The sequence below is a fragment of the Chitinophagaceae bacterium genome (genome assembly GCA_016710165.1).
Taxonomy (GTDB): domain Bacteria; phylum Bacteroidota; class Bacteroidia; order Chitinophagales; family Chitinophagaceae; genus Ferruginibacter.
Map to the genome: position 1 here is coordinate 875,858 of JADJLJ010000002.1, position 55,561 is coordinate 931,418.

The following is a 55,561-nucleotide window of genomic DNA, read 5'->3' on the forward strand; positions in this document are numbered from 1 at the left end:
ATTGAAAGAGCAGAATGAGATCGGCCGCAATGCAACGGTTGAGAACAACTCCCTGATCGATTCTGTAACAGAGCGGAATAATTTGTATTGAGAATTTTATTGAACCACAACTTGTCCCGCTAATGGCGGGATAGGCATATAGGAAACATAGTTTATTTTTTGTCCGGGTTCTGTGTTATCAATGTATCTAGGTAGTACTCTATGTTCCCGTGTAGTTCAATCTGGTTCAATCTGGTTGAATGTTGTTGAATGTTGTTTTTATGCATTCTCTATGTTCCTATCCCGCCCAAGGCGGGACAAGTTGTGGTTCCCAATATTTTCTTATTTTTTCTTCACTTCATTCCTCCGGATAAGTACATTCACTGCTTCCCATTCCGGTACATTGTCTGTTACCAGTTTCAGCATTCCTAAGAACGGGATGAATAAGATCATGCCGCTGACCCCCCACAGAATTCCCCCGGCAATGATGGCAACCAATGTGGCCCAGGTGCTGATGTTCAGCTGGGTGGCCACCACCCGGGGAAAGATCACATTCGCTTCCAGGTACTGTACAAAAACAAATACGGCTACCACGCCAACCGGGTACCAGATACTGTCTTTGGTTATCCAGGCAATGGTGATGGGCAGCAGTGCACTTACAAAAATACCGATGTAGGGAATGATGGTCATGATGGCGGTGAGGAATCCAAAGAGGATGGCGTGTTTGATGCCCAGCACCAGCAGGCCGATGCTGTTGAGAACTCCTACGATCAGGTAAACGAATACCATTCCCTTGATAAAATGAAAATAGGTGATGATGGTTTCATTGAGTATGCGGTGCAGCCGGTCTTTGTAATCATCGCCGGTCAATTTTTCCAGGAACAAAACAAAATCTTTCCGGTTGTACAGGAACAGGGCCGCAAAAACAGGGATGATAAAAAGGGTGAACAGCCCGGACGCTGTCTTATTGACAATGCCTGCCACCATGCCGGATGAATTACCGGATATGTTCTCCGATGTTTTCTGCCACCATTCATTTTGTGAGGCAATGGTTATGTTGAGATTGGCTGCAAGCCAGTTCTGGAGATCGGTGAGCGTTGGCAGGAGTTTGGCCTTCAGTTCGGGAAGGTCCTGCCGGAACGTATTGAACTGAAGCACCAGCAGCCATACGAGTAAGGAAAATACAAGTACTACGATCAGCAGCCCGGTGGTTACTGCCATGCTTTTGGAAAATCCGTGTTTCTCCAGCCAGCGGCAGACGGGATAAAGAACAATGGCGATGAAAAGGCCATAGAACAGGGGGATGAACAGGGTTTGACCGAAATACAAAAGCAATACCAGCATTGCGATAGCCGGCAGGTACCGTAACGCAGCCGTTGCACTTAAATTTTGATTTGCCATAACTCAGTAAAAATAACTGGTTTTATTCTCTAAGTTCTCATTATCCTTCAGAAATTTGTATGAGCAATGTGGGCATGCACAGTGACTGATATCAGCGCCTGCCCGGCAGCCGTGGCTGATTTTTGAATTTCAGTATTAACCGGGTATGTTATTTTCAACCGACATATGGAAATTGCTGGCAGGGGTTGCCATTTTTTTGCTGGGCATGCGGTTCCTGGAAGACTCGCTGCAGCAGCTGGCCGGCCGTTCCTTTAAATTATTCCTTAAAAAACAAACGTCATCAAAACCAAAAGCCGTTCTGGGCGGGGCCCTCGTAACCGGTATCTTACAAAGCAGCAGCGTGGTGAACCTGATGGTGCTGGCCTTTGTGGGCGCTCATGTGATGCCGATGCAAAATGCGCTGGCGGTGGTATTGGGTGCCAACCTGGGCACTACCCTCAGCAACTGGATCATTGCCACCGTTGGATTTAATTTCAACATTGAGTATATAGCGTATCCGCTGGCAGGTGTGTTTGGCATCGGGATGACGCTGGTAAAAAAAGAAAGCTTCTTGTACAAATGGAGTAAATTCCTGTTTGGGTTTGGTTTTTTATTCATTGGCCTCAACTTCATGAAGACGGGGATGGAAGACACGGTGAAACAGGTTGACCTCGCTGCATTCAATCATTACCCGGTGATCTTTTTTTTACTGCTTGGTTTCATCATCACATCGCTCATTCAATCCAGCACGGCAACCATGGCCATATTATTAAGCGCCCTGCATGCCAATGCCATCGGGCTATTTGCCGCCACAGCCGTTGCACTGGGTTCCGAAGCGGGCACTTCCATAAAACTGCTGCTGGCATCTGTTAAGGGACTGCCTGATAAGAAAAGAGTGGCATACGGGAACCTGATCTTTAACATCGTAACGTCGTTGATCGTTTTTATTTTCCTGCTGCCTGTGAACCGGTTCATTACCGGCGTGCTGGGCATTGGCGATGACCTGCTGGCCCTGGTGTTCTTTCAGAGCCTGGTGAATGTACTTGCCATCATTTTGTTTTATCCTTTCCTGAGACCGTTTGGAAGATTCCTCGAAAAAAGATTTACCGCTGCCGATGATGAGTCTCATTTTATCCATAAGGTAAATGTGCGGGATACTGAGTTGGCCATGCTGGCGCTTGAAAATGAAGTGAAGCATTTTATGCTGCATACGATCGGTTTTACCCGGGCTGTATTTGAGATGCCGGATGCGGAACTGCTTAAAACCCTCCCGGGAAAGGACCGTGGGCAGAATGACATGAAGCATTATTATGAAACCCTGAAACAGCTTCACGGCGAAACACACGGCTATGCCATGAAACTGCAGGACAACACTACAGCCGATGCAGCCCTTACACAAAGGCTGGAGCAGTTGATCGCATCCAACCGGAATACCATGTATGCAGCCAAGAATATAAAAGACGCTTTACCCGACATCAGCCAGTTGCGCAATTCATCCAATAATACCAAGTACGGGTTTTACCGTGACGTGGCGGACCGGTCAGATGATTTTTGTAAAAAGATCACCCATCTTCTGCTTCATGAAAAGCCCGCATCCTGTTTTGGAGCATTGAATGAGTTGTTCCGGTCCGTTACCAAAAGCTATTCGCTCATTTTACAGCAACTGTACAGGGAAAACCTGGATGCCGGCTTATCGGAGATCGAGATATCCACCCTGATCAACTTCAACCGGGAAATGTATACGGCCTACAAATCTTTTGTATTTGCCCTGAAGGATTACCTGCTTGATGAAAAGCAGGCTGCTTATTTTGATGAATTGCCCGGTTTTATCAGGTAAACGGTTGATACTCAGTACCCCTGTTTTAACAAATCCGAAACAAAAGACGGGCGATCTTTGCAGCGTTCAAGCACAGACAAAACAAAGCACATGAAAAACCCAACATTAAAGAGAATATTCTTCTTCCTGGTCATTCTCGTTTTCATTCTGCCGCTCCCCTTGCTGTTTGCAAAGGGCAGGCCTGCCGGATCCTTGAGTTCCATAAGCATTGGTACAGCAGATTCGTCTGTTATCCCGGGCAACAATAAAGGGGCTACCAGGTCTTCTGTACTGTATGAAGATCTTCAACTGGACCAACGGGGCCTTTCCCGCCAGGCTTTTGAGTATGCCCTCCAGGGTTTTGAATACCTGCGGCAGAACGGCGAAATTGAGAACCAGGACGTGATCTCCATTGTTGATTTCAGCCTGCCATCTTCCGCCAGGCGGTTATTTGTAATTGACCTAAACAGTCAGAAGATCCTGTATAACACGTATGTGGCCCATGGCAACAGGTCGGGCAGGGAATATGCCAGCCAGTTCTCCAACAAACCCCAAAGCAACAAGAGTAGCCTGGGTTTTTATAAAACACTCAGCACCTATATGGGCGGCCATGGATATTCTTTGAAGCTGGAGGGATTGGAAAGAGGGATCAACGATAATGCCAACAGGAGAGCGATCGTGGTACACGGCGCGGCCTACGTCAGCGAAGGCCTGGTAAATGCCCAGGGTTATATCGGCCGCAGTCTTGGCTGCCCCGCATTGCCCGAAAAACTGCACAAGCCCATCATTGATAAAATAAAAGACGGCAGTTGCCTGTTCATTTTTGCACCAGACAGGAATTACCTGGCCAGTTCAAGGATATTGAAAGAAGCGGTGATGTGAGACCTTGATTGTGCGGGATGCCTGCCGATGATGTAATTATATTTTAGCAGCCTTGGTTCGTGTCTCACGAACCATTTTTTATACGCCTTGGTTTGTGACGACGAACCGGGGCGAAAGACGAATGAAAAAATAACTCCGTTATATAAAATTCGCTGACATTTGCAAAAATTTCTGATTTATGCTGATAGAGATATTAAAGTCTAAAGTGCACCGGGCGGTGATTACCGAAGCCAACCTGAATTATGTAGGCAGTCTTACCCTGGATGAGGACCTGATGGATGCCGCCAACCTGATCGAACATGAAAAGATACAGGTGGTGAATGTGAACAACGGTGAACGGATAGAGACCTATCTTATAAAAGGGAAGAGAGGAAGCGGCGTGGTTTGTCTCAATGGCCCTGCCGCCCGTAAGGGAGCAGAAGGAGATGTCGTGATCATCATTTCCTATGCCACGATGGATTTTGAAGAGGCCAGGACATTTAAGCCAGTGGTCATTTTTCCGAAGGAAGGGAATAAGTTATAGTATCGTTAGCCCCGGTTCCTGCGCCTTGGCTCATGACTCAGGAACCAATTCCGGTAAATTAATTCCGTTTCGTATACCAGGAAACGGGGCTGGCCGGCACATTTCTCCGCCTTGGTTCGTGTCTCACGGACCATTTTTAGTTCCGGTTCATGCGCCATGAACCGGGGCCGGCACATTTCAAAATCTCCCCAGTTCTCAATACCTTCACAAAAAATAGTTTTATGAGTTTGCGTACAAAATTACAGGGAACGGGTGTGGCCATTGTTACTCCCTTTAAACCATCCATGGAGGTGGACTATGATGCCCTGGGTAAACTGATCGATTTTATCATCGGGAACGGTATTGAATATATTGTGAGCCTGGGTACCACCGGTGAAACGCCCACACTGGATACGGAAGAAAAGTTCGACATCATTCATTATACCTTCGAGCGGGTGAACAACCGGGTGCCCGTGGTGGTAGGCGTTGGTGGCAACAACACCCGGGAAGTGATGGAAAACCTGCAGAGTTACCCATTGGAAAAAGCAATTGCCGTATTAAGCGCCAGCCCATATTACAACAAACCATCCCAGGAAGGGATCTTTCAGCATTATAAGAACCTGGCCGATGCAAGTCCCAGGCCGGTGATCTTGTATAACGTGCCGGGCAGAACGGGCAGCAACATCAGCGCCGAAACAACCTTGCGTTTGGCAAAGGAAGTACCAAATATCGCCGGCATAAAAGAAGCCAGCGGCAACATGGTGCAGTGCATGCATATACTGCGTGACCGTCCCGAAGATTTCCTGGTGGTGAGCGGCGATGATCATCTTACCTTACCATTGATCGCCTGCGGCATGGACGGGGTGATCAGTGTGGCGGCCAATTGCTTCCCCAGGGATTTTTCGGATATGGTGCGGTATTGCCTGGGAGGAGATTTTGCTTCGGCAAGGCCGCTGCATAATAAATGCCTGGAAGGTAATGACCTGTTGTTTGCAGAGAACAATCCTGCCGGGGCAAAGGCATTCCTGTCGGAAATGGGGATCATTAAGAATGTGCTGCGGCTGCCACTGGTTCCGTTGAGCAGCAGCATACACCAGAAGGTAAAGGTTTACCTTGGGAAATGAATACCTGTACCACTTAGGAACATAGAGAATGCATAAAACAACATTCAACAACATTCAACCAGATTGAACCATATAGGAACATAGAGAATACATAAAAACGACATTCAACCCGGTACACAAATAAATTCTGTATGAAAAACATTTTGTGCCTCCTTGCATTTATTATTGCGTTTGTAAGAACGGAGGCACAGGTCAATGTTGTTTTCAAACTCGCAAAATCTCCTTCTGCTCATCCAGGCGACAGCATTTTTCTTGCCGGCAATTTCAACAACTGGGACCCGGGTAACAGCACGTATGCATTTTCTTTCAACAGCGACAGTGTATTGCAGCTTACTGTGCAGCTTGCGCCCGGTAACTATGCGTACAAGTGTACCCGGGGCAACTGGCAAAAAGTGGAAGCGGACAGCAATGGAAAAGATATTGAGAACCGGTTCTTGCCCCTGCGGTCAGATACCAGCATCGGGATAAACATCAATGCCTGGAAGGATGATCTTCCCCCGGTGGAAAAAAAACATACGGCAGGCAGTAATGTGCAGATCATGGACACGGCTTTTTTATGCCGCAACTGAACCGGACAAGAAGGATATGGCTTTACCTGCCGGAGGATTATGCCAAAAGCAAAAAGCGCTACCCGGTATTGTATATGCACGACGGGCAGAATCTTTTTGATGAATCCACCGCTGCTTTCGGCGAATGGGGCGTGGACGAAACGCTGGATTCAATGATCAGCAAAGGAAGGGCCGCCTGCATCGTGGTGGGCATTGAAAATGGCCCGCAGCGGGTGAATGAATACAATCCTTACGAGACGGAACGTTTCGGGAATGGGGAGGGGGATGTCTACCTTGATTTTATTGCAGAAACACTCAAGCCGTATATGGATAAGCAGTACCGGACACTCCCGTCCCGGGAGCATACGCTCATTGCAGGCAGTTCGGTGGGAGGGCTGATCTCTTATTATGCCATGCTGAGAAGGCCGGATGTCTTTGGCAAGGCAGGCATTTTCTCACCCTCGTTCTGGCTGGCGCCGCCCATAAAACAATTCACCGATTCAGCAGCGGGTAAAATGAATGGAAAATTCTTCTTCTACATCGGAGCAAAAGAGGGAGATTCTTTCATACAGGATATGCAGGAGGTTCAGGAATTGCTGGGTGCAGGATCTTCGGCCATGATCTATTCGGTGATCGACCCGGCCGGCAGTCATCATGAAAAGGCATGGCGGAAATGGTTCGCTGAATTCTACGGCTGGATCATGGCGGATGGATTTAATTATGTGGTGCGAACCAGGGAATGACCAATGACTAATGACTAATGACTAGTGTCTAATGACCAATGTCTCAAATAATATAGCAGCTCCCCTGTATGGCCAGTTCCGTATTTTTAAAAACGGCTGATGTTTCTTTCAGGAATTCATCCAGGTTATCATATTTTGAACTGAAATGCCCGATCAGTAATTTTTTTGCCCCGGCTTTTTTTGCGATTTCGGCTGCCTGTACCGTGGTGCTGTGAAAGCGTGCTGCTGCCCGTTCATGCAGGTCTTTCAGGTAAGTTGTTTCGTGGTAGAGCAGGTCCACATCTTTTACTTTTTCTGCCAGGGTCTCATCATAAATGGTATCTGCACAGAAGGCATACGATTTTGATCTTGGCCCGGGTATGGTCACTTCTTCGTTGGGTACAATGGTCCCTTTTTTATTTGCATAATCGAAACCCTGCTGAAGTTTTTCATAAAAGGATGCGGGGATCTCATAGATCCTGGCTCTTTCCGCATTTACTTTCCGCAGGTTCCTTATCTCCCGGAATAAAAATCCCCAGCAGTCGATGCGGTGCTGTACTTTAAAACATTCCACCGTCATCTTACTGCCCTTGACGATCATTCCTTCTTCTTTTAAAGGATGAAAATGCAGGGGATAGGAGAGATGGGTAGCGGCAAACTTCAGCTGCATATCGATCAACTGTTCCAGTTCCGGCGGCGCATGAAGGTGCAGGTCCTGCGTACGGTTGAGCAGGCTCATACTGGTGAGCAGGCCGATCAGCCCGAAATAATGGTCGCCGTGCAGGTGGGAGATGAAGATGTGATTGATCTTGCTGCGTTTTACTTTGTACCTGGAAAGCTGTACCTGGGTCCCTTCGCCGCAGTCAATTAAAAAACTTTCGTCCATGGTTTGCAGTACCTGGGCCGTTGGATTCCTGTCGAAGGCAGGAATGGCTGAATTGTTTCCTAAAATGGTTAGTGCGAACAAAATGGGTTGTTTATAGTTTGAGGTTTGAGGTTTGAGGTTTGAGGTTTGAAGTTTGAGGTTGGTTCTTTGAAATAGGATGTGTCCACAACCTCAAACTTCAAACTTCAAACCTGTCAATCATCTTTCAGCAATTCCCTTTCTATCTCTTCCATCTGCACAATATCCCATGCTTCACTTTCGGATGGCGTTATATTCATCCCATCAAAAAAATCCTTCCGGGCAAATGTCTTTTCCACTCCGGGTTGCAGGCAACATATTACAAAGGAATGCCCTGCCGCATAAAACTGCTGCTGGGTGCCGGCGATCTTTTCTGCCGCTTCCTCTTCCATTGCCTTAACGTCCTGCATATTCAAAACAATATGCGGTATGTCTTTTTGCAGGTAGGAAAGCAACAAATTTCCCAGTTCCTCTGTCATATTAACAGACAAATCAGCATCCTGCGGCGTAATTACAGTAAATCGTTCTTTGGTATCTATTTTGACTATTATCATGACAGGTAGCGTTTACAACTTGTTCTTTGTAAAGTAAAGGAAATTTTGGTTTTGTCCGGTTATGTATTTCCGGAAGCGAATCATCTTTTTCCGGGCAGTGGAAGGTGCCGGTAACAGTTTTTTAACTTTTTAACATATTAACATTTGCCGTTTCCCGTAAACTATATCTTTAAAATAATCGTTATCATTGTACAAGCTAAATTCAATATAAAATGGATAATAATTTTTCAGCCCAGGTAAAAGAAATAATTTCTTACAGCCGGGAAGAAGCGCTCCGGTTGGGAAATGATTTCATCGGCACGGAACACCTGGTTTTGGGATTGATAAGGGACGGAGAGAATACCGCTGTGAAGATCTTAAAATCACTCAACATCGACCTTTTTGAACTCCGCAAGGAAATAGAGATAGCCGTAAAGGACAAGACCGGCAAGAACATCGCAAACATCAACTCCCTTCCCCTCACCAAGCAGGCCGAAAAAGTGATACGCATTACGGTACTGGAAGCCAAGGCACAGAAAAGCGCCCAGGTGGAGAGCGAACACCTGATGCTTTCCATCCTCAAGAACAAAGAGAATATTGCCACACAGATACTGAACCAGTTTGATGTGGACTATGATGTATTTAAAAATGAACTTGGGTTCGTCACCAGCAACCCTCCCTCTGCTGAATTCAGTGATGAAGGAGAAGAGGATTTTGAGGATGAAAAAAAATACAGCCAGCAAAAATCGCAACGTGCCGGTGCCGGCAACCAGCCCAAGACAAAAACGCCCGTACTTGATAATTTCGGTCGTGACATCACCCGCCTTGCCGAGAACGGTTCACTGGATCCCATCGTTGGCCGGGAGAACGAGATCGAACGGGTATCACAGATACTTTCACGCCGCAAGAAAAATAATCCCATACTTATCGGTGAGCCCGGGGTTGGTAAAACAGCCATCGTGGAAGGGCTGGCATTGCGGATCGTGCAGCGGAAGGTTTCCCGTGTATTATTTGATAAAAGAGTGGTTAGTCTTGACCTGGCAGCCCTGGTTGCCGGTACCAAATACCGGGGCCAGTTTGAAGAGCGGATGAAAGCCATCATGAATGAACTGGAGAAGAACCGGGATGTGATATTATTTATTGATGAGATCCATACCATTGTTGGGGCCGGTGGTGCCAGTGGTTCACTGGATGCTTCCAATATTTTCAAACCGGCGCTGGCAAGGGGAGAACTGCAATGCATCGGCGCCTCTACCCTGGATGAGTACCGCATGCACATAGAAAAGGACGGTGCATTGGACAGGCGTTTTCAGAAAGTGATCGTTGACCAGCCTTCGGTGGAAGAGACCATTGAGATACTTAACAACATAAAGAGCAAATACGAAGACTATCACAATGTTACCTACAGTAATGATGCCATTGAGGCTTGTGTGAAACTGAGCGACCGGTATATGACCGACCGCCTCTTGCCCGACAAGGCCATTGACGTGCTGGATGAAGTAGGTGCAAGAAAGCACATCAAGAATATCAATGTGCCGGAAGAGATCATTGACCTGGAGAAAAAGATCGAAGACATAAAACTGGAAAAGAATAAAGTGGTGAAGAGCCAGCGTTTTGAGGAAGCTGCCTCGCTGCGGGATACAGAAAAGCGTTTGCAGGAAGAACTGGAAGCAGCAAAGAATGCCTGGGAGGAAGAAAGCAAACACAAGCGTTACCCGATAGAAGAAGAAGATATTGCCGAAGTGGTTTCGATGATGACCGGGATACCGGTGAAAAGGATGGTACAGGCTGAAACGGAGAAACTCCGCCGCATGGCCAACGATCTTCAGGGTGCTGTGATCGGGCAGGATGAAGCCATTTCAAAAGTGGTGAAAGCCATACAGCGCAACCGGGTAGGATTGAAGGATCCTAAAAAACCGATCGGTACATTCATTTTCCTTGGCCCCACCGGCGTAGGTAAAACCGAATTGGCACGGGCGCTTGCCCGGCATATGTTCGACAGTGATGATGCATTGATACGGATCGATATGAGTGAGTACATGGAGAAGTTCACGGTAAGCAGGCTGATCGGTGCACCTCCGGGCTATGTAGGTTATGAAGAAGGAGGCCAGCTGACCGAACGGGTACGCCGCAAGCCTTATTCTGTTATCCTCCTGGATGAAATAGAAAAAGCACACCCGGATATTTATAATATATTATTACAGGTGCTGGATGATGGCCAGCTTACCGACGGAATGGGCCGTAAGGTTGATTTTAAGAACACACTCATCATCATGACCTCCAATATCGGGGCCCGCCAGTTGAAGGACTTTGGGGACGGAGTGGGTTTTGCTACTGCCAACCGGATGGAAAATGCAGACGAGAACAATAAAGCAGTGATCGAAAAGGCCCTGAAGCGTACCTTCAGTCCCGAGTTTTTGAACCGGATCGATGACGTGGTGGTATTTAACTCACTCAGCAAGGAAAATATCTTTGCCATCATTGATATACTGATGCAGGGGGTAATGAAGCGTTTGTCGAACCTTGGATTTACCATGGAACTGACCGAAAAGGCCAAGGAATTCATAGCAGACAAGGGGTATGACTCCCAGTTTGGTGCAAGGCCGCTTCACAGGGCCATTCAAAAATACCTGGAAGATCCTTTGGCAGAAGAGATCCTGAACATGAATATCAAGAACGGCGATGTAATGGTTGCCGAGCTGGATGAAGCCGCCGAAAAGATCAAATTCACCCTTAAAGAGGAAGAAAAAAAGAAGGAGAAAAAGTCCGAGGTATAAATATTACCGGTAACAGGTTTAAATGCCATCCGCCTTTGGCGGATGGCATTTTCATTTTGTGGATAAAACTTCCTCTTTTAAATCGTTGACAATGTAACACTTATAGAATTGTAGTACGGTTTCTACAAAAAATGTCATAAATCTCTTGGAAATATGAAAGCTATTTAGATATATTTGTGTCCCCTAACAGAATAGTAATTTTACTGTCTTTCACGTGTTTTCTCCCTTACAAAGCTAAGTTGGTTTTACTATTGAGGTCATACAGACTTAGCAAATTTTCCAAGAAATAAAACAGAATTTTTTACCGTCCAGTATTCTTTTTTGAAAAGCCAGATGCTTAAAAAATCTGGAATCATGAAAAGAATTGTACCCCTTTTGATCACTGCTGTACTAATATGTTCAGTAACCAATGCACAGATACTGCGTGCATTTACACCGCGATACTATAATCCTTCTGTGAAGGGAAATATCGTGTACGTTTCCAACAGTATAATTTCTACTTCCGGTGTTGGATCCGGAACACCCGGAACCGGAGAACTGCCTCCTGCGGGAAGTTCCAAGGATAATGACGGTAATGGGATTAATATTGATGTGGACAATTCCATTACCTCCAAAATGGCTTTTGGAACTGTATGGAACTATCATTCAACAGGTGCAACTCCGACAAATGATGCCTTCGGAAATAACTGGAAACAATCCGGCTATACCTTAAATGCTTCCTGGAATACAGGTGCGGTTCCGGTTAACGGGGCCGGTAAATACGGTTATAGTTCCGGGCAGGCAACCTGTATCAAAAGCGGGCAGGTCCCCATTTGTACACCATTGGCATCGGGAACCAAGTATACCGCCTATTATTTCCGGAATACGGTAAGCTTTACGGCAACAGAATTGTCTGCCACATTCACATCGATCCAGTTTAACCTGTTGAGAAATGACGGTATCGTGGTTTATGTGAATGGGGTGGAAAGGATCCGGAATAATATGCCTACCGGTACGGTCAGCTATGGAACGCTGGCATCTTCCAATATAACACCGGGTGCTGCAGAAGCAGTATCTGTAGATCTGAGTACTGCTTTTTTTACTGCAGGCGTTAATACCATTGCGGTGGAAGTGCACTTAAGGTCCACAACCTCACCAGATATGTCTTTTGATATGGAGGTATCAGGGGTCAATAACAATGGTACATTCAATTCATCTACAGCCGATCTGAACCTGCCTTCCTGCTCTAACGTACTTTTTGCAGGTTTGTACTGGGGTTCCGGTGAAGGCGGTGGCGATGAAAGTACTTCCTGGATCACCGGGGAAACATCCTGTAAATTAAAGCTCCCGGGAGCCGCTTCGTATACTACCATTACGTCATCACAAACAGATTATTACAATTCTTCAAACCCATCTGGTTTTATGTATACGGGTTTTCAGTGCTTTGCCAATATAACAGCATTGGTGAATGCCACCAGCCCCAATGGTACGTATGCCCTTGCAGATGTGGTGGCTCCATTGGGTAAAAAAAATGCGTATGGAGGCTGGACACTTATCATCGTATATGCCAATCCTTCTTTGCCATCGCGTAACCTCACCGTGTTTGATGGATGTGCCGTGGTTGAATCGGGCAATGCCCCGGTAGATGTAAGCATCAGTGGTTTCTTAACACCGCCCTCAGGCCCGGTCAGTTGCGAACTGGGAGCGGTTGCTTATGACGGAGACCGCGGCTGGTTAGATTCCTTTTCCTTTAAACAGAATGGGGCAGCTTCTTTTTATAATTTAACGCCCAATGCAACTGCCAACCTCAATGATATGTGGAACAGTGCCATTTCCTACAAGGGGTCGGTGGTAACTACACGGAATCCAGCATTTAATAATACCCTGGGGTATGATGCAAGTATCCTTGAAATGCCCAATGCAGGTAATACCCAACTGGGCAACAGCAAATCATCGGCAACCGTTCGGTTTGCTTCGCCGGAAGAAATGATCATCGCCCATGTATTGACCACTTCCATATCGCAGTATAACCCGACCTTTGCCTTTGATAAAACGGCCTCCGATATCAATGGCGGTTCCCTGGTTCCGGGCGACAGCCTGCGTTACCAGATCAATTATTCCAACTCGGGTAATGACTCCAGTACCAATACCATCATCACTGACAACCTGCCAGCAGGAACTACTTATATACCCGGTACCATCAAGATCGGCGGCGTATCCAAAACGGATAACCCGGGTGATGATGAAGCAGAATATGATTTTACCAACAACCGGATCTTATTCCGCATAGGCGTTGGCGCCGATGCGGTTACCGGTGGTAAAGTGGGGCCCGGGGTTAACAGCAATGTGGAGTTTAAAGTAGTAACTGCTTCTGCCTGTAAGATCGTTAGTTGTGTGGGTTCATTGAAGAACAGCGCACGGATAAATTATGCAGGCAGGTTGTCTGGCAATGCGCTGTTTGATTCCAGTGGTGTAATGACATCGGGCTGTATCGTAAGCGGACCGGTCATTCATCCCTTATCTGGCCCCTGCTTTACCCCTAAAGATACACTGCTGGTAAATAAGTGTGCCACGTTAACGGTCACACTTCCCTGGTGGAAATATGCCGGCTATACTTTTTATTCTGCCAAGCCTTTTATACCGGCCAATATGTTTAGTCCATATGCACCTATAAGCACTTCAGGTGTTTACTGGGCATATTTTACCAATGGGGCCGGCTGTTCGGATACGGCCAGGATCGCTGTAATAATCACGGTTTGCGTGGATATTGACGACGATAACGACGGCATACCCGATTATGTTGAATTCAATGATCCCGTGGCCCTGCAGGATGCGAACAGCAATGGAATTCCAAACTGGAAAGACCCTGCTTACCCCGGTTTTGTTGACACCAACTTTGATGGCGTAAATGATAATTTTGATTATGGCGCCGATTCGGATAATGATGGAAACCCTAACTATTATGATACAGACTTCCCTGGCTTCACAGACTCCAACGGCGATGGCGTGAATGATAATGCGGATAAGGATAAAGACGGCATTCCCAACCAATACGACCTGGATAGTGATAATGATGGTATACCCGATGTGGTGGAAGCCTATGGTGTGGATACCAATGGCGACGGAATAATAGATAACTATACCGATACCGATGCGGATGGTTTTTCCCAGAACGTGGATGCAAACAGCACAGGCGTTCAGGGTTCGGGTAATGGATTGGGTATCCCCGACCTGGATGGGGATGGTATTTTCAATTACCTGGATACGGACAGTGATAACGATGGCATACCGGATGTGGTGGAAGTAATGGGAACGGATGGTAACAATGATGGCAGGATCGATGGTTTTGCCGATGCAAACAGCGATGGTATAGCCGATAATTTTATCCTGGCAACGGCTTTGTTGAAAACAGGCCCCGATGCCGGCCCGGTTGACGGACGGGCGGATAGTTATCCCAATAAGAATAAGGACCAGGACCTGCGGCCAAATGCGTATGACCTGGACAGTGATGGCGACGGGATCATGGATGTAATAGAAGCCGGGTTGCCGGATGCAAATTTTAACGGGATCGTTGACGGGGTGATGGGAACGAACGGATGGTCAACAACCGTATCTGCCATGGGCTCCCTGAATGTACGAAATACAGATGCAATCGGTAATCCCGATTACCTGGATATTGATTCAGATGATGATGGTATCCCGGATAATATCGAAGGGCAGTCAACTGCCGGGTATAAACTGCCTGTGATAAGCGATACCGATGGCGATGGCCTGATAAACACCTACGATAACCTGGTTGGATTTGGTGGTTCCGGCATCATGGTCTATGATCACGACGCCGATGGCACACCGGATTACAGGGACCTGGATACCGATGGCGACAGTCAGCCGGATGTAATTGAAGGAAATGATTTTAACCTGAATATGATCGCGGATGATAACGTGACCCTGACGGGCCTTGATACCGATGATGACGGACTGGATAACCGTTTTGATTCATTGAATTCGGTGATGAACATCAAAGGAACTTCCTACCGGATGGGAACAGGTGGAACCTTTACCGGAGACCCGTCACCGGGTTCCCGCACTACCGTACAGAAAAAGAACCCGGCAAATATCGACCGCGACTGGAGATTCATAGGGACCGTTCTGGTCAACGAATCACTTTATCTGAATGCCATATTGCAAAACACGGATGTACAACTGAACTGGCAGATACTCACCGGCGGAATGGTTGATCATTTTGAGATTGAACGGAGTATTGACAACCGGGTGTATAAAAAAATCGCTTCTGTTAACCAGCCTGTAAAAATGAATGAACTGCAGGGCTTCACTGCCAGGGATGATGTCAGCAAAATAAATGACGACATCATTTTCTACCGGGTAAAAGTGGTAGGGGCAGATGGAGGCTTTACATACAGTAATATCGTGTCGGTACGTAAACCCAGGATGAACATACCACTGACGCTGATGCCCAACCCGGCCGGTTCAGAGATAGCGCTGAGTTTTTTTGCTGACAATGCAGAGGAGATCGGCATCCGGATGATCGATATGGGCGGTAAGACCGTATTCAGCCAGAAACAAAAAGTGGTGAAGGGTAATAATGTCATCCGTTTAACAAACCTCGCCCGGTTCAGCAACGGAACATATACCATGCAGGTGCAGCTGAATAATAAATTACTCAACCAGAAATTTATACTGTTCAACTAATAAAACCTTAACCAGGCACAATCACATCCCTGACAAAAATGGTTCACGATTAATTTCATTTTGATTTCGTTTTTTTTTGAGCCATTTTTGTCATGGGTATGAAAAAGAAGATAATCGTAACAATAGATGGCTGGTCATCCTGTGGTAAAAGCACGTTGGCAAAACAGCTGGCCAAAGTACTGGGTTATGTTTATATCGACAGCGGGGCCATGTACAGGGCCATCACGTTGTATTTCCTGCGCAACCATATTGACTGGACCGATGCCGGGGAAGTGGAGGCGGCATTAAGGAATATCACGATCGAATTTCATTACAATGAAGCATCGCAGCAGTCGGAGATCTTTTTGAACGAAAAAAATGTGGAGTATGTTATCCGTGATCTTGTGATAGCTGAAAAAGTAAGCGATGTGGCAGCCATTGAAGCAGTACGTACGTTCGCAGTGGCGCAGCAGCAAAAGCTGGGAAAGAAAAAGGGGATCGTGATGGATGGCCGGGATATCGGTACCACCGTATTCCCGGTTGCGGAGTTAAAAATATTCATGACGGCAGATACGGCAGTGCGTGTAGAAAGAAGGTTTAAAGAACTATATAATAAAAACCCCAATATCACCATAGAGGAAGTAAAAAATAACCTCGAAATGCGGGATTATATAGATTCGAACCGTAAGATAAGCCCGTTGCGCAAGGCGGATGATGCAATAGAAATTGATAATACGAACCTGACGATGGAGGAACAATTAAAAATTGCCATAGATCTTACAGAAAAAAAATTAAAAACACTTGCATAATCAAACCACAATATATACTTTTACGCTACCTCCAAGAAACCCTGTACATACAGGCTGCTTATTTTCATTTTTAATATCCCGTTGAAGAATTTCTCATACTGAGTTGATAATGAATGTCATTATGAATGCAGTTGTTTAAAGTAAACTATCCTTCAAAAAGCTTCTGAACCAGTTTCTGCAGAAAACCTCCATTCGTGGCTGAAACCAGCCCGGATTCCATCCAATTCTTTTGAAAGGTGACCCTTTTGTTTATCACTGATAATCATTACCGTAAAATATGAAACGAATCTCTACTTCACAGGAAAAGTTCTATGCAGGAAGGGTTATAAAATTAATCCCTGCATTGGTTTTGTTTTTAATGCAGCAACCATCTTCCGCAAATGCAGGGGAGAAGGAACTGGTTAAAAGTAACAATACGGAACTGTATAAGAATACGACCAGGGTTTTTTTACCCATCGTATGGACCCCTTTAAAAGGATATTATTCGCAGGGAAAAACCTTTTTAACCTGGAGCAGTCTGCAGGAAAGCAACAGCAGCCACTTTGAGATACAGCGGAGCAGTGATGGGGTGAATTTCCAGTATGTGGGAAAAGTAATGGCTCTTAGCTCCAGTGATAAAGTAGTGGAGTACGGGTTCAATGATACGAAGACAAATGAAGGGGTCAACTATTTCCGGGTCAAGTATCATGATAACGACGGCAATTTTCAGTTCAGCAACACACTCGTGCTGAATGTACGGATCAGGGGGATCAATATTACTGCCATTTACCCGGCGCCGTTTGTTGATAAAGTGCATGTGACGGTATCCAGTGAAATGAGAACCACCGGAACCATTACGTTGTACGACAATACCGGTAAGCCATTGGTAAGCCGGCAACAGAACCTGCACAAGGGTGTAACTACAATTATCCTTGATAAACTGGATAACCTGGCAAGGGGGACCTATATCATCCGGGTGCAGGCGGGAGAAACAATTGTAACACAGCGATTAATCAAGTAATTAACGATACAGATAACCAAGCACAAACAAAGATGTCCCCCGCCTTTGGTGGGGGCTCTTTATTTAACCGGTAACGGGCGTATTTATTTTTTTCCGGATTTGGGCAAATACACTTTGAACTCAAAAAAAAATTATACTTTTGTAGTACCACCTCTTATTAAAGACCACGTCCTTTTCCTGTAAACTTATGTATGTCCAAATTTTGATCCAAAGGGTCCTGACGGATTCTGAAGATTTTCAATTCTGGCTTTAAACTTCTCTCCCAATACCTCTGATCCAGCCACGTGTTCAATAATGCTGTTAATCCTTTCCTTTTTAAGCTGATTTACCCAAAAAAGAATTTGAAACCTTAAACCTGTACAGGATGAAAAATAATTTTACCACACGAAAAAGAGTATTCGTTAAAATCTACAGCGTTCTTTTCCTCACGGGCCTCCTGTTGGGATCTGCTGAAAAAACCTCTGCTCATAAAGTTGAAAAATATACCGTATCCTGCTTCCTGCAGGGTGAAACGGTTACGATCCACACAAAGGTCACTTCCACCGGCTATAATTCGTATAGCCACTGGCAATACCGGTTAACACCCGGTGGGCCCTGGGTTTACCTGGCAAACGGTAATAATACCATCAACGGGCATACTTTTAATGTTACCGGTGCATCCGGGCCAACATTCATAGTGGACTCCATTGATAATCTCGTGATCGAAAATGTGGGAAGCCCGGCCTATACCACGCAACTGGATAATGTGGAGTTCAGGGTACTGATGACCGATTTCGGTCTTGACCCGGAAACAAACCCCTGGCCAACCATACCCGTATATGGCGCCGAAGAGTATGGGGATAAGGATGCAAAATACATACGCATAAGGACCAGGCCTGCTGGCGAGAATTGTTTTTCAGCATGCACAAATAATATGCTGGTGCTGAACCCGGCACTTGTACCTCCACCACAGGAAGATTATTTTGGCGGGTTTGAGGTTCCGGGTGCCGGTACAAATAATTTCAGCTCACCGGGCACGAATGGGGTAACTGCAAAAGCATATACAGACTTAACGCAATGGACAACCGGCACCCTGGGCGCCAATCCAAGGTACCGTATCATCAGCAACCCCGATTCAATGAATACCGACTTTTCCGCTTTTGCACCGCATACGGGAATGAACATGATGGTGGTGAATGCAAACAATTCATGTACCAACCGGGTTTGGTACCGTACCATTGCCGTAACCAATACAAGCCAGTTTTACCAGGGAAGCATCATCTTCCGGGGATGGTTTGCCAAGATCAGCAGCGATGAGGCAGACCCTGCCGTAATGCTGGAAGTCAGGGGCGGAACAACGGTCACTGCTACCACTGCTGCATATTTTTCACTGGGCAACGTAACGCAAACAATAACCGGTACGCCCGGAACCTGGGTCCAGCTTTCGGTGGTCATAAATATTCCGGTTAATACGTACAAAAAATTAGAAATAAGTATAAAAACACCCAATGCCTGCGGTGGCAATGCTGCTTATGTGGCCATTGATGACCTTTGCCTGCTTGAACCGGTAAGCGGTTTATTGCCCATCGTGATGACGCCGCTCAAAGCAGCATACATGAACGGCGTTTCACATCTTACCTGGAGCAGTTTGCAGGAACAGAATACCAGCTATTTCGAGATCCAGAAAAGCAATGACGGGGTGAATTTCGATCACTTATCCAATCTGCCTGCAAAAGGCAGCAGCGACGTAGTGGTGAACTACAGCTTTGATGATATAAAAGCAAATGCCGGTATCAATTACTACAGGCTCAAATTGATGGACAGGGACGGGCAGTATCAATACAGCAATATTGCAGCCGTGAATGTGAACATAAAAGGGATCCATGTTACCGGGATATACCCGGCTCCCTTCACCGACAGGATCAACGTGACCGTGTCAAGCGAAGCAAAGACCCAGGCAACACTAAGCCTCTTTGATAATGCAGGCAAACTGCTGGGTACACAACAGCATATGGTGAACAAAGGCATCAACAACCTGGTAATGTTAGACCTGGATAAACTTGCCAAAGGCTTTTACACGATCAGGATACAGGTGGGCGATGAGGTGACCGTAAAGAAACTGATAAAATAATTTAAACAGGCACAAACAAACGGGCCCTTGCTGAACAGCAGGGGCTTTTTTTATTTCATTTCCGTAAAGCGTTCAGCCAGGGCTTCCGTTTTTATGGTCACGGGGTAAAATGAAACGATCTTACTGATCACTTCCTCCACCAATGCATCCGGGCAGCTGGCGCCGCTGGTAATTAATATCCTTACCCCGCCGTCCCGGGGTAAATAATTTTCTGTGATCCGTTCCTGTTTTTTATGCAGGTCGTAATGCCGGATCTTTTCCCTTGAGATTATCTTCTCTTCTGAGTTGATGAAATAGGTTGCCAGTTTCTCCTCACACAGATCAACAAGGTGAGACGTATTGCTGCTGTTGTAACCGCCTACTACAATGGCAAAATCAGCTTCGGTCTCCAGCAGGCCATACACGGCAGACTGGTTATCGTTGGTTGCATAGCACAACGTGTCGCGGGTATCGGCAAAACGCTCTTCGATGGTATCCTCCGACAAGCCATGCTTTTTCAGCACCACCTGTTTTAAAAAATCAGAAATGGCCTGGGTATCGCTGGCCAGCATGGTTGTCTGGTTCACCACACCGATGCGTTCCAGGTCTTTGATCACGTCAAACCCGGCTGAGAACTTACCGGCAAATTCCGTGGTGAAACCGGCCGCATCTTTTTCGCCCGTAATGTATTTACCCAGCTCAATGGCTTCACCCATGTCATTTACGATCACCGTAGGCGTATGGGCCGATGCATGTGAAAAAGTTGCCCGGGTCTCTTCGTGCCTGGGTTTGCCATGCACCACTACGGTATAGTTTTTCCGGGCTATCTGTTCACTGCGGTTCCATACCTTCTCCACGAAAGGGCAGGTGGTATTGTATTTTTCTGTAGGGATGCCGATGGCATTCAGCTTTTCTTCAATGTCGAGCGTGGTTCCAAAGGCAGGGATGATGACAATATCTTCGGGTGTCAGTTCTTCAAAAGGAAATAACTGTTTTCCATACGTGTCCTGCAAAAAATGAATGCCTCTTTCCTTCAAATCGGCATTCACCTGCTGGTTATGGATCATCTCACTTAAAAGAAATATCCGTTTGCCGGGATTTTCTTCTATGGTACGGAAAGCGATGTCAATGGCATTCTCCACGCCATAGCAAAATCCAAAGTGGCGGGCAAGGTAAATTTTTACCGGGCCAAAATCGAGCAGGGTAGGACTGAAATCCTTCTTCATCTTATCGGACTGCCTGCGTTTGTTCTTTACCGCAGTGATGAGCGGGCTGCGGTAAATTATCGGAACATTGAATTGTTTCATACTGGTAAATAACAGTTGCAAAGGTACATGGTTGCGGGACATAATGGCTTTCGTAATTTTAAGCCGGCAGTGCTTACATTTGGGTATTGATCATCCTGATGAATGAACAGAAATGACCGCGAAAACATATGAACGGGCCGGTTGGATCGCCGCAACCAATATTTACGAAGTGAATATCCGCCAGTATACACCGGAAGGGACCTTCCAGGCGTTTGCCACGCATCTGCCCAGGCTGAAAGAGATGGGCGTGGAGCTGCTCTGGTTGATGCCCATACATCCCATTGGCGAAAAGAACCGGAAGGGAACCCTGGGGAGTTATTATTCGATAAAGGATTTTAAAGCCGTTAACCCGGAATTCGGAACGGCCGATGATCTTAAAGCACTGATAGAAAATGCCCACGGTCTTGGCATGAAGATCATCCTTGACTGGGTGGCCAATCATGCTGCCTGGGATAATGTATGGACAACCGCCCATCCCGGGTATTTTGAAAGAGATGCCGGAGGCAACTTCAAAGCGCCATACGACTGGACGGATGTGATACAGATCGATCATTCCAGTGAAGCAGAACAGGATGCCATGATTGATGCCATACAATACTGGGTTACCGGTTTTGATATTGATGGTTTCCGGGCCGACCTCGCCCATTTAACGCCATTGGAATTCTGGAAAAAGGCAAGAACCGCCATTGAACCGCTGAAAAAGAATTTATTCTGGCTGGCCGAAACGGAGGAAGTGAATTACCACGAGGTATTTGATGCATCCTTTACCTGGGAATGGATGCATAAGTCGGAAGATTACTGCAAAGAAAGAACCGGGATCCATGGCCTTCATGAAGTATTGCAACGGTATGAGACCGGGTTCCCCTCTTCTGCTTACCGGATGTATTTCACCAGCAATCATGATGAGAATTCCTGGAACGGGACGGAATATGAAAAGTATGGCTTGATGACTGAAGCGCTGGCTGTTTTCAGTTTTACCTGGAACGGGATACCCCTTATCTACAGCGGCCAGGAAATCCCAAACCGCAGGCGGCTGAAGTTTTTTGATAAGGATGCCATTGCCTGGACTACAGCAAATGAATTGCATACTTTTTATAAAACATTGCTCGGTCTCCGGAAAAGGAACCCGGCACTCAGGGCCTGCGATCCTGCTGCCGGCTCTTTCCTGGTCAGTACATCAAACAACAGCTCGGTGATGTCGTACCTGCGGAAGAATAAAAAGGAGGAAGTGCTTGTATTGCTGAATTTATCCGGGGAGAGCACAGGGTTTACCATCCTGGATAAAAAAGTGAACGGCTCCTTCCGGGAATTGTTCACCGGGATCGAATATCACCTGAATGCAGGTTCAGCTATTGAATTGGGACCGGGAGGTTTCCTGGTCTTTGAAAGAATGGACAAATAATAAAGGCGGCAATTTTGCCGCCTTTATTATGATCATATCTTTTTACTGGTCGCCCAGTGAAATGGGATATTCGTAGATCCCGTCGTAGCCCGGGTAAAAACCGCTGATGGTTATATTTTTTTCTGCGCCAACGATCAGTTTAATTTAATCCAGGTTTTTTATGTTCTTCTCATTCACTTTAAGAATGATGAAGCCGTCTTTCATCCGGGTCTGGTCGTTCAGCGCACCGCCGTTGATCTTTTTTACAACCACGCCGCCTGCAACGCCGTACTCTTTTGCTTTTTTCGGGTCCAGGGAAACCAGGTCAGCTCCCAGCGATTCCAGTATATTATCTGCCTTTACGATATCGTAATTACCTGCTTTGTTCTTAAGGATAACGGTTACGGTACTTTCTTTGCCATTGCGTACATAGGTCACGGGTAATTTATCACCGGGCTTGAAGCGGCTTATCAGTCCCTGCATTTCGGCCCCGCTGCTGATCTCTTTATTGTCTACTTTTTTAAGGATATCGCCCTTGCGTATGCCGGCCTCGTATGCACCGCCTTCCGTAGGAACATCTGAAACATAGATACCTTCGGTGTTTACCGGGATACCGGCTTTCTTTTTATCGTCTTCGGTAAGGTCGCTTGCATTCACAAAACTAACCCCTAAGAATCCTCTTTGAACGCTGCCGAATTTGATCAGGTCATCCACAACTTTCTTTACGATGTTCACGGGTATGGCATAGGAGTAACCGGAATAATAACCGGTGGGTGAAGCAATGGCAGAGTTCACCCCGATCAGTTTACCGTCGGTATTGATCAATGCACCGCCGCTGTTGCCCATATTCACCGCGGCATCTGTCTGGATAAAAGATTCAACACCTGCTTTTGTATCACCGTTCCTGTCCTTGTTCAAACCCAATGACCGGGCTTTTGCACTGATGATCCCGGCGGTTACGGTGGTCTCCAGGTTAAGCGGGTAACCGATGGCAAGCACCCACTGGCCTATCTTCAGGTCATCGGAATTGCCGTATAAGAGGAAGGGCAGTTCCTTTGCATCAATTTTTATCACCGACAGGTCATACGAAGGATCGGTGCCGATCACTTTTGCCTTGTAGGTTTTTTTATTGTTGAGTGTTACGGTTATTTCATCTGCGTTTTCCACCACGTGGTTATTGGTAACAATAAAACCGTCGTCACTGATGATCACACCCGAACCGCTTGCCCGTTGCTCGGGAACGATGTTCCGGCCCCTTCCAAATAACTGGTTGAACATGTCGTCATCGAAAAGGTCACTGAATGGGTTGTTGGGCGACCTGCGGGGTAAATTGTTGTTTACCTGCTTGGCATTTGTCTTGGTTTTAATGTGTACCACGGCAGGGGTAGCTGCTTCCGACGGCTGGGTAAAATCCAGGGCATTCCCCGGGGAATTGTTTCCGTCCAGGAGGCCGGCATATTTATAATTGGCAGGTACTACCCCGGCCTGCTGGCCGGCATAGGTATTGTCCTTCCCTGAAAAACTTGTGTAACCCCAGATCACGGCAAGGGTGGTTACTGCACTAATGGCAACGGTGGCAAAAATCTGTTTCCATTTCATTTCTCGTAGGTTTTATTTAGTTCAACAAATTTAATGAGCTTTTGTTCCTTTATCAACTCTCGTGCCCAACCATACAAAGTAACGAAGCAATGACAAAATGAGATTTACCTGCTGACATGTTTAACATTTAATTAGGAAGAGCTTCGTAGATGGAATATTTAATGATGAATGAGCCTGTGTTGTCTTATCTTCTTCATGATCTTCGCATCACCCCCCTGCAACGGGGAAGGTTCCGATAGCTATCGGAAGGGGTGAGGTTATAAAGATAATAAAAATTGCATCGTATCCACTCCATCGGCATAGTCCCTTAGCCGGGGCTTTTGCGCTTGACCGAATGGAATACCGTTCTGGCCGCATATGCATTGTATGTCTTCATTACCCGTTAGCATTTCAATGACCTTGTCCGGGTGGCTGTAGAAACTGTAATTGAGCCGGCTGATGGCTGAAAAATTGTCAGCATCCTCCACCAGCAGGGTGGTCCCGTTCGTCATGTAATAAACATTGTTCAGCAGGAGGATGGAGAACTGGTAGTCGTAATTATTTTTGAATTTATGGTGATCGGAAAAATATTTATACTTATCAAAAGCCCTGAGCAGGGGAACAAAATCATAACCGGCGGGCACATGGATCTTTGTTATGTTCCGGCAGCCCAGGCCAAAGTACTGGTGAATATCATCCGACAGGGCACTTAATTCTTCCGCTGATTCCTTTCCAGATAACAGGGCAACCGATGTGCGGTTCCGACGGATGATGTTGGGGTATTTTGAAAAATACTGTTCAAAGTACCGGGCCGAGTTATTGCTGCCGGTGGCAATATAGGCATCGCAGCCTTTGAGCATATCGGCAAAAAGGACCCGTTCTTTAAGCCGGGGTTCCCATCCGGTCAGTTTTTCAACCAGGTGTTTAAGCAGTATATCATCTTTGGAGGATAATTTTATGGTTTGCCGGTGGCCGCTGATGAATACGCATAAAAAATCATGAAAGCCTACCAGCGGGATATTCCCTGCCATCACGATCCCGGTATTTTTACCGCCTACATTATCATCCAGGTGATAATGCGCCGCCCATGCTTCCAGTTTTTGTTTCTGTAAGAATTCCGTACAGATGTTTTTCACCGCCAGGTCAATGAATTCGGGAGTAAACCAGCCGTTTTGCGCCGTTGCCCTTTTTGTGGTAGCCTGCCATTCTTCCCCGTTGCGGAGTAAATATTCTCCCAGGCGTTGTAATAATTGAATACGGTTTTGTAAATTCATCTTGTTATTATTAAATTGCACCTGACTTCCATAAGGAGGTTTAAAACCCAAAATTACGATAGATGGCTATAAAGATCACAGAAGAATGTATCAACTGCGGCGCCTGCGAGCCCGAATGTCCCAACAACGCTATTTACGAAGGCGGAGTAGAATGGGCTCTTTCAGACGGAACAACGGTTAAAGGCATGTTTACGTTAATGGATGGATCACAGATGGATGCCGACCAGCGCAATACGCCCATCAGCAACGACATTTATTACATAGTACCCAACAAGTGTACCGAGTGCCAGGGCTTTCATGAAGAACCACAATGTGCTGCCGTTTGCCCGGTAGATTGCTGTGTACCCGATGAAATGTATAAAGAAACGGTGGATGACCTGATGGCCAAGAAGGGCAGGATGCACATTTAACGTCATTTGTGCAACGGGGGCCTGCGGCCTCTGTTATAGAACGCGGTTACGTTTTTTTTAAAGTCCGCCCCGGCGGATCATAACAGGCAGGTGATATTTCCTGCTGCATGGCGAGGGTATTTGCAAATACTTTCGCCTTTTTTATTTCGGGAGAACTTCATTAAATTGTTGTATGAAATATTTTTTACCGGTTGCCTTATCTGTTCTTATTTTTTCTTCCTGTGATCTGTTTCGTGAAAAGAAAACGGCAGCCACCGATCCCCGGGCCAAAATAGAATTGATGGATGTGGACAGGGAGTTTTCCAGAATGAGCGAAGAAAAAGGCATGAAGCAGGCTTTCCTGGAATACATAGACAGCAATGGTGTATTGCTCCGCTCAAACGAACCGCCCATCGTGGGCGCCGATGCCATTGATTATCTCATCCAGCAGAACGACACCACCTATACATTGAAATGGGAACCCCGGGACGGGTTCGTGGCAAGGTCGGGTGAACTGGGCTACACCTATGGCATTTATGCACTCAAGCCAAATGCAAAGGACACGATCATTTACGGCACCTATGTCAGCATCTGGAAAAAAGAAGCCGGTGGCCGGTGGAAATATGTACTGGATTCAGGCAATGAAGGGGTCGGCGACCTGGATGCAATAAAACAGGAGTAGCCGCGGTTTCCAAAATGTTAAATTGATAAAAATGCTGCGGCGCTGCATCATAAAACAACAACCATTGGCGATATTTCGTTTCTTTGCTTAAACAACCATTCACAACCGAATGAACAAAAAGATTGCCCTCATTACCGGCGGTTATTCCGGTGAAGCAGTTATCTCCTATAAAAGCGCAGAATCCATTGAAAAAAATATTGATACCGCTAAATGGGACTGTTATAAAATAGACATCAACCCCAACGGGTGGAATTATCTTTCCCCCCGCGGGCAGACCTGCCCGGTTGATAAAAATGATTTCAGCATTACCGTTGATGGAAACAAGATCCGGTTTGACGCCGTGCTGGTTGGCCTCCACGGCACACCCGGCGAGGATGGAAAACTGCAGGGCTATTTTGATACCCTGAACATCCCGTACACTTCCTGCGATACCGCTACCTCGGCATTGACCTTTAACAAACGTTATACCGTGGCCGTTGCTTCCTTTGCCGGGATGCATGTGGCCAGGTCGGTGCATCTGTTCAAACACATACCGGTAACCCCCGGTGCCATCCTGAAAGAACTGAAGCTTCCCGTTTTTGTGAAACCAAACAACGGGGGCAGCAGCATCGGCATGAGTAAAGTAAAAGTGGCCGGTGAACTGCAGGCGGCATTGGATAAAGCATTCAAAGAAGATGACCAGGTGCTGGTGGAAGAATTTGTGAGCGGCCGGGAACTTACCATCGGCGTTTTCAGGTCGAAAGGAAAGATAATCACCCTGCCCATCACCGAGATCATTGCCAAAAATGAATTCTTTGATTTTGAAGCAAAATATGAAGGCGCCAGTGAAGAGATCACGCCTGCCCATGTGGATGAATCCATTGCAGAAAAAGTGAGAATGGAAGCAATGAAAGCATACGCTGTTTTTAACTGCAGCGGGGTGGTGCGGATCGATTTCATTTATCATGAAGAAACGGGTCATCCGTATATGCTGGAGATAAACACGGTGCCGGGGCAAAGTGAAGCAAGCATTGTACCGCAGCAGGTGAGGGCCATGGGCTGGACGCTGATGGAATTCTATTCGGCACTGATAGAAGAATGTTTTTATAAGGACTGAATGCGGATCAATAATGTCTGCCAGGTTTCCCGGCTTAAATAAAGATCCTTAAGCCGGAGGCTCTGGCCCCTCTCCTTTGGAGAGTCCCGATAGCAATCGGGAGGGAAGAGGTTTTTTAATAACGAACAACAACTTAAATAGCCAACGTGTTTAAATTCATCACCAACCGCCCTTTTTGGGTGAACCTGCTGGTTGCGATCGCCATCGCATTGCTGTTCCTTTTCCTGTTTTTGAAAATGCTTGGCTGGATAACCAAACACGGCGCCTATTTAAAAGTGCCTGCTGTTACCGGTATGAAAACAACCGATGCGGTCAAATTACTGGAAAAGCAGGGATTTGATGTATACATACAGGATTCCATTTTTACCGATACGGCCGCAAGGGGTATTGTATTAAAGCAGTTGCCCGACCCCAATTCCACGGTGAAGATCAACCGCACCGTTTTCATTACCGTTAACCGGGTCATTCCTCCCATGATAGAAATGCCGAGGCTGGAAGGGCAAAATCTTTCGTTTGCATTAACACTGCTGGAAAGGAACCATTTGAAACTGGGCGATACCATCTTCCGGCCCGACTTTATGATGGGCTCGGTGCTGGAGCAGCAGTACAACGGGGTACGCATCCGGGAAAAGACAAAGATCCAATGGGGCAGCCGCATCACCCTGGTGGTAGGAGGGGGGCTGGGTAATGAACATATGCAGGTGCCGGAACTTGTGGGGATGACCTATGCAGAGGCAAAAGCGTACCTGGAACAGAATGGGATCTCTTTAGGCGCTACAAGTCCGGATGGAAAAATAACCGATACGGCTGCCGCTTTTGTATTCAGGCAAATGCCCGAGCCGCTTGATGAAGAAAAGAAACCCCGCTTCATTCATTCGGGCCAGGTAATGGACCTGTGGATCTCGCAGGCAATGAAATACCCGGCCGACAGTGCAACCGTTAATAAGAAAAATGAAATGCCATGACCATAATTACGGTGGATGAAATAAAGACAAGAATGGATACCGGTGAACAATTGAACCTGCTGGATGTGCGGGAAGCCGGTGAACGGGCTGAATTCAATATCGGCGGAACATTTATTCCGCTTGGCAATATTGTAGCCATGCAGACCGATGACATCGAAGACTGGAAGAATGAGGAAGTGATCTGCTACTGCCGCAGCGGCAACCGAAGCATGCAGGCCTGCCTGGTACTGGAAACATTTGGGTTCACCAACGTGAAGAATTTACAGGGAGGGATGAATGGGTGGAGGGAGAAGTACACGTAAAGACGATACAGGATGCGGGATGCCGGATACAAGATACAGGGTACGGGGGAGGCGGAGACCGGGGACCGGGAGAAAACACCCGGATCCAGATACCAGATACCGGATACCAGATACCAGATACCAGATACTGGCAGGAGTAAAAATATTTGAAAAGTATTTTAAATAGCAGGGTCTATCCTGTATCCTGTATCTGGTATCCTGTATCCTGTATCCTGTATCTTGTATCCTGTATCCAGTACCCAGCATCCCCCATCAGAATTTCAGATTAACTCCTACCATAAAGTTCGTTCCCGCCATCGGGTAATAATAATTCTCGGTGGTCAGTTCTCCTCCATAGATATAACTGAAGCTGTAACCATTGGGCTCGTATTTTTTATTGAACACATTGTTCAGCTGCAGGATGATGTTTGCCGCTTTTACAATTTTGGTTTCAACAGTGTAACTCAGCCTTATATCCTGTAAATAATAGGGATTCAGACTTCTTGACCGTTGTGATGTATTGTCAAGGTATTGCCTGCCCACGTATTTGTTTATCAAACTGATCTCCGCATTCTTTACCGGGATAAAATTCACATTTGCTCCCGCCACCACCGAAGGGGAAAATGAGATATCTGTTTTATTATAGAACCTGGTTTGCTGCCCGCCATTGTCATAATCATCCAGGTATTCGGTATAACCCTTGATCTTATTTTCACTGAAGCTGATGTTGGCAGCAAGGTTCATCCATGATGCAAGGATGGCTTTGCCCTGCAGTTCAATGCCTGCCCGATGGCTTTTCGGGATGTTTGTCCGGGTGTAAGCGCCCACATCATTTATCTTACCGGTCAATACAAGCTGGTTGTGGTAATACATATAATACAGGTTGGCACCCCAGGAAGTCTTGCCCATCTTTCTTTCAACGCCCAGCTCAACATCATGCAATCGCTCTGCGTTGGGTTGCTGGGTATTGCCTGCTTCAAAATCATCCCGGTTGGGTTCTTTACCGGCGAGTGCATAAGAAATATAAGCCTGCCATTTTTTGTCTGAGTAGGTTATGCCGGCCTTTGGATTCAGGAATGTAAAGTTTTTATTGATCTCCAATGCAGGGTTATCCCGGAAGCCATGGATCCGGTAATCAATATTACGTACCTGGATATCCACAAAGCTCTGCCAGTTCTTATTCAACTGCTGTGTCCATTTGCCATAGAGGGAGAGGTCTTTTTTATACGCCGTAAGGTCATACCAGCGGTAATTGGCCGGTACTGCTGCCTGTACAGCTGCCCATTTTATTTCTCCGTAGTGCTGTCCGTCGTAGGCATTATAACCCCCGCCAAGAACCAGTTGTGTTTTTTTCTGCTGGTACTGCAGTGAAAAAATGCTGCCATAAAAATAATTATCCAGCCACAGTCTCCTTACCAGGTCGGTACTTGTTATGGTAGTCATCCCGTCGAAATAATCAGGCAGGCCATAATCCGCCAGGTACCTGCCGGCTTTGTATTGTTCATAATATCCTTTGCCCCTTGTTAAAAAAACGGCCAGGTTTCCCTTCCAGTAACTATTCAATTTGTGATTGTAAAAAAGCTGGTAATGGGTCTGGGTATAATTGTCGGTCTCGTTATCGTAGGGGTCGCCGGGTTTCTCTGTTCCGCTTGAGTTGAAGGTACGTTCCGTTGCCAGCAGGTATTCGGGCACCCCATTCCATGCCTGGTAGGTCTTTTCCCTGCCGGAGAAAACATTCAGCCTTAATGAATGCCTGTCATCTGTATAAGCCGTGCTCAGGTAAAAGGATCCCAGGTTGCTTTTTGCCCGGTCAATATACCCCTCGCTTCGTATGCTGCTCAGCCTGCCGTCGATGGTAAAATGGTTGCCCAGCAACCCGCTTCCAAACTGTATGTTGTTCTTATGCGTATTGAATGAACCGTAGCTGTTATTGGTGGCCACATAAAATGTTTTGTTCAGTTCATTGGTCGACAGGTTGATGCTGGCGCCAAAAGCCCCGGCCCCGTTTGTAGAAGTTCCCACGCCACGCTGCACCTGTATGCTCCCGGCAGAAGAGGCAAAATCGGGGAGGTCAACAAAAAAAGTTCCCTGGCTTTCTGCATCATTGTAGGGGATGCCGTTGAGGGTGACATTGATCCGGGTGGCATCGGTGCCCCGTATGCGAATGCCGGTATAACCCACGCCATTGCCGGCATCGGAGTTAACCACTACCGAAGGGACCTGGGTGAGAAGAAATGGAAGGTCCTGACCCAGGTTATTTTTTTCTATGTCTTTTTTGGTCAGGTCGGTCTTGGCAAAAGGCGCTTTTTCTGCCGCCCGTATGGCCTGCACTTCCACCGGCTGCAACAGGGTGGTATCATTGAATTTCTTTTCTTTTTGTGCATACAGCAGGGTGCAGGCAGATAAACATGCCATACTCAAGAATAGCTTTTTCATCTTGTAAGATTTGGCTGAAAGCCGGGAAGGATATATCGTAGCAGTTGGCCCCCCAAAGAGACGGGGGGCTTTCTCCCTTCGCAGGCATTACCCTGTTCAGGTTATACGGGTATCATCTCAGCCTCCGCCAACTGGCGGAAGCACCCCGGAAATTCAGGCGTTAATAAGAACTTCGGGTACAAAGGTAGGGGAGTTTTACATTTTTTTGCATTTTCCTGTAACAAACAGGGGCGGCAGGGCGTATCAGTAACAAGTACAGCCATGAATCATCCCTGCTGAAGGGCATTTTCAAATGTGTATTGTCATCCAGATGAACGAGGGATCTGCCGGGTTTAAGTAATAAAGCCAAACAGATCCTTCGCTATCGCTCAGGATGACAACCACGTTAAATAGTTGAATCAGCATCTTTGGCCGGGGGGTTTCATCTTACCATTAAAAACAAAAATCTAAAAAGATGAAAAAATTATTTCTTTCCCTTGTTTCTTTTGTTTCCCTGGCCGCTTTTGCACAGGAGAACAACGTGATCGCCGACCCCCATGCAACCGTCCGCAGCTTAAGCGGATCCTTTACCGCCATTTCCGTTTCCAGTGGTGTTGACCTGTACATGACCCAGGGCAATGAAGAATCACTTGCCGTAAGCACTTCGGATGAAAAGTATATGGCCCGTTTTAAAACGGAAGTGTTGAACGGAACCTTAAAGATCTATTACGATAACAACGGTGTTAGCTGGACATCGCACGATAACCGCAAGCTGAAAGCCTATGTGTCGTTCAAAACACTGGATAAACTGCAGGCATCTGCCGGTGCATCGGTAACCGTTAAGGGCAACATGACTGCTGATAACCTGGATATGAAATTCAGCAGCGGTGCAGAATTTGACGGGCAGGTAAGTGCAAAGCAAATTACGGTTGAACAGAACAGCGGCTCCGAGATCAGCATCTCCGGCAAGGCCGATAAACTGAGCATTGATGTGAGCAGCGGCGCCAGTTTCAAGGGCTATGATATTGCGGTTGACTATTGCGATGCCAAGGCAAGCAGCGGCGGCGATGTGAAGATCACCATCAACAGGGAACTGAGTGCTAAGGCCAGCAGCGGAGGCGGTATCCGGTACAAAGGTGCTGCGCTGATACGCGACATCAACATCAACAGCGGCGGCATGGTTAAGAGATCCTGACATTTAAAACAACAAAACATGAAAAAGATAGTAATACTGTCGGCGCTTTTTTTTGCGGTATCCGTTTCCGGCCGGGCACAGAAAACCCTGGTGGTTGATCCCAATGCATCGCTGCGACCGGTAAGCGGGGATTTCAGTTCCATAAAAGTTACCGGCGGCATCGACCTGTACCTTTCCCAGTCCGATGATGTAGCAGTAGCGGTAAGCGCTTCAGAAGAGAAGTTCAAAGAACATATTAAAACAGTGATCGAGAACGGCACCCTCCGTATCTATTATGACGACGGCACGAAGAACCGGAGCATGAAGAACCGGAAAATAAAAGTGTATGTTTCCTTCCGGTCGCTGGAGAAGCTGAATGCAACAGGCGCATGCGATGTGCTGGTAACAGGCAGCATTGAAGGCGCATCGCTCGACATGGAATTATCCGGCGCCAGTGATTTCAGGGGAATGGTGAAACTGAGCAGCCTTAAAATTGAACTCAGCGGTGCATCGGATGTACGCATATCGGGTACCGCAAATAAAGTGGATATAGAAAGCAGCGGCGCCAGCGACGTGAAAGGGTACGACCTGGTGACCGACGAGTGCACGGCAAAGGCATCCGGGGCATCCGACATAAACATTACGGTGAATAAAGTGATCAGTGCCAATGCCAGCGGCGCCAGCGATATTTATTTCAAAGGGGAGGCGTTGATAAAAGACATGCACAGCAGCGGGGCGAGTACGGTTGGGAGGAAGAGAAGTTAATGGTTAATGGTTTATAGTTCATAGTTCATGGCAGGCACGTTAACCTATAAAGCTTATCTATGAACTATGAACCATACGCTATGAACTATTTCCCGAACGCCCATATCAAAAAACCCGGCAGTTGTTTACTCCAGGAAGCATGATCATGTTTGCCGTTTGCATCTTCGCTCAGCGTTATATCATCCGGCAGGCAGATATTTTTGCTTTTGATGAGTTCAATAAGGTCTTTGGTATCGTCCACCACGTCAATGATGCCATCCCTGTCGCGGTCGCCGTTTTCTTCCTTAGCCCCGGCATAGAACCAGTATTTTAAACCGGGCTTTTTCCTGGATGCTTTCAGTTTGTTTAAAATGATCCGGTTCTTTTCATCCGAATAACCGGCGGCCTTATCATCCTCATCCCTCCACCAGAACGAACCGGAGAACACACCTACTTTGTCGATCTTATCGGCCCGGTTCCAGGCAATGTCAAAAGCAGATAAGCCGCCCAGGGAGCAGCCGGCCATCACCACCGAGCTGAATTTGCGTACCGTGGCTTTCTTTTTTACAAAAGGATACAATTCGTTATTGATGAAGGCATCATAGTATTCAGCCTTATCTCCCCGTTTCATGAAGTCGGGGTAGCCGGCCACGCCATATTCCTTCATCCGGTCGCCGGCATGGATGCCCACCACCAGCAATGGTTTGATGAGGCCTTTGCGGTACAGGCTGTCCAGGATCTCACGAACCCGGAACTGTCCCATGTCCTGCCCGTCGTTCAGCAGCAATAAGTTCAGTTCGCTTTTATCATCGGGCAGGGGGGTACTTATGATGGTGAGCTTTACGGGCCGCTGCAGGTGACGGCTGTACAATTCATCGTTTTGCTGTTTTATTTTGCTTTTGCAGCTGCCGAGTAAAAGCAGCAAGGCCAGGGAATATAGTGTTGTGAAGTATTTTCTTCTCATGCCCAAATCTACAAATCAAAGTTTATACATAAATGGTTTGAACCACATAGAAACATAGGACACATAGGTTTCTCTATGTGTTTTTTTCTATGTTTTCTATGTCCTGTGTGGTTCAAACCTTGTCCGGTATTTATATTTTATATTATTTGGCAGCGAAGGCCTAAAAGCCTTCACAGCCCAGCAATCAGAGCAGTGTAGCTGCGGGCTCATATCCGCCGGCTGGCGGACACTGGTTCTCCTTTTATTATTCAATAATGGCGGAACATTTAGTACTTATCAAGAAATGGGTTGCGATGTTTTTTATTATTTGGCAGCGAAGGCCCAAAACATTATCTTTGCGCCGCGAAGTAGAGCAGCGGTAGCTCGTCGGGCTCATAACCCGAAGGTCACTGGTTCGATCCCAGTCTTCGCAACAATATCTAAGGCTCTCATTAGAGCCTTTTTTAAATTAAGTTATTAGTTCTTTTATTTGGCCTTTGATTAATGTGAAGACTTTGTGGCTCATATCCGCCAGCTGGCGGACACTGGTTCGATCCGCCGGATGTCGGACACAGTCCCAGTCTTCGCAACAATATCTAAGGCTCTCATTAGAGCCTTTTTTAAATTAAGTTATTAGTTCTTTTATTTGGCCTTTGATTAATGTGAAGACTTTGTGGCTCATATCCGCCAGCTGGCGGACACTGGTTCATCGCCGGATGTCGGACACAGTCCCAGTCTTCGCAACAATATCTAAGGCTCTCATTAGAGCCTTTTTTAACTTAAGTACATTAGTTCTTTTATTTGGCCTTTGACTAATGCGAAAACGGAGTGGCTCATATCCGCCGGTTGGCGGACATTGGTTCGGTATGGGTCTTCGTAGAAAAAAACAAAAAATCGGTATTTTTGAACTTACCCCGAATAGTTCTTTTACTTAGGTTTATCCCATGTTTACTGTTTATGTTCTTTATAGTAAGAACTACAATAAAATCTATGTTGGGTTCACATCTGATCTAGATCAACGATTACTTTCTCACAACGAATTGGGTAAGAAAGGTTGGGCAATAAAATTCAGGCCATGGAATCTGGTTTACAAGGAAGAATATCCTGATAAACCGGAAGCTATGAAAAGAGAGAAAGAACTTAAAACAGCAACAGGAAGGACCTTTATATGGTCCTTGATTAAAGCGATGTAATGAGGCTCATATCCGCCGGTTGGCGGACACTGGTTCGATCCCAGTCTTCGCAACTAAAAATCAAATCCTCAACTCATAATGATTTGGGGATTTTTTATTCATTCGTAAAAAAGTACAAATGAATAATGACTACCTCCTTCATTTCTGAACTTGTTTGTGGTAATCATTCTTCATACGGCACAAACATGAAATCCGGTTTTGTAAATATTTTCGGCAGGCCCAACGCAGGCAAAAGCACGTTGCTCAATGCACTGATGGGGGAGAAGATGGCCATCGTGTCGCACAAAGTGCAGACCACCCGGCACCGCATTAAGGCCATCCTTACGGATAAGGACTACCAGGTGATTTTTTCGGATACCCCCGGCATCATTGAACCCAAATACAAACTGCACGAAAAAATGATGGAAGCCGTTCGCGGCAGCCTGGAAGATGCAGACCTGGCCTTGCTGATCACCGATGTACGGGAGAATACCGATGAAAGCCATGCCATCTTTTCTTCGCTGAAACTGAAAGCGCCGGCCATTGTCATCCTGAACAAGGCCGATACGGTGAATAATGAACAGCTGAAGACCACCGCAAAGTTCTTTGAACAACAACCTTACTGCAAAGAAGTGGTGGCGGTATCGGCGCTGAAGAAAACGGGCATCGATGAATTATTAAAACGCATTCTTACGTACCTGCCTGAAGGCGAACCCTTTTACGAAGGCGATGACATGAGTGACCTGCCTACCAAATTTTTTGTGGGGGAGATGATACGGGAAAAGATATTCCTGCTTTATGGAGATGAGATACCTTATCACACCACCGTACTGGTACAGGAGTTCAAAGAAAAAACAACGCTGGTAAAGATCGCCGCAGATATCATCGTGCAGCGGGAAACACAAAAGGGCATCATCCTCGGTGAAGGCGGAAGCATGATCAAAAGACTGGGTACCGATGCCCGGAAAGACATTGAAGAATTTTTAGGTCGCAAGGTATTTTTGGAATTATTCGTAAAAGTAAAACCAAAGTGGCGGGATAACGAGATGCAGCTGAAGGAGTACGGCTATTGATTATTTTAAATTTTAAATGCTGAATGTTGAATGAATATTATATTCATTCAACATTCAGCATACAACATTCAACATTTCAGAAATGAGTTTCACACTAGCAATAACAGGCCGCCCCAATGTGGGCAAGAGTACCTTCTTCAACAGGCTGCTGGAACAGCGCAAAGCCATTGTGGATGATATAAGCGGCGTGACCCGCGACCGCCAGTATGGCGTGGCCGAGTGGGCGGGAAATACGTTCAACGTAATTGATACCGGCGGTTTTGTTGCCGGCAGCAACGATGTGTTTGAACGGGAGATCCGCAAACAGGTGGTGATCGCTATTGAAGAAGCCAATGCCATCATCTTTATGGTGGATGCGGCCACCGGCATCACCGAACTGGATAATGCCATGGCCAATATGCTGCGCCGCAGCACCAAGCCCGTATTCCTGGTAGTGAATAAGGTAGACAATAACGAACGCCTGATGGAGGCCAGCGAATTTTACAGCCTGGGTTTCGAAAATATCTTTTTCATCTCTTCCATCAGCGGAAGCGGTACCGGCGAGATACTGGATGCCGTTACGGCACTGATCAGCAAGGATGAACCGGCCGATCCTGAAAAAGAGGGCCTTCCCAAATTTGCCATCATCGGCCAGCCCAATGTGGGCAAGTCATCGCTGCTGAATGCACTGATCGGGCAGGAGCGTACCATTGTAAGCGATATTGCCGGAACCACCCGGGATACCATTCACACCCACTACAATTTATTCAACAAGGAATTCATACTCATCGATACCGCCGGCATACGCCGCAAAGCAAAAGTGCACGAGGACCTGGAGTTCTATTCCGTTATCCGTGCCATCAAGGCGCTGGATGAGGCCGATGTATGCCTGCTGATGCTGGATGCCGGCAAGGGGATCTCGGCGCAGGACCTGGCCATTTTTTCCATGGCCGTAAAAAAAGCCAAGGGCATTGTGGTGCTGGTGAACAAGTGGGACCTGGTGGAAGACAAGAAGACCAATACCATCAAAGATTATGAAAAGGAACTGAAGAGCCGGCTGGCGCCGTTCTCGGATGTGCCCGTCATCTTTATTTCGGTCACAGAAAAGCAACGCATTTTCAAAAGCATTGAAACGGCCCTGGAGGTTTACGAGAGCCGCCGGCGCAAGATACCCACGGCCCAGCTGAACGAAGTGATGCAGAAAGCTATTGAAGCCTACCACCCGCCGGTGGTGAGGGGCCATGCCATCAAGATAAAATACATCAGCCAGTTACCCACCCATACGCCGGCCTTTGCCTTTTTCTGCAATTTCCCGGACGACGTGAAAGCGCCTTACCGCAATTACCTGGAGAACCAGCTCCGGGAGAAATTCAAATTTACCGGGGTGCCGATACGGATCTATTTCAGGAAGAAGTAAAAGCCGGATGCAGGATGCCGGATCCAAGATTCGGGATACGGGATACGGGATTCAGGATACGGGATACAGGATACAGGATACAAGATTCAAGATACAGGATACAGGATACAGGATACGGGACGAGACTCAAGCATCAGTATCCAATACCAGGTATCTTGAATCTTGGATCCGGCATCTTGAATCTTGGATCTTGGATCCGGCATCTTGCATCTTGGATCTTGGATCCGGCATCTTGGATCTTGGATCTTGGATCCGGCATCTTGCATCTTGGATCTTTGGATCCGGCATCTTGGATCTTGGATCCGGCATCCTGTATCGGCTTTCCCTAAATTTCTTCCCCCAAAAACTTGCACAGTTTAAAAACGGCTATTATATTTGCGCCCAATCATTAAAAAACCAAAAAAAAAACAACACAATGAAAAGAGTATTTGCGATCCTGGCCCTGGCCACTGTTATGACAGCCTGCAACAACGAAGGCGAAAAAACAGAAACCCCTGCAACTGATACAGTTAAAACAGAAACTCCTGTAGTTCCTGCTGTGGTGGATACTGCTGCCAACGCCATGAAGGCCGTTGCAGACAGCGCTGCTGCTGCTGCCGGTAAACTGGTTGACACTGCCAAGAAAGCCGTTGAAGAAAAAATGAAATAAGCCGTTCCGTACGAATACGGTATTTAAGATCATAGAAAGGTCTCCCCGCAAAACGGGGAGATTTTTTTTAACCTATAAGGTTTGCAGTTGGCATGGCAGCCCGGCAAACCTGCCCCCTGAGTAAATGCAGCAAACCTTACAGGGTTTAGAAATGCCGGTTTTTGAGCGAAAAAAATCCTGTTTTTTTTTCGGCTGTATTGATTTATTCCCCTACATTTACCCTTTGCATTAATAGAATGCATACCTATGTCCGTCCCTTTGTGTAACAGTTCCAATTCAATTAAAAACCGCCCCAAGTATTTTATCCTCACCAGGTAAAATAAGGAAGACATTAAAGTTTATATCACATCGGCACAAGGCAAAGGAGAAAAACCGGCTATCCTGTATTCCTCCCCCTGCGCATTATGTACTATAAGGCTTGATCAATTCCACCATTCCCTTCGTGAAAATTCACTGAAACACGGGTGTAAATACCCGCGTGCACGTAATGGTATCATGTACCATCGCTTATAAAACTATAATGACCAACCAACTCAAAAACCCTCTTATGAGAAAATTATGCTTGCTGTTGCTTACGGTTTGTTTTGCAACGTTTGTGAATGCACAGATACCGGTTACGGTTACCGGAAATACAAATACCACACCAAATCTTCAGGCAACCTATACTTCCGTGGCTCTGGCAATAGCCGACCTGAACCTGGTTACGTCGATGACTGGCCCTGTTGTCTTCGATTTGGCTGCCGGTTCTACAGAATCGAATGCATCTCAATTAACCATTACAACTGCGGGGAACGCCTCTTTTCCCATCACATTTCAAAAAAGCGGTGCAGGTGCTAATCCAATCCTTACACGTACGGATGCAGGTACAAACACAACCAGTGCTATAGGTGGTTTAGGAGACGGGATCATACGTATTGAAGGAACAGATAACTTGGTATTCAATGGGTTGGATTTGGCTGCTTCTAACCAGGGAATTGAATATGGTTATTATACCCATAAACCATCGGGTACCGATGCCTGCCAGGGATTAACGATCCAAAACTGCAATATTACCATGTCCAAGGGTACCAGTGGTTTTGTTGTTGGTATATATATAGGCAATGGTTCCATATCGGTAAGTTCTGCGACTGGTGTTACCGTTACAGCAAATAGCGGAAGAACCGAAAATGTAACGATCAGGGGTAATTCCATCAGCAATGTACATGCTGGTATTGTTTGCAGGGGATCATCAGCTGCTACTTTTTACGACCAGAATTTCATTATTGGACAATCCGGTGCCGGAAATACTATTCAGAATTTTGGGGGCGGATCCGCCACGACTACGTATGGGGTATATTTTATTTACACCAATAATGTAAATGCCGATTACAATACTATTAATAATGCAGGAGGTGGTGGAAGTGCACATGCGTCCACATTTTATGGTATTTTTTATTCTACTGTAACCGGAGTGATCAGTGGAAGCAATAATAGCTTTACGGTTAATTCAAGCGGTACATCAGCGGTTCAAATGATCTATAATGGAAATGCTGTTACCAGTAATACATTCAGCAATAATACATTCGCAGGTACAATTGCTGCAACCTCAACCAGCTACCTGATTTATGCCAGTTCTGCTACTCCGGATGTTACCATATCAGGTAATCAAACCAGTGGTACATTCACTAAGACAGGTACTTCCGGTACTTTATATTGTTATTATAACTTAGGAAGTCCTGCATCAGGAACAGAAACAATCACCAATAATAATTTCTCCAATTTATCCACTACCGGTACATCCGGTACATCCGGAATTTATACAAATACAGCAGTTGGACAAAATAGGGTTTGTTCCGGAAATACAATTAATAACTGGACTGTAGGTTCTGGAACAACTTACGGTATCTATTGTTTAAGCAGTTTGTCAAATCAGGTATTCAATAATACGGTATCTAATATAACCGGTACCACTAACTCAACATTCATTGGTTTGTATTTTTCAGGTACAAATCCAACCGTTTATGGAAATACCGTTTTTGCGTTAAGTAATGCGGGTACGCAGGTAAGTGGTATTCAAAGTGCTGGTACTGGTACCGTAAACTTATATAAAAACAAGGTTTATGGCTTAAGCTGTACTTCCACAGGTACAACTGCCGGTTTGGTAAATGGAATAATTGTTACTACGATCGGTACTGCTACAAATATTTATAATAATTTAATTGGAAATTTATCTGCATCTGCTGCAACCGGTGGAGATGCTGTCAGAGGTATTTCTTTTACCGGTACTACCTCTTCAACCACAATAAACCTTTCTTTCAATACCATTAATTTAACAGGTGCCGGTGGCACAGGTTTTGGAAGTTCAGGCATTTTTCATACCTACAGTGCCACAGCTACATCAGCCAGCCTGGTAATGAAGAACAATATAATTGTAAATGGAACTACCCCTAGTGGTGCAGGTTTGGCTGTAGCATTCCGAAGAAGTGCATCCACATCTTTAGCAAATTATAATACCGCCAGCAATAATAATTTATTTTATGCAGGTACACCAGGAGCTGCAAACCTGCTTTATTATGATGGTACCAATGCTGACCAGACTATAGGTGCTTTAAAAGCAAGATTAACTCCGGGAGAATCTGTTTCAGTAAGTGAAAATCCGAATTTTGTGAGTACGACAGGCAGCGATCCAACATACCTTCACATTAATACAGGTATTGCAACACAAATAGAAAGCGGCGGAGCCACGATTGGCGGAATTACGGATGACTATGACGGCGACACAAGAAATGTTTCAACACCCGATATCGGCGCCGATGAATTTGCCGGGATAGGGGTTGACCTTTCGGCTCCTACGATCACTTATACCCCACTGGGCAATACCTGTACGCTTACCGGTGTTACCTTAACAGCAACCATCACCGATGCCAGCGGCGTACCAACTGCCGGGATCGGTTTACCGGTTCTTTACTGGAGGATAAATGCCGGTTCTTACAATGCAGCAACCGGTGTTTCTCTGGGAAGCAACCAGTACCAGTTTACCTTTGGTGCCGGTGTGGTGCTGGCTGATGTGGTCTCTTATTATATAGTGGCCCAGGATAATGCCGGAACGCCCAATGTAGGAGCTTTCCCTTCTGCAGGGGCTGGGGGTTTCACCGCTAACCCGCCGGCAGCGGCAACGCCTCCCAGCACACCAAGCTCATATACCATACAGGCAAACCTCAGCGGAACCTATACCGTAGGTGCCGGAGGCGCATATACTACCATTACGGCTGCCGTGGCAGCATATAATACATCCTGTCTCACAGGCCCTGTTATTTTCAGTCTCACGGATGCTACTTACCCCGGGGAGACCTACCCGATCGTGATCAATCCGAACAGCTATGCCAGTTCAACCAATACGCTTACCATAAAACCGGCTGTTGGAGTAACAACTACCATCAGCGGCTCACTGGCAGACGGCTTTTTGTTCCGTGTATACGGCAACTATGTGATCTTTGACGGTTCCAATGCAGTGAGCGGTACCACCCGCGACCTTACCATTACCAATACCAATGTAACATCTCCCTCTGCCGTGTTGTATGGTTCGGTAAGTCCCAACCCGAATGTGGGTGGTACGATCAAGAATGTTATTTTCATTAACGGGTCCACCGGCACCAGCAACGTGGTGTTGGGAAGTTCAACTTCTACCACGGGTTCTGCTGTAGCAGGATTAAGCAACAACTTCACGTTCCAGAACAATAGCAGCCGTACAACCAATTTCGGTTTGTTTGTCATTCAAACCAGCAGTGCAGGTAACGGAAGCGGTATGCTGATCACCGGTAATGACCTTACTACGGGTATTGTCAATGCAGGTATCAGTGTGCAGGGTGTAGATGGAGTTACCATCAGCAACAATACCATCAGTGGCATTGACCCGGCTACCACTGAAGTTGATTATGGGATCCGACTGAGAACCGGAACTATTAATGCAACGGTTTCGAATAATACGATCAGTAACCTCGGGTTTACCGGTGCCACCACAGGTAATGCCTATGGTATCTGGGTTGAATCGGCCAATGCAACTTCCAGCGTCACTGTTTCAGGTAATACCATAACTGACTTTACTTCTTCGGGTACAGCAACAATAAGTACAACCGGCATCTATGTGTCCGGTGCCACCGCGGGTGTTACCATTGAGAAGAACATTATCCGCAATATAAAGCAGACCAATACCACCGGCTATGGAGCCAGCGGTATTCAATTAAGCAGTACTTCTGCAACGGCAAATATTTCAGTAAGGAACAACATGATCTCCGACATTGCCGCTTATGGTAAGGCAACAGCCGGTGTGGCCGATAATGGCTATGGTATTGTTGTTTCAAATGGTGCAGGATACGGCATCTACTATAACTCCATTCACCTGAATACCAACCAGACCCTGGTGGGTGGCTTACCGGCCGCAATAAATATCACGTCCGGCGTTTCCGCAGCAGGCGCCATTGACCTGCGCAATAATATCTTTGCCAACAGCCAGACCATCGGTACCGAGCGTTATGCCATTTACAGCGGCGCTGCCAATACCGTGTTCTCCAACATCGACTATAATGATTATTATTCAGCCGGACCAAACCTGGGTTTCATCGTTTCCAACCGGGCTACCCTTGCAGATATCCAAACCGGTTTTGGCGGGAATACCAATTCGGAGAATGTTCAGCCATCCTTTGTGAGTTCAACCGACCTGCACTTAACGCCCGGCGGTAATTCAAACCTGGATGGGGATGCAACCCCCATCGGGGGCATCACGGCCGATATTGACAACGATGCCAGGGATGGAACCACTCCCGACATTGGTGCCGATGAATTTACAGGGATACTGGGTGTTGACATGGGCGCAACCGCCCTGGTGGCACCCGCTGCATCGGGATGTTATACCGCTGCTGAAACAGTTACCGTAACCATACGGAATTTCGGGGCCAGCACCATCGACTTTGCCGTGGATAATGTAACGGTTACCGTTACGGCCACCGGCGGGTACAACCAGAACGTGATATTGAACTCCGGCACGTTGGCCGCGGGGGCAACCCAGAATGTGAGCATGCCGGCAACCATCAACATGAGCGCCAACGGTGTGTACACGTTTAATGCCAATACCAGTGTGGCGGGCGATATTACCCCGGGTAATGATGCCATGACACCGGTGAACCGCACGGTGCTTACGCTGGGCGGAACCTATACCGTAGGTGCGGGCGGCAATTATACAAACCTGACCGCAGCCGTTGCAGATTATAATGCAGCGAACTGTTTCACCGGCCCGGTTTTCTTTGAACTGACCTCTACCTATACATCGGCAGGCGAAACATTCCCGATCAGCATCAATGCGAATGCAGCCGCCGGTACGAATTATCTCACCATCCGGCCGGCCAGCGGACAAAATCCGCTCATTACCGGAAGTGTGGCAGCAGGATCTATCATTAAATTAAATGGTGCCGACTATGTGATCATTGACGGAAGCAATAACGGATCAAACAGCCGTAACCTCACCATTCAGAATACCACAACCACCACATCGGGTAATGCCGTTGTATGGCTGGCTTCACCCGCCGTGTCGAACGGGGCATCCAACAATATCATCAGGAACTGTATCATTGAAGGTAATTCTTCCACCACCAGTTTCACCGGTATCCACGTTGGAGGTAGTACTACCATCGGCCTGACCACGGCAGGGTTGGATCTGAACAATGCCAATACCATCAGTAATAACCTGTTGCGCAAATCAATATACGGCGTAACCATGTTTGGGATTTCAACAACCACCCCGGACCAGAACAATGTGATCAGTAATAACAATTTTGGTACAGCGGTTACCGGGGAAGGATTCTCCTTACTGGCCATTAATGCAGACAGGCAACAAGGGCTGGTTGTTTCGGGCAACGAAGTACAGAATGTAGTGAATGCCACCAACACGTCTTCCACTCCTTTTGGCGGCATACGACTGCTTGACTTCAAGGATGGAATTTGCTTCAATAATAAAGTACACGACCTGGCTTATACCGGAACCAGCACGCCAAAGATCTATGGCATTGCCATTACCAGTACAACCTTTACCACGGTGGGCAATCCTTCCAATGCACAGGTATATAATAACATTGTTTATAAGATCAATTCAACCGGTACAAGTTCCGTCTGGAACCTCACGGGTATCTTGGCCAGTGCCGGATATGGCGACAGGTTCTATTACAATTCAGTACACCTGACGGGCCAGCTTGCCAATACTTCATCAGGCCTGGCAGCAGCCTTTGCCAACGGCGACGGAAATATCACCAGCGTAGGTACCAATATTGATGTGCGGAACAACAGTTTCAGCATAACCGGCTCCAGTGCAATAGCCGGCGGTAATTTCTGGGCTTATTATACAGGCGCCACTACGCTGGCCGGTTCTACATTGAACTATAATGACCTGTACTGTGCCGCTACCAATGTAACCAATAACGTGGGCCGGTTCAACGGGGTTAACTCAACTACGCTGGCTACATGGCAGGTTGCCACCGGCCAGGAAGCCAACTCCATTTCGGCAGATCCTTTATACAATTCAGCCAGCAACCTGGTGCCCCAGTTGGGCTCACCGCTGGTTGCAGCAGCCACGCCCATCGGTGGCATCACAAAGTTACACGTAATGTAACTACACCAACCATCGGCGCTTACGAACAGGCGGCCGATGCCATTGCACCGGCGATCAGCTATACACTGATACCACCAAGCTGTGCAACAGGCGACCGGCTATTGAACGGGGTGATCATTACGGACGTATCGGGTGTTCCAACAGCAGGTGCATTGCAGCCAAGGGTGTATTACAGGAAGAATGCAGGTGCATGGTTCTCATCACAGGGTACGCTGGCAACGGGTACGGGTACAAATGGTACCTGGAACTTTACCATCGTGGCTACCGATATGGGCGGCCTTACCGGCGGCGACCTGATATCCTACTATGTAATTGCTCAGGATATAGCAGCTATACCAAATATCGCTTCCAATCCTGCTGCAGGTTTGGTTGCCACGGATGTTAATACCGTTACCACTCCGCCAACAACTCCCAATATTGCAGCGGTTGGTGTAACACTCAATGGTACCTATACCGTTGGTGGCGGAGGAGCATACCCGACACTTACAGCAGCCATAGCTTCCTATAACAACGGTTGCCTCACGGGCCCTGTTATCTTTGAACTGCTGGATGCTTCCTACAGCGGAAGTGAGACATTCCCCACCAGCATCAACTTTAATGCAACGGGCAATTCAACCAATACACTTACCATCCGGCCAACGCTTGCATCCACGGTGATCAGCGGTAACGGTGCCGGCTCTCTTATTCCCCTAAACGGTGCATTGTTTGTAACCATTGATGGCCGGATCGGAAGTACGGGAACCACGCATTCACTCACCATTACCAATACCAATACAACCGGTACTGCGATGACATTCAGTAATGATGCATCCAACAATACGGTTAAGTACACCGACCTGAAGAGTGATAATACAGCAACCGGCGTCATCCTGTTCAGTACCTCAACCGGAACAACCGGCAACGACAATAATACCATCGACAATTGCAACATTGGTCCCAATGCGGCCACGCCTATCAATGGTATCTATTCACTGGGATCAAGTTTAACGGTTGATAACAGCAACATCAGCATCACCAATAATAATATCTTTGATTTCTACAGTGCTGCTTCTTCTTCAGCAGGTATGAACATAAATTCTTTCAGCAGCGGCTGGACGATCACGGGTAATAATTTCTATCAAACAGCTACCCGTACTGCTACGGCAAGTAATAATCATTATGGTATATTCATCAGTAACAGCGGAAGTGGTTATACGATATCCAATAACAACATCGGCGGCAGCACAACGGCTGCAGGCGGAACGGCCTGGAACTATGCAGGTACCTTCACCAACCGTTTCACAGGTATTGCAGTAAATGCTGCTTCCACAGCCACCACTTCAATACAGGGTAACCTGGTCGCCAACTTTAACATACTCACCAGTTCGGGTGCTACCACCACCAATGGTAACTTCTCCGGTATCTGGGTATCGGGCGGTAATGCCAATATCGGCACCACTTCCGGAAATACCATCGGAAGCGGTACAGGAAACGGTTCCATAACAATTACCGGAACAACAACCGGAGGTATTGCAAATATCATCTCTTATTCAGGTGTTGGAAACGTGGACATCCGCAACAATACCATTGGCTCCATCAACCTGGTTGGTAATACAACCTCTATTGGTTTGGGCATCAATGGTATCCTGGTGAGCGGTGGTACACCAACCATCATCAATAATACCATCGGAAGCACAGCTACCGCCAACAGCATCAATTCCTCCACGGTGGCAACAGGCACTCAAAGCCTGATGGGTATACAGGTTACCAGTGCTGTAACTACGGGAACCACGATCGACATCACCGGTAACACCGTTGCCAATATGAACCAGTCGGCTACAGGCACTGCTTCATTGATCCGTGGTATCCAATATGGAGGTACTGTGTTTGCCAACATTTCGTCCAACACCATACACGATATCACCGGTGCAAGTGCCAATACCACCGTAGCCGGCGGTGCCACTGCTGTGGAGGGTATCTGTTATACCGGTACTTCACCGGCCGGGGCAACCATATCCCTGAATGAAGTGTATGCGATCAGGGCAACCAATACAGGTGCCGTACAGACAAACCCAACCGGTATAGGATATTCAAATCCAACCGCCGGGGTGATTACCCGAAACAAGATCTATGATATCACCAATGCTTCCACCATGACGGTGGTAACCACACCGCCTACAGCCATCGGATTATTGATCCGGGCAGCGTTGGGTTCAGGTGTTACCATCAGCAACAACATGATCTCTCTGGGTAACGGGCAAACCACCAATACCGAATTCCTCGGTATCGTGAATTCCTTTGCCAACGGAGGTAACTTTGTATATCATAACACCGTTAATATTGAAGGTACAGCTACTGCCGGAGCGCTTCCGTCATTCTGTTTCTTACGGGGTGATAACAGCGCCGCTTCGGCCATCACGTCGCCGGTTGATATACGCAATAACATTTTCAACAACACCCGTACCGGCGGCACCGGTATCCATTATGCCATCGGCAACAACTACGGCAATGCCGCATCATCCGCAACCGGATGGGCTGCAGGCGCTTCCAATTACAATGCCCTGAATGGTTCAGGTGCAACCGGATACTGGAATACCGCCACCAATTTTGCAGGCTGGAAAGCTGCTTCAGCTGGTGATGCAAACAGCGTTGCAGGTATTGCCATCACCTTTGTTGGTGCGGCTATCGGTGATCTCCACCTCAATATGGGTGTTACCCCAACCGAACTTGAATCAGGTGGAATAGCAGGAACAGGTGTTACTGTTGATTATGATAACAATGTAAGGCCCGGACCAGCAGGTTCTGTGAACGGTGGCGCTACCGCACCAGACATGGGTGCCGACGAATTTGACGGCGTTCCGAATGACCTCTTTGCACCAACTATTGCTTACACGGTATTGGCTAATACAACCTGTACTACCGGCAGGAATTTCACTGCCATAGCAACAGACAACAGTGGCATAAACGTAACAGCAGGAACTAAACCAAGGATCTATTACAAACGCAGTACAGACGGAAACGTTTGGAATGATAATACAAACGGAACAGACGGATGGAAATATGCAGAAGCTACAAACTCGGTTAGTCCGTTCGCATTCTTTATCGATTATTCATTGCTCAACGGCGGTACGGGCGTTACCCTGGGTAATATCGTTCAATACTTTGTAACGGTACAGGACCTGGCAGCTACGCCAAACGTGGCCATCAACAGTGGTACATTTGCCCTGGCTCCAACCAGCGTTGCCCTTACAGCAGCGGCCTTCCCGATCGGCGGTACCATTAACAGCTACGGTATCGTGGCAGGATTGAACACCACTTTAACCGTAGGCGCAGCGGGTGATTATACTTCACTGACCGGCGCAACAGGTTTATTCAATGCCATCAATACAAATGGCCTGGTGGGCAACACTACGGTGAACATCCTCGATGCATCCGTAACAGAAACCGGCGCCATTGCATTGAACCAGATACAGGATGGCGGTTGTAACGCAGTGGCTTATACGCTGCTTATTAAACCAAATACTGGCGTTACCGGTACTTTGACCGGAACACTCAATAACAGGGCGCTGATCAGGATACTGAGCAGCAACGTAACCCTTGATGGTTCAAACAGCGGCGGAACAACCCGCGACCTTACCATTACCAATACCAGCACCACCGGACCTTCAGTGCTGCTGATCGGTTCAACCGGTACAACAGCAGTAACCGGAACAACGCTTAAGAACAGCATCGTCATCAACGGATCGCAGAATTCATCGGCTGTGGCGTTGTCGGATTCAGCATTGGGTAACCCGGGTTACTTCAATAACATCACCGTTCAGAATAACAGCATCCAGCAGGCATTTATCGGTGTGTATGCCAATGCAGTGGTTGCAACCGGAAACGGAAGCGGTACCCTGTTCACCGGAAATGACCTGAATACTGCCGGCGCCAACTCCATCCGGCTGGTAGGTCTTTATGCACAGGGGGTTGACGGTGTTACCATCTCAAACAACAACATCGCCAACATGTCCAATTCCCTGGCTGAATCGCCCAGGGCCATCTGGCTGGCAACCGGAACCAACAGTGGTACCGTTTCACAAAACAATATCTCCACGCTGGCATCAACCAATACGGGAGCATTTGCCTTGACCGGTATCTATGTAACACCGGGCACCGGTGCTACGGGCATCACCGTGAATAACAATACCATCAGTGGTTTGACCAATGCCGGAACGGGTGCTACGTTTGGCGGTATCATAACTACCAGCCCCAACACGAATGTTACCAATAATACCATTTCTAATCTGACCCAGAACGGGGCCAGCTCTTCCATCGGTGCGTATGGTATTGTGCAGAGCGGTGCAAATAATGCTACCGTATCTGGTAATTCGGTCTCCGGAATACTGTCTACCACCAGCGCAACACCCATTGGTATCGGTGTGCAGGGTGCCAGCACCAATATGAATATTTTCCGGAACAGCATTTCCAACATCAAGAATACCAATACCACCGGTTGGGGGGCTCACGGGATCCAGCTGGCTTCCAGTTCCACAACGGCCAATATCAATGTATACAACAACCTGGTGTATGATGTGGCAGCGGATGGCTTTAACGGCATTACAGCAACCGACAACGGCTATGGTATCATGGTTCAGTCAGGCGGTGGTTATAATATCCGCTTCAACAGCATCAACATGAACACCGACCAGCCTGATATAGTTGGAAGGCCTGCTGCCATCAATATCTCATCCGGTATCACCACAGCGGCATCACTGGATATACGCGATAATATCTTTGCCAACACGCAGACAACGGGTAACCGCTATGCCATCATCAGCGGCGCAGCCAATACCGTGTTCAGCAATATCAACTACAACGATTACTATTCAACCGGGTTAGTGGGTTATAACGGTACCACCGAATACGCCAACCTGGCCGCCTGGCAGGCAGCCAGCGCACAGGATGCGAACAGTGTGGCCGCAGATCCGTTGTTCACCACACCTACAAACCTGAACCTGCAGGCAACATCGCCTTTGATAGGTTCCGGTGTTACCATCGGTGGTATCACGAACGACTTTGTGAACTCAACCCGTAACAGCCCACCGTCGATCGGTGCGTATGAGAACAAGATCGTGGTAGCTGCCACCGTGTTCCTGCACGGCGCATTCAGCTCCGGACTGAGCCGTCATAAAGATGTGAGTGCAGCATGGGCTGCCGTGCTGAATGCAAATGCATTGAGCCAGCCTTACAGCGGCGCTCCGTTCAACTATGCAGGTACCGAGAGCGTATCAGCCGGCTTCTTCACATCAACCGTTGCCACAACCGATATTACCGATTGGGTACTGGTTGAATTAAGGGATGCCGTAACCCCAACCACCGTTGTGAGCACGCGTGCGGCATTTGTGCGGGAAGATGGGCTGATCGTTGACGTGGATGGCGTATCACCTGTTGCGTTCAAAGGATTTGCTGCTGGTAACTACTTCATCACCATCAGGCACCGCAACCACCTGGGTGTTCGTTCAGCAACCGCACAATTGATAGATGGTGCTGTTGCCCCAACGGCGTACGACTTCAGCAGTGCACAGGCGCAGGCATACCAGGACCCGGCCATACTTGCCCTGCCTTCACCGAATAATAACAATGCCATGAACTCGGTAGGCGGTAAATTTGTTCTGTGGGGTGGTAATGGTAATGCGAATAATACAACAAGGGCCAACGGGCCGCTTGCCCAGAATGATTACTCGTTCCTGATCACCACCACGCTGGCTGGTAACGTAACCGGGAATATCCCGAACGTGTACAGCAGGGCCGATTATAACATGGATGGAACCGTAAGGGCGAACGGGCCACTTACTCAGAACGATTACTCATTCCTGATCACGACAAGCCTGGGAGGAAGTGTAACCAAGATCATAACTCAACATCAATAATCCTACAATAAATTAAAACAATGAAAATGAAACAGATTTTTGTACTGATAACAGGATTGATGCTGGCCCTTGGAAGCCAGGCACAATTAATACACGGCTCCATCCAGCCCAGCGTGGGTGGCATCAACAGAGTTGATATCCTTTTCAGACCAACGTATACCAGTGCAGCCGGAGAGTATGTGAATTATGTCCAGTTCTGTGTAGCAATACCTTCGGCGGTTTCCGGAGGTGTTACGGCATCCCTGACGGGTGTCGGGAATTTTGCTACTTTAGTATTTCAACAGGATGCACCTTACACATATGCGTCTACCGGTGAAAGGATATTTACCTGGGTATGGCCTGAACCCGGCTGTAACTGCAATGTCATGGACTGCAGGTACCGAATTCATCGGGGCCACGGTCACGTTCCAGGGTAACCCATCCGCTGCTGCCCAGGTTAGGGTAGTGGATTATACAAATTATGGTGGCGGAACCAACAGCAATACTTATTATGCGATTACATCAACTGCTGGCGATCGCACGGATTATGCCAGCCTGTTCTATCAGAATGCAGGTGTAAGTACTACAGGTACTTATGGTAATGCCGACCAGTTTGTGCGTACGGATGGTAACATCACATTGCCTGTTGGCCTGCTGAGCTTCAATGGCTATAAAGATGGTACACGTAACCAGTTGCGCTGGATAACCAGCACCGAGCAGAATAACCTTGGCTTTGAAGTACAGCGTTCACTGGATGGAGTGAACTACAGCAGCATCGGTTTTGTGAATTCGCTGGCGAACGGGGGCAACAGTTCCATTCAGTTGAATTATGCATTTACGGATAATAATGTAACCGGCACCAAACAATTCTACCGCCTGCGCCAGGCCGACCTCAGTGGCGGCAGCAAGCTGAGTAATATTGTGGTGCTGAAGTCTGATAAACCAACGTTGATAACCATCGACGGCATGTTCCCGAACCCGGCCACTACCGTGGTGAACCTGATGATATCATCACCGGTGAAGGACAAACTGACGATGACCGTTGTTGACATGAGCGGCCGTACCATGATGCAGCGCAGCCTGAACGTGGAAACCGGAAGCAATACCTTACCGGTGGATGTATCGGGCCTGGCAGGCGGCACCTATATGGTGCGCATGATCAGCAGCACCGGCGAAGTGACCACCGGTAAGCTGGTGAAGCAATAACCCCTTAAGATAGAATGCGAAGGGCTGTGTGAGAACACGGCCCTTTTTTTGTTTTTACCGCAGAGGTTTTTTTTACCGCAGAGAACGCAGAGGAGGAACCGCAAAGGGCGCAAAGAAAGACCTTTGCGGACTTTGCGCTAACCTTTGCGTTCTCTGCGGTAAAACCTCCGCGTTCTCTGCGGTAAAACCTCTGCGTTCTCTGCGGTAAAACCTCTGCGTTCTCTGCGGTAAAACCTCCGCGTTCTCTGCGGTAAAACCTCTGCGTTCTCTGCGGTAAAACCTCCGCATTCTCTGCGGTAAAACCTCCGCGTTCTCTGCGGTAAAACCTCCGCGTTCTCTGCGGTAAAAATCTTTGCGGTTAAACACCCGTAAATGGGTAACGAAAAATTCATCTTCAAAACCCTTGATAAACCAGGTATTTTTACTATATTGATACCCGTTTCGGATACAATACTCCTTTAAAAGATTCCAGGCTCATCCCTCAGACTGCAGGCAGGACATTTTTCAAAACAAAAGAACAGGATCTGATAATTATGAGAGCATTCATATTGTTCATGTCATTGTTTTTATGCCAGGGCATCCATGCTGCTACGTATTATATCAGCCCTTCGGGCAATGATACAACCGGCGACGGCAGCCTCACCCTGCCCTGGGCCAGTTTACACAAGGCAACCACCCAGGTGATCACGGCAGGCGATACCATCCGGGTGCTGCCGGGGGTTTATTATGAGACCGAAGAATGTTTTTTGGCCGTAGGAGTCAACATCCTGGGGTCCGGCATCGGGTCTTCTTTCATCAACAGCCAGTACAGTAATTATTTTTCCACTTTCCTCACCCTCAGTTCGCCGGACGGCACCATCGGCAACCAGTTCATATCCGGGCTCAGCATCGACGGGGGCTATGTGAACGACTCCGTTTTCAAGACCTGGGTGGCCATCTGGGTCACGGGCCGTGGCTATGTGAACATCAACAACTGCCATATCACTAATTTCAAGAACCGGGGTGTGATCTTCGACGGCAACCATGCAACCGAACCCCGCCAGGATACGAATGTGTATGCATTTTACAACCGTTTTGAATACAATACCATTCTGAATTCGGCCGAGAACAACGGCGCTTACGGAGCCGGGCTCCTCAACATCGGCGGACAGGCGGGCATGTTCATACACAATAATAACCTGGTGCAGAACCAGCGGGATTCCTTTGCCAACGGATGGCCCATCAAGTACTGGGACAATGGCTGGCTGCGGGGTGTGATCATCCACAACAACACCTCATCAAATCGCCCTTCCCGGCAGCTACCCGGGGCAGGGGGGCGACTGGGATTTTGCCATCGAACTCTTCAATATCCAGGGACTGGAGGTCTTCAATAACTATATTGAAGGAAGCATTGACCTCAACTATAATTACATGGGTAATTACGATTACTGCGCCTGGATACACAACAACACATTCAACCACTCCGTGCTTAACGGCCGCACCGAAAGCGGGATCATTTTTGAATACCGCACCGAATCGGCCCTGGTGGAAAGGAATATCTTCCGGAACATTTCGGCAGGGGTCGTTTTCAATACCCGTTCGTACCACGACCCCGGCGGCAACGATACCATGGCCGTAACACCCTCCGGGGGCTACAGCTACCTCACCGATATAGTCATCCGCAATAATCTTTTCACCAATATTTACCAGGGCAACGGGGCAGCAGCCGGGGGAGGCGTGATCTTTCACAGCGAAAGTTCGAACGATACCCAGATCAACGGCCTGGACATTGACTACAATACCATCGTGGCCCAGGAGGGCGACGAGCCCTGGTTCGGCATCTCCCTGCTGTCGTTGCAGAACGGCATGGCAAACAATGTGAACATCCGAAACAATATCGTGAATGGTTTTTTGGAGACCTGGCTCCGGGGCGATTCATCCGTAACCAATATCAACGGCATAACGGTAACCCATAACAATGCATTTGATAATGGTTTTGGCAACGGCAATGCGCCTTCCTGGCCCGGCGGCAACCCGCAGAATTATACCTACAGCAATAACCTGAGCGTGGATCCGCAGTTCATTTCACCCACGGTTCATCACCTGCAGCCTTTATCGCCGCTCTATGGTGCGGGCACTTCCATTCCGGGGGTCAATAACGACATTCTTTACAACGGGCGCAATTACCAGCCAACCATCGGGGCCTACGAGGATAATTTACTTTTTTCGGCCAGGCTATTCCTGCAGGGCGCTTACAGTGCCTCGCTGGGCCGGCATAAAGATGTAACGCCTGCATGGGCAGCCATACTTAATGCCCATGCAACCATACAACCTTATGGCCCCATTTATGGATATAACGGTTTGGATTCCGTTCCGGCAGGGTTCTTTACCGATACCAATGCCAATGGTATTGCCAGCGATATCATCGACTGGGTGCTGCTTGAACTGAGGAGCACGGCTAACCCGGCAACGGTAATAAACCAGCGTGCAGCGCTGATCCGGGAAGACGGGCTTATTGTAGATACCGATGGCGTTTCGCCCGTTGCATTCAAAGGGGCGCAGGCCGGTAATTACCTGGTGAGCATCCGGCACCGGAACCACCTGGGCGTGCGTACATCCGTTGTACAATCATTGAACGGAACGATGGCGGCACCGGTTGTATATGATTTTACCACCGCACAGTCATCAGCGTACCAGGATCCCGTGGTCTTGTCAAGTCCGCCGCCGAATAACAATAACGCGATGCTGGCATTGCCGGGAGGTAAGTTCGGGTTATGGGGAGGCAACAGCAACAGCAACACAACCGTGCGGGCCAATGGCCCCCTGGCACAAAATGATTACCTGCATCTTATTACCAGCACCCTGGGTGGTAATATAACCATACAGCTCCCCAATGTTTACAGCAGCGCCGACATGAATATGGACGGTACCGTGCGGGCCAATGGCCCCTTGCTGCTGAATGATTACCTCTTCCTGGTAACAACCACGCTCGCGGGTAACATAACAAGGATAATCACACAGCACCTGTGATCTTTTTTTATTCCTGATACAGGTTTTTACCACAAATGATTTTAACCGCAAAGGAATTAACCGCAAAGGGCGCAAAGGAGTTAACCGCAAAGGACGCAAAGCAACTTAGCGGACTTTGCGTTGCACTTTGTCTTAGCGCCCTTTGCGGTAAAAAAAACTCAAACCTTATGAGGCTTAATCAATTAACCGCTGCCCGGGGAATGAACTTTGCGCCCTTTGCGGTTCTCTCTTAGCGCCCTCTGCGGTTAAAAAAAAACCTCAAACGTTACAGATCTCTGCAGTAAAAATCCTCCAAACCTTAAAGATCTCTAATAAAATGCGGAAATAAACAATACTATTTTAATATGACCCTTGCAGCATTATGCCATAATAAAGTATCTTGCAGGTGGTTTGGCATGATAAATGTGCCCGATATGTGCTTAATATCCAACAATTTCCTGCCAAAAACCGTTTCAGCAGAACTACTGCCTGAATTTTAATTGTAAACCCTTGTTAATAGATACTATGAAAAAAAATTTACTTCGTACTGTCCTTACTGTGTTTAAGTGCTGGTACCTGGGCACAGGTTAGTTTAACGAACGGAACTC

36 protein-coding genes, 1 tRNA gene, 1 pseudogene and 1 riboswitch (1 of these 39 only partly in view) are annotated in these 55,561 nt (G+C 47.3%); of the genes and pseudogenes, 30 read left to right on the forward strand and 8 right to left on the reverse strand.

All coding sequences use genetic code 11. The features are described 5' to 3' along the window. Positions 1-91: the final stretch of a hypothetical protein gene (locus IPJ02_14360; protein MBK7376685.1), read on the forward strand. Its footprint begins 320 nt before the window's first position; only the last 91 of its 411 coding nucleotides appear in the window; its start codon lies beyond the left edge, outside the window; the stop codon is at positions 89-91. 230 nt (positions 92-321) lie between these two features. Here IPJ02_14360 and IPJ02_14365 read toward each other — a convergent pair whose 3' ends face one another. Then, positions 322-1,380, reverse strand: a complete 1,059-nt coding sequence (locus tag IPJ02_14365) for an AI-2E family transporter (protein MBK7376686.1) — start codon at positions 1,378-1,380, stop codon at positions 322-324. Between the two features lie 145 nt (positions 1,381-1,525). Here IPJ02_14365 and IPJ02_14370 point away from each other — a divergent pair, with 145 nt between their 5' ends. The 6 genes from IPJ02_14370 (at position 1,526) to IPJ02_14395 (ending at position 6,974) form a co-directional block, all read left to right on the forward strand. Next, positions 1,526-3,196, forward strand: coding sequence for a Na/Pi cotransporter family protein (locus IPJ02_14370; protein ID MBK7376687.1), 1,671 nt, complete (start codon positions 1,526-1,528; stop codon positions 3,194-3,196). Between the two features lie 90 nt (positions 3,197-3,286). After that, the gene (locus tag IPJ02_14375) at positions 3,287-4,057 is read left to right on the forward strand and encodes a murein L,D-transpeptidase catalytic domain family protein (GenBank protein ID MBK7376688.1); all 771 of its coding nucleotides are present in this window, start codon (positions 3,287-3,289) and stop codon (positions 4,055-4,057) included. Positions 4,058-4,235: 178 nt separating this feature from the next. After that, entirely contained in the window at positions 4,236-4,580 is a 345-nt protein-coding gene (locus IPJ02_14380) for an aspartate 1-decarboxylase (GenBank protein ID MBK7376689.1), read from the forward strand. A gap of 221 nt (positions 4,581-4,801) precedes the next feature. Further along, on the forward strand, positions 4,802-5,683 hold the full coding sequence (locus IPJ02_14385) for a 4-hydroxy-tetrahydrodipicolinate synthase (protein MBK7376690.1): 882 nt from the start codon (positions 4,802-4,804) through the stop codon (positions 5,681-5,683). A gap of 131 nt (positions 5,684-5,814) precedes the next feature. Beyond that, positions 5,815-6,252, forward strand: a complete 438-nt coding sequence (locus IPJ02_14390; GenBank protein ID MBK7376691.1) for a glycogen-binding domain-containing protein — start codon at positions 5,815-5,817, stop codon at positions 6,250-6,252. Next, positions 6,240-6,974 (forward strand): alpha/beta hydrolase, encoded by a 735-nt coding sequence (locus IPJ02_14395; protein MBK7376692.1) that lies wholly within the window; start codon positions 6,240-6,242, stop codon positions 6,972-6,974. Before IPJ02_14390 ends, IPJ02_14395 begins: the two co-directional genes overlap by 13 nt. A gap of 43 nt (positions 6,975-7,017) precedes the next feature. On the opposite strand, the gene IPJ02_14400 is transcribed toward IPJ02_14395, so the two are convergent. Both IPJ02_14400 and IPJ02_14405 read right to left on the reverse strand, forming a co-directional pair. After that, the gene (locus tag IPJ02_14400) at positions 7,018-7,920 is read right to left on the reverse strand and encodes a ribonuclease Z (GenBank protein ID MBK7376693.1); all 903 of its coding nucleotides are present in this window, start codon (positions 7,918-7,920) and stop codon (positions 7,018-7,020) included. A gap of 113 nt (positions 7,921-8,033) precedes the next feature. Continuing rightward, positions 8,034-8,408 carry an STAS domain-containing protein gene (locus IPJ02_14405; protein ID MBK7376694.1) on the reverse strand — a complete coding sequence of 125 codons (375 nt, stop codon included), beginning with the start codon at positions 8,406-8,408 and terminating at the stop codon, positions 8,034-8,036. A gap of 215 nt (positions 8,409-8,623) precedes the next feature. Between IPJ02_14405 and IPJ02_14410 the strand changes: the two genes are divergently transcribed. From IPJ02_14410 to IPJ02_14430, 5 genes are all read left to right on the forward strand, one after another. Next, positions 8,624-11,167: an ATP-dependent Clp protease ATP-binding subunit gene (locus tag IPJ02_14410; protein MBK7376695.1), complete on the forward strand. Its 2,544-nt coding sequence runs from the start codon at positions 8,624-8,626 to the stop codon at positions 11,165-11,167. 354 nt (positions 11,168-11,521) lie between these two features. Next, complete coding sequence (locus tag IPJ02_14415) at positions 11,522-15,856, forward strand: T9SS type A sorting domain-containing protein (GenBank protein ID MBK7376696.1); 4,335 nt, start codon at positions 11,522-11,524, stop codon at positions 15,854-15,856. A 92-nt stretch (positions 15,857-15,948) separates the two neighbouring features. Next, positions 15,949-16,644 (forward strand): (d)CMP kinase, encoded by a 696-nt coding sequence (locus IPJ02_14420; GenBank protein MBK7376697.1) that lies wholly within the window; start codon positions 15,949-15,951, stop codon positions 16,642-16,644. Between the two features lie 277 nt (positions 16,645-16,921). Further along, positions 16,922-17,644 (forward strand): T9SS type A sorting domain-containing protein, encoded by a 723-nt coding sequence (locus IPJ02_14425; protein MBK7376698.1) that lies wholly within the window; start codon positions 16,922-16,924, stop codon positions 17,642-17,644. A 364-nt stretch (positions 17,645-18,008) separates the two neighbouring features. Then, positions 18,009-19,754, forward strand: a complete 1,746-nt coding sequence (locus IPJ02_14430) for a T9SS type A sorting domain-containing protein (GenBank protein ID MBK7376699.1) — start codon at positions 18,009-18,011, stop codon at positions 19,752-19,754. Between the two features lie 50 nt (positions 19,755-19,804). On the opposite strand, the gene IPJ02_14435 is transcribed toward IPJ02_14430, so the two are convergent. Further along, positions 19,805-21,040 (reverse strand): 4-hydroxy-3-methylbut-2-enyl diphosphate reductase, encoded by a 1,236-nt coding sequence (locus tag IPJ02_14435; protein MBK7376700.1) that lies wholly within the window; start codon positions 21,038-21,040, stop codon positions 19,805-19,807. A gap of 112 nt (positions 21,041-21,152) precedes the next feature. Between IPJ02_14435 and IPJ02_14440 the strand changes: the two genes are divergently transcribed. Then, positions 21,153-22,442: an alpha-glucosidase C-terminal domain-containing protein gene (locus IPJ02_14440; GenBank protein MBK7376701.1), complete on the forward strand. Its 1,290-nt coding sequence runs from the start codon at positions 21,153-21,155 to the stop codon at positions 22,440-22,442. A 42-nt stretch (positions 22,443-22,484) separates the two neighbouring features. Here the strand turns inward: IPJ02_14440 and IPJ02_14445 are convergent. Together IPJ02_14445 and IPJ02_14450 are read right to left on the reverse strand one after the other, a co-directional pair. Then, positions 22,485-24,020: pseudogene (locus IPJ02_14445) on the reverse strand (trypsin-like peptidase domain-containing protein). A gap of 257 nt (positions 24,021-24,277) precedes the next feature. Next, complete coding sequence (locus IPJ02_14450; GenBank protein ID MBK7376702.1) at positions 24,278-25,273, reverse strand: acyl-CoA reductase; 996 nt, start codon at positions 25,271-25,273, stop codon at positions 24,278-24,280. Positions 25,274-25,335: 62 nt separating this feature from the next. Here IPJ02_14450 and IPJ02_14455 point away from each other — a divergent pair, with 62 nt between their 5' ends. The 5 genes from IPJ02_14455 (at position 25,336) to IPJ02_14475 (ending at position 28,707) form a co-directional block, all read left to right on the forward strand. Next, a complete protein-coding gene (locus IPJ02_14455; GenBank protein MBK7376703.1) occupies positions 25,336-25,683 on the forward strand; it encodes a 4Fe-4S dicluster domain-containing protein in 348 nt (115 codons plus the stop codon). A gap of 172 nt (positions 25,684-25,855) precedes the next feature. Beyond that, positions 25,856-26,344 (forward strand): hypothetical protein, encoded by a 489-nt coding sequence (locus IPJ02_14460; protein MBK7376704.1) that lies wholly within the window; start codon positions 25,856-25,858, stop codon positions 26,342-26,344. A gap of 109 nt (positions 26,345-26,453) precedes the next feature. Then, positions 26,454-27,440, forward strand: a complete 987-nt coding sequence (locus tag IPJ02_14465; GenBank protein MBK7376705.1) for a D-alanine--D-alanine ligase — start codon at positions 26,454-26,456, stop codon at positions 27,438-27,440. Positions 27,441-27,586: 146 nt separating this feature from the next. Continuing rightward, positions 27,587-28,405, forward strand: a complete 819-nt coding sequence (locus IPJ02_14470; GenBank protein MBK7376706.1) for a PASTA domain-containing protein — start codon at positions 27,587-27,589, stop codon at positions 28,403-28,405. Continuing rightward, on the forward strand, positions 28,402-28,707 hold the full coding sequence (locus IPJ02_14475; protein ID MBK7376707.1) for a rhodanese-like domain-containing protein: 306 nt from the start codon (positions 28,402-28,404) through the stop codon (positions 28,705-28,707). The genes IPJ02_14470 and IPJ02_14475 overlap by 4 nt, the downstream gene beginning before the upstream one ends. Positions 28,708-28,959: 252 nt before the next feature. On the opposite strand, the gene IPJ02_14480 is transcribed toward IPJ02_14475, so the two are convergent. Then, positions 28,960-31,122: a TonB-dependent receptor plug domain-containing protein gene (locus tag IPJ02_14480; protein ID MBK7376708.1), complete on the reverse strand. Its 2,163-nt coding sequence runs from the start codon at positions 31,120-31,122 to the stop codon at positions 28,960-28,962. A gap of 56 nt (positions 31,123-31,178) precedes the next feature. Next, positions 31,179-31,280, reverse strand: a riboswitch (TPP riboswitch). A gap of 296 nt (positions 31,281-31,576) precedes the next feature. On the opposite strand from IPJ02_14480, the gene IPJ02_14485 reads away from it, so the two are divergent. Both IPJ02_14485 and IPJ02_14490 read left to right on the forward strand, forming a co-directional pair. Beyond that, the gene (locus IPJ02_14485) at positions 31,577-32,296 is read left to right on the forward strand and encodes a DUF2807 domain-containing protein (GenBank protein MBK7376709.1); all 720 of its coding nucleotides are present in this window, start codon (positions 31,577-31,579) and stop codon (positions 32,294-32,296) included. Positions 32,297-32,314: 18 nt separating this feature from the next. After that, positions 32,315-33,040, forward strand: coding sequence for a DUF2807 domain-containing protein (locus IPJ02_14490; protein MBK7376710.1), 726 nt, complete (start codon positions 32,315-32,317; stop codon positions 33,038-33,040). An 85-nt stretch (positions 33,041-33,125) separates the two neighbouring features. Here IPJ02_14490 and IPJ02_14495 read toward each other — a convergent pair whose 3' ends face one another. Further along, positions 33,126-33,983 (reverse strand): hypothetical protein, encoded by an 858-nt coding sequence (locus tag IPJ02_14495; protein MBK7376711.1) that lies wholly within the window; start codon positions 33,981-33,983, stop codon positions 33,126-33,128. A gap of 341 nt (positions 33,984-34,324) precedes the next feature. Between IPJ02_14495 and IPJ02_14500 the strand changes: the two genes are divergently transcribed. The 10 genes from IPJ02_14500 (at position 34,325) to IPJ02_14545 (ending at position 54,974) form a co-directional block, all read left to right on the forward strand. Beyond that, positions 34,325-34,396: transfer RNA gene (locus tag IPJ02_14500), tRNA-Met, on the forward strand. A gap of 510 nt (positions 34,397-34,906) precedes the next feature. Continuing rightward, positions 34,907-35,155 carry a GIY-YIG nuclease family protein gene (locus tag IPJ02_14505; GenBank protein ID MBK7376712.1) on the forward strand — a complete coding sequence of 83 codons (249 nt, stop codon included), beginning with the start codon at positions 34,907-34,909 and terminating at the stop codon, positions 35,153-35,155. A 185-nt stretch (positions 35,156-35,340) separates the two neighbouring features. Then, on the forward strand, positions 35,341-36,207 hold the full coding sequence (gene era / locus IPJ02_14510; GenBank protein ID MBK7376713.1) for a GTPase Era: 867 nt from the start codon (positions 35,341-35,343) through the stop codon (positions 36,205-36,207). An 82-nt stretch (positions 36,208-36,289) separates the two neighbouring features. Continuing rightward, positions 36,290-37,603: a ribosome biogenesis GTPase Der gene (der, locus tag IPJ02_14515; GenBank protein MBK7376714.1), complete on the forward strand. Its 1,314-nt coding sequence runs from the start codon at positions 36,290-36,292 to the stop codon at positions 37,601-37,603. Between the two features lie 415 nt (positions 37,604-38,018). Further along, the gene (locus IPJ02_14520; protein ID MBK7376715.1) at positions 38,019-38,252 is read left to right on the forward strand and encodes a hypothetical protein; all 234 of its coding nucleotides are present in this window, start codon (positions 38,019-38,021) and stop codon (positions 38,250-38,252) included. A 547-nt stretch (positions 38,253-38,799) separates the two neighbouring features. Beyond that, positions 38,800-44,889, forward strand: coding sequence for a right-handed parallel beta-helix repeat-containing protein (locus tag IPJ02_14525; protein ID MBK7376716.1), 6,090 nt, complete (start codon positions 38,800-38,802; stop codon positions 44,887-44,889). A gap of 5,917 nt (positions 44,890-50,806) precedes the next feature. After that, complete coding sequence (locus tag IPJ02_14530; protein ID MBK7376717.1) at positions 50,807-51,196, forward strand: hypothetical protein; 390 nt, start codon at positions 50,807-50,809, stop codon at positions 51,194-51,196. Beyond that, complete coding sequence (locus tag IPJ02_14535) at positions 51,141-51,965, forward strand: T9SS type A sorting domain-containing protein (GenBank protein ID MBK7376718.1); 825 nt, start codon at positions 51,141-51,143, stop codon at positions 51,963-51,965. Before IPJ02_14530 ends, IPJ02_14535 begins: the two co-directional genes overlap by 56 nt. A 533-nt stretch (positions 51,966-52,498) precedes the next feature. After that, a complete protein-coding gene (locus IPJ02_14540; protein ID MBK7376719.1) occupies positions 52,499-53,338 on the forward strand; it encodes a hypothetical protein in 840 nt (279 codons plus the stop codon). 37 nt (positions 53,339-53,375) lie between these two features. Continuing rightward, a complete protein-coding gene (locus IPJ02_14545; GenBank protein ID MBK7376720.1) occupies positions 53,376-54,974 on the forward strand; it encodes a hypothetical protein in 1,599 nt (532 codons plus the stop codon). Positions 54,975-55,561: the final 587 nt, after the last annotated feature.

Bases quoted from the DNA above. Each gene is read 5' to 3' on its own strand.
- IPJ02_14375 (MBK7376688.1), top strand. From the start codon at position 3,287: ATGAAAAACCCAACATTAAAGAGAATATTCTTCTTCCTGGTCATTCTC.
- IPJ02_14435 (MBK7376700.1), bottom strand. From the start codon at position 21,040: ATGAAACAATTCAATGTTCCGATAATTTACCGCAGCCCGCTCATCACT.
- IPJ02_14450 (MBK7376702.1), bottom strand. From the start codon at position 25,273: ATGAATTTACAAAACCGTATTCAATTATTACAACGCCTGGGAGAATAT.
- IPJ02_14425 (MBK7376698.1), top strand. From the start codon at position 16,922: ATGAAACGAATCTCTACTTCACAGGAAAAGTTCTATGCAGGAAGGGTT.
- IPJ02_14530 (MBK7376717.1), top strand. From the start codon at position 50,807: ATGAAACAGATTTTTGTACTGATAACAGGATTGATGCTGGCCCTTGGA.
- IPJ02_14525 (MBK7376716.1), top strand. From the start codon at position 38,800: ATGAGAAAATTATGCTTGCTGTTGCTTACGGTTTGTTTTGCAACGTTT.
- IPJ02_14460 (MBK7376704.1), top strand. From the start codon at position 25,856: ATGAAATATTTTTTACCGGTTGCCTTATCTGTTCTTATTTTTTCTTCC.
- IPJ02_14380 (MBK7376689.1), top strand. From the start codon at position 4,236: ATGCTGATAGAGATATTAAAGTCTAAAGTGCACCGGGCGGTGATTACC.
- IPJ02_14475 (MBK7376707.1), top strand. From the start codon at position 28,402: ATGACCATAATTACGGTGGATGAAATAAAGACAAGAATGGATACCGGT.
- IPJ02_14520 (MBK7376715.1), top strand. From the start codon at position 38,019: ATGAAAAGAGTATTTGCGATCCTGGCCCTGGCCACTGTTATGACAGCC.
- IPJ02_14480 (MBK7376708.1), bottom strand. From the start codon at position 31,122: ATGAAAAAGCTATTCTTGAGTATGGCATGTTTATCTGCCTGCACCCTG.
- IPJ02_14395 (MBK7376692.1), top strand. From the start codon at position 6,240: ATGCCGCAACTGAACCGGACAAGAAGGATATGGCTTTACCTGCCGGAG.
- IPJ02_14465 (MBK7376705.1), top strand. From the start codon at position 26,454: ATGAACAAAAAGATTGCCCTCATTACCGGCGGTTATTCCGGTGAAGCA.
- era (MBK7376713.1), top strand. From the start codon at position 35,341: ATGAAATCCGGTTTTGTAAATATTTTCGGCAGGCCCAACGCAGGCAAA.
- IPJ02_14390 (MBK7376691.1), top strand. From the start codon at position 5,815: ATGAAAAACATTTTGTGCCTCCTTGCATTTATTATTGCGTTTGTAAGA.
- IPJ02_14385 (MBK7376690.1), top strand. From the start codon at position 4,802: ATGAGTTTGCGTACAAAATTACAGGGAACGGGTGTGGCCATTGTTACT.
- der (MBK7376714.1), top strand. From the start codon at position 36,290: ATGAGTTTCACACTAGCAATAACAGGCCGCCCCAATGTGGGCAAGAGT.
- IPJ02_14370 (MBK7376687.1), top strand. From the start codon at position 1,526: ATGTTATTTTCAACCGACATATGGAAATTGCTGGCAGGGGTTGCCATT.
- IPJ02_14485 (MBK7376709.1), top strand. From the start codon at position 31,577: ATGAAAAAATTATTTCTTTCCCTTGTTTCTTTTGTTTCCCTGGCCGCT.
- IPJ02_14440 (MBK7376701.1), top strand. From the start codon at position 21,153: ATGACCGCGAAAACATATGAACGGGCCGGTTGGATCGCCGCAACCAAT.
- IPJ02_14415 (MBK7376696.1), top strand. From the start codon at position 11,522: ATGAAAAGAATTGTACCCCTTTTGATCACTGCTGTACTAATATGTTCA.
- IPJ02_14455 (MBK7376703.1), top strand. From the start codon at position 25,336: ATGGCTATAAAGATCACAGAAGAATGTATCAACTGCGGCGCCTGCGAG.
- IPJ02_14535 (MBK7376718.1), top strand. From the start codon at position 51,141: ATGTCATGGACTGCAGGTACCGAATTCATCGGGGCCACGGTCACGTTC.
- IPJ02_14540 (MBK7376719.1), top strand. From the start codon at position 52,499: ATGAGAGCATTCATATTGTTCATGTCATTGTTTTTATGCCAGGGCATC.
- IPJ02_14420 (MBK7376697.1), top strand. From the start codon at position 15,949: ATGGGTATGAAAAAGAAGATAATCGTAACAATAGATGGCTGGTCATCC.
- IPJ02_14505 (MBK7376712.1), top strand. From the start codon at position 34,907: ATGTTTACTGTTTATGTTCTTTATAGTAAGAACTACAATAAAATCTAT.
- IPJ02_14495 (MBK7376711.1), bottom strand. From the start codon at position 33,983: ATGAGAAGAAAATACTTCACAACACTATATTCCCTGGCCTTGCTGCTT.
- IPJ02_14365 (MBK7376686.1), bottom strand. From the start codon at position 1,380: ATGGCAAATCAAAATTTAAGTGCAACGGCTGCGTTACGGTACCTGCCG.
- IPJ02_14545 (MBK7376720.1), top strand. From the start codon at position 53,376: ATGGGTAATTACGATTACTGCGCCTGGATACACAACAACACATTCAAC.
- IPJ02_14490 (MBK7376710.1), top strand. From the start codon at position 32,315: ATGAAAAAGATAGTAATACTGTCGGCGCTTTTTTTTGCGGTATCCGTT.
- IPJ02_14410 (MBK7376695.1), top strand. From the start codon at position 8,624: ATGGATAATAATTTTTCAGCCCAGGTAAAAGAAATAATTTCTTACAGC.
- IPJ02_14430 (MBK7376699.1), top strand. From the start codon at position 18,009: ATGAAAAATAATTTTACCACACGAAAAAGAGTATTCGTTAAAATCTAC.